Genomic DNA, 57671 nt, shown 5'->3' with positions numbered 1-57671 from the left:
TGGTGGGGCGGGGGGGAAATCAGCGAGATGCCCGGAATGGAGTGACGTGTCTTGGCAATCACTTCATCCACTTTGAAACCCGGCAGCTGCCCGCCTTCGCCCGGCTTGGCGCCTTGGGCAATCTTTATCTGTATTTCGTCCGCATTCACCAGATATTCTGCGGTGACGCCGAAACGTCCCGAGGCCACCTGCTTGATGGCGCTGCGCAGGCTGGTACCGTCTTCGCGCGGCATGAAGCGTGCCCGGTCTTCGCCTCCTTCGCCCGTATTGCTCCGGCCATGCAGCTTGTTCATGGCAATGGCCATGGCTTCGTGGGCTTCGCGGCTGATGGAGCCGTAGGACATGGCGCCGGTGACAAAGCGCTGTACGATGCTTTCTACCGGTTCCACCCGGTCTATGCTGATAGGAGCGCGGTGGAAGTCGAGGAAATCGCGCAGGAAGACGGGAGCTTCCTTGCTGTCTGCCATGGCAGTGAACTCCTTGAATTTCTTGTAGCTTCCCAGGCGTGTGGCAAGTTGCAGTGTGCTGATGGTTTCCGGGTTCCAGGCGTGCTTCTCACCATCCTTACGGAAAGCATACTGTCCGCGGTTCGGCAATAGCTCCGCTTCCCCCTTCTTTTTAATAACCTCCATCCCTTCCTTATGGAAGGCGATGGCGTCACGTGCCACTTCATCCAGGCGTATGCCTCCGATGCATGAACTCAGTCCGCCGAAGTAGGCATTACCCAGCTCCTCGCTCAGTCCTACGGCCTCGAAAATCTTCGCGCCCCGGTAAGAACGGATGGTGCTGATGCCCATCTTGCTCATAATCTTGAACAAGCCTTTGCAGACGGACTTGATATATTTCTTTTCGGCAGTGGCGTAGTCGAGCTGTATCTCCTTTTCGTTCACCAGTCTGTCGATGACGGCAAAAGCCATATACGGATTCAGTGCGCTGGCTCCGAAGCCCAGCAGCAGTGCGGCGTGCATCACTTCGCGGATTTCGCCGCTTTCTGCAATCAGTGCCGTCTGCACCCGTTTGCCCACGGAGATAAGATGGTGGTGTACCGCCGACACGGCAAGCAGTGACGGAATGGCGGCATGGTCGGCGTCTACGTCGCGGTCGGAAAGCACAATGTAGTTCACCCCTTCGTTGACGGATTCTTCCGCCTGCTTGCAGAGGGTTGCCAATGCTTCCTGCAATCCCTGGCGCCCTTTTGCCACTTCGAAGAGCAGGGGCAGCTTCACGGTCTTGAAGCCTTTGTACCGGATGTTGCAGAGAATATCCAGCTGGGCGTTGTTCAGGATGGGATGGTTCAACCTCACCATCTTGCAATGGTTTTCGCTGGGTGTCAGTATGTTCATGCCTACGGCTCCGATGTATTCGGTCAGCGACATTACCAGTTCTTCGCGTATCGGGTCGATGGGAGGGTTGGTGACCTGGGCAAACTGCTGGCGGAAATAGTTGTACAGCAGTTGCGGCTTGTCCGAGAGCACTGCCAGCGGCGTATCGTTGCCCATGGAGTTGATGGGCTCGGCACCGGTGGTACACATCGGGACAATCAGCCGTTCCACGTCTTCTTTGGAGTAGCCGAAGATGCGCAGCATGCTGTCGTAGTTCTCCACGCTATGGGAGACTTTGCGACCGCTTTTCAGTTCGTCCAGCTCGATGCGGTTGCCGGCCAGCCAGGTGCGGTATGGTTTGGCTTCGGCAAGTTGTTTCTTCAGTTCGCCGTCATAATATATTTCGCCTTTCTCGGTGTCTATAAGCAGTATCTTGCCCGGTTGCAGGCGTCCTTTTTCCTTGATGTCTCCCGGTTCGAAATCCATCACGCCGACTTCGCTGGCCACTACCATCATGCCGCCCTGCGTAATCAGGTAGCGTGCAGGGCGCAGTCCGTTCCTGTCGAGCATGCCGCCTGCATAGCGCCCGTCGCTGAAGAGCAGTGCCGCCGGTCCGTCCCACGGCTCCATCAGGATGGAGTGGTACTCGTAGAAAGCTTTCAGGTCTTCGCTGATGGGATTCTTTTCATTGAAAGATTCCGGCACCAGCATGGCCATGGCGTGCGGCAGGCTCAGGCCTGACATGATGAGAAATTCGAGCACATTGTCCAGCGAGGCACTGTCGCTCATGCCCGGTTGCACGATGGGGCGCAGCTCCCGGATGTCTCCCAGGGCGGGAGAGGAGAGTACGCTCTCACGGGCTTCCATCCAGCCGCGGTTGCCGCGGATGGTATTGATTTCGCCGTTGTGTGCCAGCAGGCGGAAAGGCTGTGCCAGTCCCCAGGTGGGGAAAGTGTTGGTGCTGAAACGGGAGTGCACCAATGCCAGCCCGCTGGTGAAGTAGCTGTTGGTGAGGTCGGGGAAGTAGTTGCGCAGCTGCAGGGAAGAGAGCATACCCTTGTAGACGATGTTCTTCGTGGAGAGTGAGACGATGTAGAAATCCTCTCGGGTGGGGATGTCCGACTTGCGTATTCTGTTCTCTATCCTTTTCCTTATTATATAGAGCCGGCGGTCGGCGGTTTCGCTTTCCGTAAATCCGGTGATGAAGATTTGCTTGATGTCCGGTTCGTTGGCAAGAGCCGCTTCTCCCAATATTTCGGGGCAAGTGGGCACATTGCGCAGATGCATCAGGGTCAATCCTTCCTTTTCAATCTCTTCGATAATGACGCTCAGGATGGCAGCCCGGTCTTTCCCGTCTTTGGGAAGGAAAAGCAGGCCGGTGCCGTATTTCCCCTTTTCGGGAACGGGGATGCCTTGCAACAGGATGAATTCGTGCGGTATCTGCAGCATGATGCCGGCGCCGTCTCCGGTTTTGTTGTCCGCTCCTTCCGCTCCACGGTGGCGCATGTTTTCCAGCACCTTCAATGCCGATTCTACCAGTTCGTGTGATTTCCCTCCCTGGATATTGACCAGCATGCCTACTCCGCAGGCATCGTGCTCGTGGGATGCCTCATACAAGCCCAACTGTTTGGGCTGTCGCTGGTAATCCTTTACTTTTGTTTTGCTGTTAAAAAGTTCTTGTTTCATGATTATAAGCTTTCTTTATTGCTGTATAATGTCGTTTTGTGGTATCAAAATGTTTGGCAAATATATAGTATTAATTGCAAAATGGCAGCATGCATCCCTGCCTTCTTTCTTGCAAAATTCCTGTGATAGGAGATGATGTTATGAATTGATAGAAAACACCCTCTGTTTTCTTTTAATCCTAAATCAGAATCAGACGGTTTGGTTTTGATTTATAAATTAAGCCTTTTGCTTTTAAAATAATATTTTCTTTAACTTTTTGATGTAAAAACAACTTTTTTCTATTCTTTTGATAAATAAATAGTGGAAAGATTAACTTTATGTTCTTAAGAATATATATATTTGCAGCGCAAAATCAAATACTGATACATTATGTGTGGAATAGTAGGCTATATAGGTCAAAGGAAAGCCTACCCCATTCTTATCAAAGGTCTGAAGCGGTTGGAGTACCGTGGATATGATAGTGCAGGGGTAGCATTAATCAGTGATAACCGACAGTTGAACGTGTATAAAGCGAAAGGTAAGGTTTCGGAACTTGAAACTTTCGTTGCTCAAAAAGATATTTCCGGTAGCATTGGTATTGCACATACACGTTGGGCCACTCATGGAGAACCTTGTTCCGTCAATGCCCATCCCCATTATTCCTCTTCCGAACGTCTCGCCCTCATCCATAACGGCATCATTGAAAACTACGCCGTCCTTAAAGAAAAACTTCAAGCCAAAGGTTATGTATTTAAAAGCAGCACTGATACCGAGGTGCTGGTACAGCTCATCGAATACATTCAGGTGACAAACCATATTGACCTGCTGACGGCGGTGCAACTTGCCTTGCAGGAAGTGATTGGGGCGTATGCCATTGCGGTGCTCGACAAGGACAATCCGGATGAGATAATCGCTGCCCGCAAGAGCAGTCCGCTGGTGGTGGGCATCGGTGAAGGAGAGTTTTTCCTGGCTTCGGATGCCACGCCGATTGTGGAATACACGGACAAGGTGGTGTATCTGGAAGACGAGGAGATTGCCCTCATCCGTCGGGGCGCGAAGCTGAAGGTGGTTAACCTGAAGAATGTGGAATGCCCGCACGAGGTAAAGACGGTAGCGCTCAATCTGGGCCAGCTGGAGAAGGGCGGCTATCCGCACTTCATGCTGAAGGAAATCTTCGAACAGCCCGGCTGCATTCACGACTGCATGCGCGGACGTATCAATGTGGAGGGTACGAACGTGGTTCTTTCTGCCGTGATTGACTATAAGGAACGTCTGCTGGCGGCCAAACGCTTCGTCATCGTGGCATGCGGCACCTCATGGCATGCCGCCCTCATCGGCAAGCATTTGATTGAAAGCTTCTGCCGTATTCCGGTAGAAGTGGAGTATGCCAGTGAGTTCCGTTACCGCGACCCGGTGATTGACGGCAACGATGTGGTGATAGCCATCTCGCAAAGCGGCGAGACGGCCGATACGCTGGCTGCCGTGGAGCTTGCCAAAAGCCGTGGGGCATTTATATACGGCATCTGCAATGCCATCGGTTCCAGCATTCCCCGTGCCACGCATACGGGTTCCTATATCCACGTGGGACCGGAAATAGGTGTGGCATCCACCAAAGCCTTCACCGGGCAGGTAACGGTGCTCGCCATGCTGGCCCTGACGCTTGCCAAAGAGAAAAAGACGATGGACGAAGCGTTGTACCTGGCAGTTGTCAAGGAATTGGGACATATCCCCGACAAGATGAAGGAGGTCTTGAAACTGAACGACCGCATAGCGGAACTTTCCAGGATATTCACCTACGCACACAACTTTATCTATCTGGGACGCGGATACAGTTACCCCGTAGCCCTGGAAGGTGCCTTGAAGTTGAAGGAGATTTCGTATATCCATGCCGAGGGCTATCCTGCCGCCGAAATGAAGCATGGTCCCATTGCCTTGGTAGATGCCGAGATGCCGGTGGTGGTCATTGCCACCCGGAATGGGCTTTACGAAAAGGTGCTGAGCAATATCCAGGAAATAAAGGCGCGTAAAGGCCGCGTTATCGCCATTGTGACAAAGGGAGATACGGTCATCAGTAAAATAGCCGACACTTGCATCGAGCTTCCCGAAACAATGGAGTGCCTTGATCCGTTAATAACTACGGTACCTCTGCAATTACTTGCCTATCACATTGCCGTGTGCAAGGGGATGGATGTGGACCAGCCGAGGAATCTGGCGAAGTCGGTGACTGTAGAATGAGGACATGTACAATTTACCATTTACAATGTACGATTGGGCTGCGCTTGGGAGATGTAAATGGTAATTGTATGCTATAATAAGGAAAAGAAAGGTGTACACTTGAAATTGTACATTGTAAATGGTAAATAGTAAATAAATAGATAGATGGAACAACTGAAGCATGAATGTGGCGTTGCCATGATACGCCTGCTGAAACCGCTGGAATACTATGAAGAGAAGTATGGTACATGGATGTACGGGCTCAACAAGCTCTATCTCCTGATGGAGAAACAACACAATCGCGGGCAGGAGGGTGCCGGGCTGGCCTGCGTGAAACTGGAAGCCAATCCCGGCGAGGAATATATGTTCCGTGAGCGTGCGCTCGGTCCGGGTGCCATTACCGAAATTTTCGGTACGGTGCAGGGCAACTTCAAGGACGTGACGAAGGAACAGCTGCACGATGCGGACTATGCCAAGCGTGTACTGCCTTTTGCCGGGGAGGTCTATATGGGGCACCTGCGTTACTCCACTACCGGCAAGTCCGGCATCTCGTACGTGCACCCGTTCCTCCGGCGAAACAACTGGCGTGCCAAGAATCTTGCCCTCTGCGGCAACTTCAACATGACGAATGTGGATGAAATCTTCGCACGCATCACCGCCATCGGCCAGCATCCGCGCAAATATGCCGATACCTACATCATGCTGGAGCAGCTGGGGCACCGCCTCGACCGCGAAGTGGAGCGCCTCTTCAACCTTGCCGAAGCCGAAGGCTGGCAGGCATGGACATCACCCATTATATAGAAGACCACATCGACCTTGCCAACGTGCTGCGCACCTCGAGCAGGGAGTGGGACGGGGGATACGTGATGTGCGGTCTCACCGGCAGCGGAGAGACTTTTGCCGTGCGCGACCCGTGGGGCATCCGCACCGCCTTCTGGTATCAGGACGACGAAATAGCGGTGCTTGCCAGCGAACGTCCCGTGATACAGACAGCCCTTAATGTTCCTGCCGGCTCCATCAGGGAGCTGCAACCCGGACAAGCCATGTTTATCAACAAGGCCGGCAAGGTGCGCACCGTGCAAATCAACAAGCCGCGCGAGGTGAAGCCCTGCTCCTTCGAGCGCATCTACTTCAGCCGGGGCAGTGATGCGGACATTTACCGGGAACGCAAGCTGCTGGGTGAGAAGCTGGTGCCCAACATCCTGAAAGCCATCGGCAACGATGTGGACCATACCGTCTTTTCCTTCATCCCCAATACGGCGGAAGTTGCCTTCTACGGAATGCTGCAGGGATTGGATGAATACCTCAACGAAGAGAAGGTGCAGCAGATTGCCGCCCTGGGGCATAGTCCCAGCCACGACGAGCTGGAGCATATCCTGTCGCGGCGCATACGGAGCGAGAAGGTGGCCATCAAGGACATCAAGCTGCGTACCTTCATTGCCGAAGGAAACAGTCGGAACGACCTCGCCGCCCATGTGTACGACATCACTTACGGAAGCCTTGTCCCGGGAGTGGATAATCTGGTCATCATCGACGACTCGATAGTGCGCGGAACCACCCTGAAGCAGAGCATCATCGGCATCCTCGACCGTCTGGGGCCGAAGAAGATAGTCATTGTAAGCTCCTCGCCGCAGGTGCGCTATCCCGACTACTACGGCATCGACATGGCGCGGATGAGCGAGTTCATCGCCTTCAAGGCTGCCGTGGAACTGCTGAAGGAGCGTGAGATGCGCGATGTGATTGCCGCCGCCTACCGCAAGTCCAAGGAGCAGGCAGGCCTGCCCAAAGAGCAGATGGTGAATTACGTGAAGGAGATTTACGCTCCCTTCACCGACGAGGAAATCTCTGCCAAGATGGTGGAGCTTCTCACTCCGAAAGGGACGAAAGCCAAAGTGCAGATTGTCTACCAGCCCCTCGAGGGGCTGCACGAGGCCTGCCCCAACCATCCGGGCGACTGGTACTTCAGCGGCGATTATCCTACGCCGGGCGGCGTGAAGCTGCTGAACAAGGCATTTATTGATTATATAGAACAAGTTTATCAATTCTAAAGCCTCTCCCCCCAGCCCCCTCCCCCGTAGAGGGGGAGGAGATAGAACTGCAATGGAACGCAAATTACACAAATTACGCAAATATAGTTTTAACCAATCCGCTGATTATCAATATGTGCGATTTGCATTATAGTAGAACAGAAATGATTTGCGAAAAAAAAGCGAATAGAGCGAGTATCTCAATTCCCCTCCTCCGGGGAGGAGGGGTGCCCAACGGGCGGGGTGGTAGGGAACATAAAGCAATGAAAAATAGTACACTGCAATAGGAGATAGAATTTGAATTGTAATAGAATAATGATTTGACTAACAATATATTTATGAATAACAACAGTGACAAAGTGAATGTAACTTCTTCCCCCCTCTACGGGGGAGGGGAAGGGAGTGAGGCTTCTCCTGGACGACGGCACCGTGTTCCACGGCAAGTCGTTCGGCTTTGAAAAGCCGGTAGCGGGAGAGGTGGTCTTCAACACAGCCATGACGGGTTATCCCGAAAGCCTGACCGACCCTTCGTATGCCGGACAGCTGATGACGCTCACCTATCCCTTGGTGGGCAATTACGGTGTGCCGCCTTTCACGCTCGAACCGAACGGGCTTGCCACGTTCATGGAGAGCGGGCACATCCATGCCGAAGCCATTATCGTAAGCGATTACAGCGAAAACTACAGCCATTGGAATGCCGTGGAAAGCCTTGGCGACTGGCTGAAACGCGAACAGATTCCGGGCATCACGGGCATCGATACCCGCGAACTGACAAAGGTGCTCCGCGAGCATGGAGTGATGATGGGACGTATTGTCTTTGACAATGAACAATTGACAATGGACAATGGACAATTGACAATGGACAATAAGTATGGTGAAATAAACTATGTGGACAAGGTAAGTTGCAAGGACATCATTGTATACACCGGAACAGAAAGCCGTCATTTTGACGTCAACACCCCCACAGCGCAGCTCAATTGTCAATTGTCCATTGTCAATTGTCCATTGAAGCGCGTGCTCCTTGTGGATTGCGGTGTCAAGCACAACATCATCCGCTGCCTGCTGAAGCGTGGCGTAGAAGTGATTCGAGTTCCTTGGGACTATGACTATACCGGGCTGGAGTTCGACGGGCTGTTCATCTCCAACGGTCCCGGTGACCCCGATACCTGCGATGCTGCCGTGCAGAATATCCGCAAGGCAATGCAGAACGAGAAACTGCCCATCTTCGGCATCTGTATGGGAAACCAGTTGCTTTCCAAGGCGGGGGGCGCCAAGATATACAAACTGAAATACGGCCACCGCAGCCATAACCAGCCGGTGCGCATGGTGGGTACGGAACGTTGCTTCATCACCTCGCAGAATCATGGGTATGCCGTAGACAACGACACGCTGACAGCAGACTGGGAACCGCTTTTCATCAATATGAACGATGGTTCCAATGAAGGAATCCGCCACAAACGCAATCCCTGGTTCTCCGCACAGTTCCATCCCGAAGCTGCCAGCGGGCCGACGGATACGGAGTTCCTTTTCGACGAGTTCGTGAAGCTGCTCTAAGGAAATTGATAATGGAAAGTAAATGAGGGGAATTTAGATACTATATAAACTAAATTTCAACATCTGCTTAATTTAGGTTTTAGATAGAAAGACAAATGAAAGAAAACAATATAAAGAAAGTCCTGCTGCTTGGTTCCGGTGCACTGAAAATCGGTGAGGCAGGAGAGTTTGACTACTCCGGTTCGCAGGCGCTCAAGGCATTGAAGGAGGAAGGTATCTACACGGTTCTCATCAATCCGAACATTGCCACAGTACAGACCTCGGAGGGCGTTGCCGACCAGATTTACTTCCTGCCCGTCACTCCTTACTTCGTGGAGAAGGTGATAGAGAAAGAACGTCCGGACGGCATCATGCTTGCCTTTGGCGGACAGACGGCACTGAACTGCGGTGTGTCCCTCTACAAAGACAAGATTTTCGAAAAGTACGGCGTGACGGTTCTCGGCACTCCCGTGCAGGCCATCATCGACACGGAGGACCGTGAAATCTTTGTGCGGAAACTGAATGAGATTGATGTAAAGACCATCAAGAGCGAAGCTGTGGAGAATGCGGCAGATGCCCGCCGCGCAGCCCGCGAACTGGGATACCCGGTCATTGTCCGTGCCGCCTACGCGCTTGGCGGACTGGGCTCGGGCTTCTGCGACAATGAAGAAGAGCTGAATGTGCTGGTGGAGAAAGCCTTCTCCTTCTCCCCGCAGGTGTTGGTGGAGAAATCATTGAAGGGCTGGAAGGAAGTGGAATACGAGGTGGTGCGCGACCGTTTTGACAACTGCATCACGGTCTGCAACATGGAGAACTTCGACCCGCTGGGCATCCATACGGGCGAGTCCATCGTTATTGCCCCGTCACAGACGTTGAGCAATACGGACTACCACAAGCTCCGCGAACTCGCTATCCGCATCATCCGTCACATCGGCATTGTGGGAGAGTGCAACGTGCAGTATGCCTACGACCCGATGAGCGAGGACTACCGCGTAATCGAGGTGAACGCACGCTTGAGCCGCTCCTCTGCACTGGCCTCTAAGGCAACGGGTTATCCGCTTGCCTTTGTGGCCGCCAAACTCGGTTTGGGCTATGGCCTGTTCGACTTGAACAACTCCGTGACGAAGACCACAAGCGCTTTCTTCGAACCTGCCCTGGACTATGTGGTCTGCAAGATACCGCGTTGGGATTTGGGCAAGTTCCACGGCGTGGACAAGGAGCTGGGGTCGAGCATGAAGTCGGTAGGCGAGGTGATGGCCATCGGGCGTACTTTCGAAGAGGCCATCCAGAAAGGCTTGCGCATGATAGGCCAGGGCATGCACGGCTTTGTGGAGAACAAGGAACTGGTGATTGCCGATTTGGACAAGGCCCTGCGCGAACCCACGGACAAGCGTATCTTTGTCATCTCCAAAGCCTTCCGTGCCGGATATACGGTGGACCAGGTGCACGGGCTGACCAAGATAGACCGCTGGTTCCTGGAGAAGCTGATGAACATCATGAAGACATCAAGGGAGTTGCACTCCTGGGCAGTGGATGGTGAAAAGAATGTCCATTGTCAATCGTCAATTGTCAATTGTCAATTGTCAATTGTCAATTGTCCATTGTCCATTGTCCCCGTGGACTTATTGCGTAAAGCCAAAGTGCAAGGCTTCTCCGATTTCCAGATAGCCCGTGCCCTCGGCCTGGAGCAGGCAATGGACGGCGAAGAAGCCATCCTTGCCGTCCGCAATTTCCGCAAGCGTGCAGGCATTCTGCCCGTGGTGAAGCAGATAGATACCCTTGCCGCCGAATATCCCGCACAGACCAACTACCTCTACCTGACGTATAGCGGCACGGCAAATGATGTCCGTTACCTTGGCGACCGCAAGTCCATCGTCGTATTGGGTTCCGGCGCCTACCGCATCGGTTCTTCCGTAGAGTTCGACTGGTGCGGCGTGCAGGCATTGAATACCATCCGCCAGGAAGGCTACCGCAGTGTCATGATAAACTACAATCCCGAAACCGTGTCTACGGACTATGACATGTGCGACCGTCTTTACTTCGACGAACTTACCTTCGAGCGTGTGATGGATATCCTCGAGCTGGAGAATCCCCACGGGGTGATTGTCTCTACCGGCGGTCAGATACCGAACAACCTTGCCCTGCGCCTCGATGCGCAGAAGGTACCTATTCTCGGCACAAGCGCCAAGAGCATCGACAATGCCGAAGACCGTGACAAGTTCTCCGCCATGCTCGACCGCATTGGCGTAGACCAGCCCGAATGGCGGGCGCTTACCTCCCTGGAGGACATCAACGCCTTTGTGGATAAGGTGGGCTTCCCGGTATTGGTCCGTCCCAGCTACGTGTTGTCCGGCGCCGCGATGAACGTCTGTTCCAACCGGGAGGAGCTGGAACGCTTCCTAAAGTTGGCGGCGAATGTCAGCAAGAAACATCCCGTCGTGGTAAGCCAGTTCATCGAGCATGCCAAGGAGGTGGAGATGGATGCCGTGGCGCAAGGCGGGGAGATTATCGCATACGCCATCAGTGAGCATATCGAGTTTGCCGGGGTGCATTCCGGTGACGCTACCATCCAGTTCCCGCCGCAGAAGCTGTATGTGGAGACGGTGCGCCGCATCAAGCGCATCAGCCGTGAGATTGCCCGCGAGCTGAACATCTCCGGCCCGTTCAACATCCAGTACCTGGCACGCGAGAACGACATCAAGGTGATTGAGTGCAATCTCCGCGCCAGCCGTTCGTTCCCGTTTGTCAGCAAGGTGCTGAAGATAAACCTCATCGAGCTGGCCACGAAGGTGATGCTCGGCATCCCGGTGCAGAAGCCGGACAAGAACCTGTTCGACCTGGACTATGTAGCATCAAAGCGAGCCAGTTCTCCTTCAACCGTCTGCAGAAGGCCGACCCGGTGCTGGGGGTGGATATGGCAAGTACGGGCGAGGTGGGTTGCATCGGCAGCGATACTTCCTGCGCCATTCTCAAGGCGATGCTCTCCGTGGGCTACCGCATTCCGGAGAAGAACGTCCTGCTTTCCACCGGCACCCCGAAGCAGAAGGTGGACATGCTTTCTGCCGCGCGTATGCTTCAGAAGAAAGGATACAGGATATTTGCCACGGGCGGCAGCAGCAACTTCCTTACGGAGAACGGTGTGGAGAATACACGCGTCTACTGGCCCAGCGAACCCGAACGCCAGCCGCAGGCACTCGACATGCTGCACCGCAAGGAGATAGACATGGTGGTCAATATTCCGAAGAACCTCACCGCAGGCGAGCTGGACAACGGCTACAAGATACGCCGCGCCGCCATCGACCTCAATATTCCGCTGATAACGAATGCCCGTCTGGCAAGTGCGTTTATCCATGCATTCTGCACGATGACGCCGGATGATTTGGCTATTAAGTCGTGGGCGGAGTACAAATGATAGTTTACCGCTTCGGAGGATGTGTCATAATTCACCACAGAGGACACAGAGTAGCACAGAGATGACTTTTACTTTTGATTATCAACAAAAGAACTCTGAGATACTCTGTGTAACTCTGTGGTGAAAAGAGTTCTGACCCCATAAATAACGATTTTAACTTTTTAATTTTAATTCCTGCGAAATCCATCCGTATGTGAGCGAGTTTTTCTTATATTTGCCCGGTAAATAGCCACAGATGGAAATAGAGAAAGAAACCGAAATATGGTATGCCATGCGTGCCACTTACCGCAGGGAGCTCGAGGCCGTGAAGCTGCTCGAACGGGAAAGGCTGGGCTGTTTTGTCCCCATGCAGTACAAGGTAAGCGTGAAGCGGGGGAAGAAAGTCCGTGAGCTGGTGCCTGCCGTCCACAGTCTGGTCTTTGTCCATGCCTGTCCTTCCGAGGTGCAGCGCGTGAAGTCGCAGGTCAGTTGGCTGCAATACATCACCGACAGCCGCAGCGGGCAGAAAATCATTGTTCCCGACAGCCAGATGCAGCGTTTCATCGCCGTGTCCGGCACTTACAACGACCATCTTCTGTACTTCCGGCCCGACGAACTGAACCTGAAGAAAGGCACCCGCGTCCGTGTCACCGGTGGGGAGTTCAAGGGGCAGGAAGGCATTTACCAGAAGGTGAAGGGTGCCCGCGACCGTCGTGTGGTGGTAGAGATACAAGGTGTCATCGCCGTGGCCATGGCCACCGTCCATCCCGACCTTATCGAAGTAGTGGACAAAGCATTATAGGGAATAATAAAATTTGAGTATTATGATAATATATCATGGAGGATTCAAATATCCTACCCATCAGATTAACTTTTGTACCCGGAAAGCGTTAGAGTGTTTAACTTTTAAAGGAAGCGAGGAGGTAAAGAATGCTTGTTGTCAATGCGATCTTTTGTAAGTAAGACCAAATGATGTATAGTCGAACAGAATTGGTTTGCGAAAAAATACAATGGTATCTTCATTCTCCTCCTCCGGGGAGGAGGAGTACCCGTAGGGGGAGGTGGTAGCGATACGCACTGTACTATTTTTCATTGTTTTATGCTCCCTACACCCCGCCCGTTGGGCACCCCTCCTCCCCGGAGGAGGGGAATTCAGATACTATTGTAATATAAACTAAATTTCAACATATACTTAAGGAATTAACATTGCTTCTGCTCAATGCCGGAACACATTCTGATTTTTTTTAGTTCCGCATCAAAGCGATAGCAAATTTCAGTTCTCGGACAGCCGGGGGGAAGGTCGGAGTAACTATTCGGCGAATTAATCAGGAGATAATTTTTCAGATGCAGATGACACAGACAACACAGAGTTTATGTTTTTCTTACCTGATGCAATGTTTCTGAGGACGTGAAATTAAATTATCCGCGTCATCCGCGCCTGAAATAATTATCATAAAGCATCATCCGCTAAATAATCCCCCTGTACTCCTTCTCCGCCTCGAAGCAGGGGCAGGGCTTCACGGGGTTCAGGTCGTGGTGCCCTACAATCAGCGCATGCGGGAAAAGGCGTCTCAACTCCCGCAGAAGGGCAATGAGCGATGCCTTTTGTGCCGGTGTGCGGGTGTCGGCGGGTCGGCTTGCGGCATCCAGTCCCCCTTCGTAGCAGATACCTATGGAATGCCGGTTGTGGTGGAGGCAATGCGCACCCACCTTCTCCAACGGACGACCGCGGTGAATCTCGCCGTCGCGGGTCAGGTAGAAGTGGTAGCCGATGTCGCTGAAGCCGCGGTGCCGGATGTGGTCACGGCGGCAGTCCTCAAAGCTCAGGCCCACGCCCTGAGGCGTGGCCGAGCAATGGACAATAAGCAGGGTAATCGTGCGCATGATTACTTGCAGGCGCCCAGACCCAAAGCTCCCGCAATGGCGGTGGCTACGGTGATGATTACTTTGAGGATAATTCCCCATACAGACTTCTTAGATTCTTTCTCTTCCTTCATAACATCAATCACTAAACATTAATCACTAATCCTTAATCCTTATCCCTTATCCCAACGGATTTTCCCCCTGGTCTCCGTCGTTTCCGCCGCTATTTCCGCCGCCGCCATTTCCGCCGTCGTCCACGTTGTATGCCGAAGCCTCCTTCATCTGTCCGTCCAGGTTGATTTTGGCATTGCTCAGGTCGCCCGTGGCGCGTGCGCGGAGCTTCAGCCTTTCACGTTGTTGGCCAGCGAGAACTCGGCGGCAGACTGCGCCCCCTTCTTGCTGACAATCCCTACGGAGAAGATGGCGAGGTCGTCCAGCTTCACGTTCTTGCCGTCCAGAATCAGTTCCTTGATGCAGGCCACCATGTCGGCCAGTACCCCTTTGATGACACCTGCGGAGTAGGGGGTGTTGTGATTGGCCATGTGGCGGGCGAGTTTTTCAATTTCGAAGGTCTCTTCGATTACCGGGCGTGCATACCAGAGGCCTTTCAGCGGGCTTTTTTCGCCTTCATTTGATACTTTTTGTAACGAATCATAAATAATTAAAAATTAAAAGTTAAAAATTAAACATTAAGTGGGTTCTTGGGTGAACCTTACGTTGCAAAGATAAGGCACCGGGAAAGGCAGTTGGTCTGTTTCGGAAGGTTCGGGTACATTTCGGTCGGTTTCAGTCGGTTATTTCTGTTTGCAGAGGTGTAAATGTCATAATTTATAGCTATATTTGAAGGAAAAATCAATATGAATGCAGATATGAATCCTTTTGTAATCCGTACCTACGGGCGTACCGAACTTGCCCAGATTTATTGTCCCAATCTTTGCCCGGAAGCCGCGTTCCGCAAGCTGAAACATTGGATTGACCTTTGTCCCGGCCTGCGCGACGGACTGTCCGACCTGGGCGTCTCCTCCCGTTCCCGTTCCTATACGCCTGCCCAGGTAAGGCTGATTGTAGAGCTGCTGGGCGAGCCTTAAACCTCTATGCGGCTGTCATAAACCTCTATACGGCTGTCGTAAACCTCTATACTTTTACCTTTCCACTTTCCACTAAATTCGGTTCATTGGTACAGTGGGTACAGTGGCCTTCCGGCCTCACACACACACGCGCGCGTAGAAAGAGGTGGAAAGTGGAAAATTCCACCTTCACTTTCAATCCGGTTTCCTGTATCTTCCCTTCTCCTTCGTACTTTCCAGCAGTCCCCTTTTCTTCATGCGCTTCAGCCAGGTGTTGGCGGTTTCGGGCTTGATGCCTATCTCTTGGGCTTTTTCCAGGAATTCGTGGCGGGTGAAGGTGGATGCCATGCTGTTCAGCAGGGCGTCGCGTTCGGCATTCCTGCTGCTGGTCGTTTCTATCCGGGGCAGGAAGGAGAAGATGTGGATGATGTGGCAGTAGAGGCTTTCGGCAAGCGACAGCACGGTGTGGAAGTCGTCGGCGGTGATGGCGAGGTCCCACCGGGTGACGATGTTGTCCTTCAGGTTGTCGGTGGGGGTGTCGGGGGCGGGCGACACGTTTGTCGGGGCGGCTGTTTCTCCCTGCTCCAGCATCCGGAGCATGGCCACCACTTCCATGATGCGGCAGATGTTGATGGCGAGGCGTGCCACGCTGCTTGCCATCTCGTTGCCGTTGGTCAGTCCGGAGCGGGCGAAGAGCGCCTTGAAAGTTTGGTTGAACTCCTCCTTCTGGCTGCCGGTGAGGCGCAGGGTGAAGAGTCCGCCCATGACGATGGTCTTCTGCTTCTCTTTCCATTCCGTGCCCCACTGGGTGAAGGCCTTTTCGAGGTCGTTGTCGTTGCGGTCGAACTGGTCCTGCCATTGGTGTATGGCGGGCATGTAGTAGAAGACTTGCCGGGAGAAGAGCCCGTTTTCGGCAGAGGGTATCAGCGGTTTCACCTGGGCGGGAGTGCCGGACAGGAGGACGGCGAGGTACGACTTCTTCACTTCGCGGTATTCGTGGTCGGTGCGGCGGTTGTAGGAGAGGCGGTCGTGGTCGAAGGCCTTTCGCATGGTGTCGCTCCAGTGCCCGTAGTCCGAGCCTATGGCGGTGGAGATGGTATCGGCCTCGCTTTCGCATATCAGTCCGGTGCCGTCGGAGTCCATCAGGTTCTGCAGGATGCCCGTTCCCGTGTTGTTTCCCGAGATGAGGAACATCCGGTTGGGCGGTGGCACGGGCATTTCCTCCTTTGCGCGGTCCTTGCCCAGGGCATCATACCGGGCCTTTTCACGTCGGTAGGCTTCCATGCCTTTGTCCACCTGGCGGCGTATGTCGTCGTGGATGGGCTCTACCAGCAGCCTTACCAGCGACAGTACCCCCTTGCCTGCCACGGGCAGGCCCACCACGAAGGATTGCAGGCAGGGCGAAATCATTTTTCCGCCGTAGGAGCAGCGCACGTGGCTTCCCATGCTGGCACCCAGCACGGTGACGGCGCCCAGCAGGAGCACGTCGCACTGGGCACGCGAGGTGCCGCACGCCATGATGCGTTCCAGCAGGAGGGGCCAGCGGCGATGCGGGTCGAAGGTGGGCAGGGGTGTCAGCGGGTCGCTGCCATCGGGGGATTCTCCCTCTTCTTCCCCTTCGTTGTTTCCTCGCGCGTGCGCGTGTGTGTGTGAGGCAGGAGAGGCCCCTGTACCACTGTCCCAACTGTACCCATGGGCGGCTGCACTTCCACGCCGCAGAGCCGGGCGAGGTGGAAGGCTGTGCCAGGTGTATGCCGTCTCTGCCGCTCTTCAGCGCGTTGCCGAAGAGCTTGTCGGCCGCCTGCCGGTCGTACTTTGGCGAGGGGCTGCACAGGGTGTGGAAGTCCGCGCGTCCCGCTTCGCCGCAGTCGTTGGCCACAGCAAAGGCCAGTTGCATGTACTCTTGATAGGTGGGAGCTATGTCGGCTCCCGCACCTCTGACGGCTTCGGCCAGCAGGTGCAATGATTCCATTGTTTCCATTTGTTTTATATTTTAAATTGTATTCCTCATCAGCGCCCCCTCGTCGTGGCAGAGGAAGCACGCCCTTACGATGTCCTTGCCCGATGTGTCCACTCCTTTTCCGGACCGGAGGCGCCGGTGTCGTACATGCAGTGCACGTAGTCCATGGCCCAGCTTACGGCGTCCCGGGCACTCTGCCCCGCAGCGCAGGGCACGAAGGCTTTCACGCCCCGTCCGGTGGGGCTGACAAACACCAGCGCGGGTTTCAGGTAAGGGTCGTCGAAGAGTTGCTGCCGCAGCGTTTCTGTCTCTTCGGCAGATTCCAGGTGGTCGATGTCCACCACCACCAGGCCCGACGTCTCCGTCAGGCAGTCGCTCCGCCTGCGGCTGAAGATGCCGCAGGGTGTCACGTAGGGCAGAGTCTGCTGCTTCATGAGGCGGCAGGCGTCGCCGTCGTCGTGCAGGGCGGCCTGGCGTATGTCGTTCGTCAGGGCGGCCAGCCGTTCGTTGGCGGTGATGAGTTGGTACACTTCCGGTAAGTCCACCGTCCGTAGCGGGACGAGGGAGGCGGCTTTTTCCACCTTTCCGGTCTTTTTGTCCTTTATCGGCGAGATAGGGGGCATGAATAGCGACATCTTAGAAATGTTTTTCATAACTTTGCATTTTTTTTTGTCAGCTCAAGTTTTGCATGCTGCTCGTGCTTGGGCTTTTTTTCTTGATTTTGGACGAAGTTAGGCAGTTTTTTCCAGTAAGCATTTTCCACATGTGGATAATTTGTTAAGCTTCGTTATGATAATTCTAACATTTAATAACATATAAACAGTAAAACAGTATGGACGAAAAAAAAGCATACAAGTATTTAGGAGAGTTAGTCGAAAAGGAGCGTAAGGAAGAAGGTATTTCCGTAAAGCAGTTGGCAAAGGAAGTCCATATAACTCCCTCTACGTATGAGAAACTAAAAAAAGGGATAAAATCGCGTTCGCTACCATTCTGAATCTGATGGAGCGGTTATTGAGGGACATGACGGATAAGGAAGCCCGGGAGACTGCCCACGAGTGGGTCGACTTTCTGCTCGACCGATATCTGCCGGGCAGGCGCACCTGTCTTTTCGACCATCTTCTGGACCATCTTTCCGACCGTCTTTTTGATTGAAATATTTTGTAGGGTCGGAAATATGCCTTATCTTTGCCTCCATCAAGACAGATAATTTTTGATGATTATCAGTTTTTTTTAGATTCTTTGCCCACCATTAAAGGAGTGCGTAAGGTCTATCGGCAAGAGGAGCGCAAAGCTTGCCATATTTCGTATAAGGCGTTCGTAAGTGATTGGTATTCATGTTCTTATATGGATGCCAAAGCCCAATGGAATGCACTTGCTTGAAAAAATCGCCCTAATCATGGCATCATTTACCGATAAAACAGAAAGATATGGAACAGCTTCGGAAACTGCCTGTCGGCATACAAACCTTTAGGAAAATCCGGGAGGAGGGCTATGTGTACGTGGATAAGACGGCGCTGGTTTATCAAATCGCCTCTACCTCTACTCCCTATTTCCTGAGCCGCCCGCGCCGCTTCGGCAAGAGCCTGCTCATTTCCACCTTCGAAGCCTACTTCGAGGGACGGAAGGAGCTGTTCAAAGGGCTGGCCATCGAGAAACTGGAGACGGAATGGGAGCAATATCCCGTGCTGCACCTCGACTTGAATGCCGAAAAATACACCAATAAGGAGGCGTTGGAGCAAATGCTTTCCCGCTACCTCTCTCTTTGGGAAGAACGTTACGGCAAGAATGCGTCGGAGGCTTCGCTCTCTTCCCGTTTTGAAGGCATCATCCGGCGTGCTTACGAACAGACCGGCAAGGGAGTCGTGGTCTTGATTGACGAATACGACAAGCCCCTGCTCCAGGCCATCCTCGACGAAGAGCTGCTGGAGGAGTACCGCCGCACCTTGAAAGCCTTCTACGGTGTGCTGAAAAGTGCCGACCGCTACCTTCGCTTCGTCTTCCTGACGGGTGTCACCAAGTTTGCGCAAGTCAGCGTGTTCAGCGACCTGAACCAGCTGCAAGACATCAGCTCCTGGCCCGAATACACCTCCTTGTGCGGCATTACGAAAGAGGAACTGGTAAATACGCTTTCCCCGGAGATAGCGCTGCTGGGGGAGGCCAACGGAATGGATTTTGAAACCGCCCTGGAGGGGATGACCCGCTTGTACGACGGCTATCACTTTTACCCGTATTGCCCCGGCATCTTCAATCCTTTCAGCGTGCTGAATGCCTGCAAGGCGAAAATATTGGATAACTTCTGGTTCCAGACGGGCACGCCCACTTACCTGGTGGATTTGCTCAAGCAGAGCGACTACGACCTGCGCCTGCTGGTGAACGGGGTGGAAGTGACCTCTTCCGCCTTTTCGGAATACCGTGCGGAGGCCAACAACCCGCTGCCCATGATTTACCAGAGTGGCTATCTCACCATCAAGGGCTACGACAAGGAATTCCGGCTCTATACGCTTCAGTTTCCCAACGACGAGGTCCGTTACGGTTCTTGAACTTCCTGGTGCCGTTCTACACGAAGGTCACCGATGACGAGACCGGATTTCATATTACCCGTTTCATACGCGAGCTTCGTGCGGGTGATGTGTCTGCCTTCATGGAACGCCTGAAAGTGTTCTTCGCAGGTATGCCCTACGAGTTGAGCGACGATACCGAGCGCCACTACCAGGCCATCTTCTATGTGGTGTTTGCCCTGATGGGGCAGTTCGTGGAGGTGGAAGTGCGCAGTGCCCGCGGTCGTGCCGATGCCGTGGTGAAGACGAAAGACATCGTTTATGTGTTCGAGTTCAAGCTGAACGGCACAGCCGAGGATGCCTTGAAGCAGATAGATGAGAAAGGCTACCTCATTCCCTATACGCTGGACGGGAAACGCCTGGTAAAGGTGGGCGTGGACTTCAGCAAGGAGAAGAGGAATGTGGACAGGTTTGTGGTGGAGGAGAATGCAGGAGGTGAAAAGGATAGTGGAAGAAAGAAAACTTAAAAAACAATTTGTAGCGAATAATGAGTAGCCATTCGACACTATGTATAGTTACCACTTTTTTAAATGTCTGTACTTCCAATCTGGAAATTAATGTCAGACGTATACACAACTATTTAAACGAGGGTATGAAGTGCCCATTTTAAAAATCATATCCCGCTATTACAAATCTTTATTGAATGCACAAGAAGCTGTTTCTTTAGTAGATAGGGCTTATATTTATGATAATTCGGTAGAAAATCAATTACCACGGCTGTTATTTCGTACTGTGGACGGGACAATTTTTAAGCAATACACAAAGGATATTCCCGAGTGAGCGGAGATTTTAATTGAAAGGTAATGATGAACAGACACATTTCATGATTGATTTAAACTCTAATAATAAAAGAATAGCCAAAAATACATTATTGCTCTATTTCCGTATGCTGGTTCAGATGGTAGTCGGCCTCTATACCAGCCGCGTAGTATTGAGTACGCTGGGTGTGGAAAATTTTGGTATCTACAATGTAGTTGGAGGGGTAGTTACCATTTTTGCTTTCTTGAATAATTCCATGTCTTTATCAGTACAAAGATACTTATCCTTTGATATGGGAAGCAAAAATGAAAAACGTTTAAAAAAAATATTTAATATCGCTATTTATACCCATTTAGTAATTGCTTTTATAGTATTGATATTGGGTGAAACGATAGGGTTATGGTTTGTGGAAAATCATTTAAATCTTCCGTTGGAGCGGATGGATGCAGCATTTTGGGTATATCAATTTTCTGTATTTACTTGTTTAATTTCTATAGTGCAAGTACCATATAATGCCGTGATAATATCCAACGAACGTATGGGGATTTATGCGTACGTCAGCATCATAGAAGTTATTCTGCGCTTGGTGATTGTATATTTACTCTATATTGGAGATTACGATAAACTCATTCTTTATGCAATTCTAACTTTTGTCGTTTCTGTTCTGGTAGCTTCTTTTTATGTTTTTTATTGTAGAAAAAAAATTTAGTGAAGCTTGCATTTCCTGCGTATGGGATGGAGTATTGTTTAAGGAACTTCTTTCTTTTGCAGGGTGGAGTTCTTTAGGGGAAATAGCTTGGACTTGTGTGCAACAAGGTGTAAATATTGTATTGAATATCTTTTTTGGTCCAATTGTCAATACGGCAAGAGCAATAGCCTTACAAGTCAATACGGCAATTACTCGTTTTGTTTCAAACTTTCAGGTAGCTGTCAATCCGCAAATTATCAAACAATACGCAGCAGATGACAATGCTGGTATGACTAACCTATTATTTCGTAGTACATGTATTTCATACTACATGATGTTGTTTCTATCATTACCCATTTTATTTGAAACTCGGCAAGTGTTACTTTTATGGTTAGGGGAAGTGCCTGATTATACCGTTTCATTTTGTAGACTAATGATTATAAATTCATTGATAGATATGCTTTCCAATCTATTGACAACCGCTGTTAAGGCGTATGGAAAAATACGGAAATATCAATTGATAGTTTCCTTTTTGTTGATGCTGAATCTCCCTGCTTCTTATATGTGCTTTTCTTTAGGTGCTACACCAGAGGCTTCTCTCTACGTATATGGAGTCATTTCTGTAGTTCTGTTGTTGGTTCGCCTATATCTTTTAAACCAAATGATAGGATTATCTTTGAATTCCTTCTTCCGAAAAGTGCTTGTGGATGTCTTCATGGTCACTGTTCTTGCATTGATTGTTCCATGTATCTATTATATGTTATCTTCTGAGAACTTATTTCGGCTGGTAATAATCACATTATTGTCACTTTCATCTGTTGGTACAGCTGTTTATTTGGTTGGTTTGAAGGAAGGTGAACGACTATACTTTCGTAATTTTATAGCTCGCAAAATCAATCTTCATGGGAAATAAAAGAGTCGCTATTGTTACTTGGATTAAATATCCAAACTTTGGAACTTTTCTTCAAGCCTATGCTTTGCAACAGGTTATTTCAGATTTGGGCTATGAAGTTTACATTTTAGATGATTCCCTAATTCTGGAAGAATCAAAAAAAAATGCGAAAGAAAAAAATATTGTTTTTCGTTTGTTATTTGCATTGAAATTCCGATTTGCTTATTTGCTGCAATATAGTAGAAATAAAAAATATTTCAATTTATGTCGCAAAGGATTAAAGTTGTATGATAGTTTTCTAAAAACTCATTTAAGAGTAGATAAAAATACTCTCCCTTTGGCAAATTTGGATAATAGATATGATATATTTGTTTGTGGGAGTGACCAAATATGGTTTCCATCATTGTCTATATTTTCTCCTTACTATTATTTGTCTTTTACGTCTAAAAAGAAAGTAGCTTATGCTCCCAGCATTGGTGTGACTAAATATCCTGAGGCTTTTATTCCTATGGTTAAGCCACTATTGGATAGATTAGATGCTTTATCTGTTCGAGAAAAAAAAGGTGCAGATGTTTTAAAAGCTTTTTTACATCGTGAAGTGGAAGACGTTCTTGATCCGACATTGTTGCTTTCCGCTGATATTTGGAGTAAATTACTTGTGCCTTACCGTCTTTTTACTGGAGAATATGTCTTTTGTTACTTTTTGAGTTACAATGAGGATTACATGCAATATGTTCGTGAATTCGCTTCTCGGAGAAAACTTCCCATTGTAGTATTTGCATTAGAGAATCGGAATTGGAGCTTTGGTGATGAAATGATAGCTGGAGGGCCGCAAGAGTTTTTGACTGCCATTCGCGATGCTTCATTTGTTTTCACAGATTCCTTTCATGGAACAATATTTTCTTTGCATTTTAAGAAAAAAAATTTGTGTTTTTAAGAGGTTTGAAGATAATGATTCCAATAACCAAAATTCTCGTATTATCAATTTATTGAAATTGGTAAATCTGGAGGACTATTTTATAGGGAAATCAGACTTGTGGCGAATAGAAACCCTTTCTTTAATTGATTATAAAGCTGTTCATGCTGCTATACAACAAGAAAGAGATAAGTCTATAACTTATTTGAAAAATTCTTTAGCAAACTGATTATGATAGAAATTTGTGAATTATCTAAATGTACGGGTTGCTCTGCTTGTTTAAATATATGCGGTAAAAATGCAGTTTCCATGCAAGCGGATGATTTGGGCTTTAAGCACCCCATTATTGACTCTTCGTTGTGTATAGATTGCGGATTATGTGCGAAGATATGTCCGATAAATAATTCTCCCATATCTTCCTATCCTTTAGAAGCTTATGCGGTGCAGAGTGCGCAGTTAGATGATTTAATGAGTAGTACTTCCGGTGGTGCAGCTTCCGTTTTTTCTCAATATGTATTGCAACAAGGAGGAGTGGTTTATGGTTGCACTGGTGAAAGAGCAAGCCATGTGCGTCATATAAGAGTTACTTCGTTGGCAGATTTGCATAAATTGAAAGGGTCTAAGTATGTACAGAGCGACATGGGATTTCTATTCAGGCAAGTGAAACAAGATATTGAAACGGGGATGCTTGTATTGTTTATAGGAACTCCATGTCAAGTTGCTGGCTTAAAAAAGTTCTTGCGGAAAGATTACGAAAGATTGCTAACAGTAGATTTAGTATGTCATGGAGTACCGTCCCAGCAATTATTGGATGATGATTTGCAATATTTAGGCAAAGGTTCTGAAGATGCCCAAATACTTTTTAGAAAAAAAGGAATTAAAGAAAAAGATTTAAAATTTGGAGTCTATTTAAGCAAAGACAATAAATCTCTCTGTGCTTCTGATTATCCCCAAGATTACTATATAATGGGATTTATGCAGGGACTTTTCTTTAGAGAAAGTTGTTATTCATGTCAATGGTCGTCATCCCTTAGATGTTCAGATATTACAATCGCTGATTTCTGGGGGATAGGAGAATTGCAATCTTCAACTATAAAACGGGGATGTGGTGTTTCAGCCGCATTATTGATTACTCCCAAAGGACAACATTTCTTTGAGAAATGCCGACATTTGCTTTTAGTAGAAAAAAGAAGTATTGAAGAAGCTATTTCTGGGAATGGTCAATTACAATTTCCTTCTTTGCGTCATCCGTTGTATAGTCATTTCCGAGAATTATATAGAAAAAAAGGATTTGTATATAGCTGCCGACAATGTTTGCGAGATGATTACAAGCGCTTGCGTAAGGAACGCATTAAGGTTATGATTATGTCAATTCCTTATTTTAAAGTATGTTATTTAAATATTAAAAAATTTGTAACTCGTGGCAATAAGCTTCGATAAATATTGCTTATTTATTAATTTTAATTTGTACTATTTACTCAATTAAAGTAATTATATCATGAAAAAAATAATGCTTGTTTTTGGAACTCGTCCCGAAGCCATAAAAATGGCACCTTTAGTAAAAGAGTTCCAAAAAAATATGAAAGATTTTCAGACTATAGTATGTGTTACAGGGCAACACCGTGAAATGTTGGATCAGGTGTTGCAACTGTTTGAAATAAAGCCTGACTACGATTTAAACATCATGAAGCAAGGGCAAGATTTGTATGATGTTACTTCCCGTGTGTTGTTGGGCATGCGTGATGTGTTGAAAGAGGTAAAGCCGGATATTGTTTTGGTACACGGCGACACTACCACTTCCACCTCAGCAGCTTTAGCTGCGTTCTACCAACAGATACCTGTGGGGCATGTGGAAGCCGGATTACGTACACACAATATCTATAGCCCTTGGCCGGAGGAGATGAATCGTTTAATAACGGGACGCATTGCCACTTATCATTTTTCTCCCACAGCATTGAGTCGTCAAAATTTGTTAGATGAGGGTGTACAGGAAACATCCATATCAGTAACAGGCAATACGGTGATTGATGCTCTTTACATGGTAGTGGAGAAGATAAAGAAAGACACAGCCTTAGATGCTTCTTTGAAAAGTGTATTGATGTCTGCCGGATATGATGTAAATAGGTTGAACGGTGGAAAGAAGCTTATATTAATAACAGGGCATCGCCGTGAAAACTTTGGAGATGGCTTTATCTCCATGTGCCAAGCAATAAAGGCGTTGACGGAAAAATACCCGGAAGTGGATTTTGTGTACCCCATGCACCTTAATCCCAATGTACGCAAGCCTATTCATGAGGTATTTGGCGAAAATTTGTCGAATTTGGGAAATATGTTCTTTATTGAACCGTTAGAATACCTCTCTTTTGTTTATCTGATGGAAAAGTCAACTGTAGTGCTGACTGATAGCGGTGGTATTCAAGAGGAGGCTCCCGGACTTGGAAAACCGGTATTGGTGATGCGTGATACAACTGAACGTCCCGAGGCTTTGGAGGCTGGTACTGTTAAGCTGGTGGGAACGAGTTATGATAAGATCGTTTCAGAGCTTTCGGCCTTACTTGATAATAAAGACTATTATGAAAAGATGAGCAAGGCTGTCAATCCTTATGGAGACGGAATGGCATGCCAACGCATTGTTGATACATTGAAATAGCGTTCGTTTATGATACCTAAAAAGATACATTATTGCTGGTTTGGGCGTGGAAAGATGCCGGAATTGGCATTGAAGTGCATTGCTTCATGGAAGAAATTCCTTCCTGAGTATGAAATAAAAGAATGGAATGAAGATAACTTCGATTTGGATGCCTATCCTTATGTACGAGAGGCTTATGATAACCGTAAGTTTGCTTTTGTAACAGATGTGGTTCGGCTTTATGCACTCTATCATGAAGGAGGTGTTTATATGGATACTGATGTGGAGGTATTGAAACCGTTAGATGTTTTTTTGAGACACGATGCTGTGTCGGGATTTGAGTCTGAGACTCAAATCCCGACAGGCCTAATGGCCAGTCGGGAGGGGCATGCGCTGTTCAAAGAGTTGTTGGATGATTATAACGGTCGTCACTTTGTTTTGCCTGATGGCAGTTTAGATTGTACTACTAACGTAGTTCGCATAACAAACATTTGCATGAAGTATGGTCTTGTACCAAATAATCAGTTGCAAACAGTAGCTGGTTTTACTCTTTTCCCTAAAGACTATTTTTGTCCTAAATCCTATAGCGATGGGAATATTTATTTGACAGAGAATACCGTGACGATTCATCACTTTGCAGGAAGTTGGATTTCTAAATCGGATATTTTGAAAGTAAAAGTTTATAAATTCATAAGTGAAAATAGTTTTATTAATAGACTTTATAATTGTACTTATAGAAAATGGAAAGAGTTAAAGAAAAGGAGTTGAATTCTATTTCTATTATAAGATGAGTTTTTTTTTGCTTTAATGCGATAATTATAGTGGATAAATTTTTTTAACGCTTCATTATTAATATAGATGATAAATATTTCTATTATAATACCCATATATAAAGTTGAGAAATGGATAAAGCGATGTTTGTTATCCGTATGTAATCAAACTTACGCAAACATAGAATGTATTATTGTGAATGATGCAACTCCTGATAAGTCAATGGATATTGTTGAATCTATTTTGAAGGGTTATGTGGGTCCTATTAGATTTAAGATAATAGCTCATGAAAAAAATCAAGGGTTATCGGCTGCGAGGAATAGTGGAATAGAAGTGGCTACAGGAGATTATTTATTTTTCTTAGATAGTGATGATGAATTGTATTCTCCTGATGATATGGAAATTTTGAATGTATATATTGAAAAATATGGAGAAGCTGATTTCTTTATTGGAGACTACGAACCTATAGGATTTAGGACTCATTTGGCATTCCCTCATATTGATAAATTTTGTGGGAAGGATGTCTTTTTCAGCTATATCCAAGGAGCATGGCCTGTAGTGGCTTGGGCAAAATTTGTAAAACGTTCTTTTTTCATAGATAAAAAACTATTTTTTGAAAAAGGATTACTGCACGAAGATGTCTTATTTTCGTTTCGATTAGCATATTTTGCTACTTACATGGTTGTTATTCCAAAGAAAATATATAGATATTATAATCGTGATAATTCAATAATGTCTTGTAAACGTTATAAAAATTACTTGGATAATTTATATGCAATCTCAGAAAATTATAAGTTATGTGTAAATATGCAAGAACATCGTTCTGTGTTGGATAAGTATTTTGTATCAACACTATTTTGTTTTTTATTATCTGTATATAATAATAAAATATTGTCATGTAGAGAAAAAGAACAATTGCATGATCAAGCTAAGTCTTCCATTAAAAAATGGAATATTGATTTTTTTTCTATGAAAGGTAAAATGAAGATAGAATACATGCTATTAAATTCTAATTATTATTTTGCTTTAGTTGCTTTCTCAATACTAAGATATAAATTATTATGAAAATAGTTATTGTTGGTTCTTGTGCTTATGATTCTTTAGAGTATAATCTGAAGGAAGCTTTTTGCCACAATGGGCATGAATGCCAAATTTTCGACATTTATGATTCATGGTATTATAATTGTCCTAAGCTAAAAGTGATAACAAGAACATTGAATAATTTGGGAAGGAGATACGTTGAAAGTTATGATGAAAGAGTTTTTACTCATTTAACTCGTCGTGTACTTTGTTTCAGGCCAGATTTAGTTATTGGGGTTTATCGTTTTATACATCCAAGTTTTGTGAAAAAGATAAAGCAAAATGGAATAAAAATTGTGCATATAAATCCTGATGCTCTTACAACATTTGAACTGCAACAGCTGTTTGTAGAACCTTATAATATTTATTTCACAAAAGATCCTTATATCTTTCGTTTTATGAAGGATAATATGAAACTCAATACAAAGCTTTATTGTGAGGCCTTTAATACGAGAATACATATAAAACCATCTATAAATAAAGAGGATGCTGAACAAAAATGGAATATAGATGTATTGTCATTTGGAAATTTATACCCTTATAGAAATAGAATGTTAGCTTGTTTGAAGGATGCTGGAATTTCTTTATCATTATATGGTTCTAAATGTCGCCATTTTCTTCCCGAATTAGAAAGTGTCTTTCAGAATAAATATATAGTAGGAGCAGAGAAAAGTGAAATACTCTATGGTGCAAAAATTGTTTTTAATAATTTGCACTATGCCGAGATTGAATCTGTTAATAATAAATTTTTTGAGATAAATGGTTCAGGAGCTTTTCAGCTTTGTGATTATAGACCTATATTAAAAGAACTTCTTCCATTAGACCCAGAATTAGTATCATATAAGAATATAGATGAAGCTATTGAAAAAATTCAATATTATTTGGCTCATCCTAAAGAAAGGTATGATATTTCAGAATGTATTTGTCGGCATTTTCATAACAAATATAGTTATGATCAGTTGATATATTATATATTATCATCATTATGATGTATCAATTGACTTTCTTGTTTTTTGGGGGACTTCTATTTTTTGTTATAATAGTAAGTTAGGAAAGGGGAATGTGCTCAACATATTTTTCTTTATAGCTTTCTGTTGGCTTGTCTTTCATGATGGTTTTCGTTGGGGAATTGGAACAGATTGGGAAAATTATAGATTGTTTTTTGATAGATGTTTACTGATGAATAGCGAATCGTATGATTTGGGATATGTAGCTTTAAATCAGATTATTCGTAATATTACGGATAATTATACCGTTTTTTTGGTTGTACTTGCTATAATTCAATATTCATTCTTTTTTGTTGTAATACGGAAATATTCAGTTAATCCAATTCTTACTTTATTTCTTTTTTATTGTATGATGTTGCCATCGTTAGGAATGAATCGGCAATTTCTTGCAATGGCTATTTGCTTATTTTCTGTTCGCTTTGTATTTAGTAAACAATTCTTTTATTTTGCAATTTGTATTATTTTTGCTGCTTTATTTCATAAAAGTGCGTTCTTGTTTATTGTTTCTTATTTTTTGAATAATAAATTTAGTGATAAAATTTATGTACTTTTATTGTTGGCTTCAATAGTAGTAGCTATTACAGGAATAGTAAATCAAATTCCTCTATCGCTTTTTCTTATATTTGGGGAATCTTCTTTTGAACGGATTAGTGAATATGCTGATAATCCAGAAAAAGGTAGTATTTTGTTTACTATTTTGGCTTTAACAAAACGACTAATTTGGCTGTTTTTCTTATTTTTGTATAAGAGGAAATTTAATGTTGATTCTGTTTTCTATTATTTCTTTAATATCTATTTTATAGCTACTATATTGTATGTGGCTTTAAACAATTCAATGTTACAAATAATAGTGGGAAGAGGGCTTATTTATTTCTATATCGGAGAAATATTTTTGATTCCTTATATCTTATATCTGTTTAAGAAAAATATTACAGTCTATATTATTATGGGTATAATAGGTCTATATAGTTATATAAATATAGAAAAAGGATTTAATTATTATAAAGAATCAATGGGGGTCGATATATTTCGACCATACAATAGTGTTTTAAATGATGATACATATATTCCAAGATGAAAATAACTTATTTTATAAGAAATCGTAAGGCAGGATATAGCTTATATAAGCAGTCCATGCAATTGATAACTGAAGTATCGAAATGTTGTGATGTTGAAGTTTGGGAGTTGCCAGAGTATAGAGCCTACCCTTGGCATATGATGAAAAATATACTTTTTGTCTATAAACATCGGAATAGAAAAGGTATTAATCATTTGACTGGAGATGTTCATTATTGCATTTTGTCACTAATTGGCTGTATTTCAATTTTGACTGTTCACGATTTGAGTGTTTTAGATTTACCGACTAATAGATTAAAAAAATAATCAATTATTTTTTGGGTATTTCTGCCATTTAGATTATGTACTCGCATTGTATGTATTTCTAACTATACAAAAAAACAAGTTCAAATGAAAATAAAGAGAGAGGATATAGAAGTTATTTATGATTCTCTCTCTTCTACATGGAGTTATAGTCCCAAAGATTTTAGGTTGCAGTCTCCTATTATTTTATTTATTGGAACAGCAAAACATAAGAATTTGGAAAGAACGATTAAAGCTCTGGAAGGACTTGATTGTAGCTTACGTATAATCGGAAATATAGATTCTTATATGGTGAAACAAATAGAAAATAGTGGTGTAAAATATTCAAATGCGAAACAATTGTCTGATGACGAAGTGTATAATGAATATAAAAAGTGTGATATTGTTTGTTTCCCTTCTTGCTATGAAGGTTTTGGTATGCCTATAATAGAGGGAAATGCTGTTGGACGATGTGTTTTGACTTCTGATATAGAGCCAATGACAGAAATTGCTGGCGATGCGGCATGTTTAGTAAATCCTTATTCTGTTGAATCAATAAAAGATGGAATTAATAAAATTGTCACAGATTGTAGCTATAGGAAGAATTTGATTGAAAATGGACTACAGAATATTTTAAAATATTCTGTTCAAATTATGGGAAAACAATATATGAAATTGTATAAAGAAATAAAATGATAATAGTTGAAGCTTCTCATATTAATAATGGTGGTAGTTTTGTACTACTAAAATATCTTTTAAAGGAACTTGAAAGACGACAAGTTTGTTCTGTTGTTTATGTGAAATATGAACATGTTTATAAAGATTTGCTGGTTTATCCTTTTCATTATGTTAAAATAGAAAAGACATCAACATTGCTCACTTTGTTTAGATATGCAGAAAGGCGAACTAATGTTCTTTTCTTTTGTTCTCTTCCACCATTTGTGTATTGTGAAAATAGTTATGTTTATTTTCATAGTGAATATTATTCTTGTAAGCCGAAACTATGTAATACAGACAAGAGTACTTATGAAAAGATAAAGTCATACATATACTATTTTTGGATAAATTCTTTTAAAAAAAATGTTAATAGTTTTTTTTGCCAGACATCATTAGTGGAAAATAATTTGAAGCAAACATATTCGTTGGAACCTATTATTCTTCCTTTTTATAGTTTGCCTATTGTTCCCGAGAATGAACAGTTTTGTAAGGAGTATGATTTCTTCTATCCTGCGATAGGAACAAAACATAAAAATCATATACTCTTGTTTAAAGCATTTGAAAAACTTTTATCTCGTAAAAAAGCGGTCTTAGCTGTGACTATTTCAGATAGATTTTGTCATCTTTTTCCATATATAGATAAAGTAAATGCAAAATACCCTCACTCAATAATAAATTTAGGATATTGTAATGAAGAGCAAATAGGAATAGCATATATGAAATCTAAGGCTCTTATATTTCCTTCAACAATGGAATCTTTTGGATTACCACTAATAGAAGCGCTCTCTATGGGATTAAAAGTTATTACGTCAGATTTTGACTATTCATACAAGGTAATCTCTGATCCTATTGTATTTAATCCCTATAATTGGGGGGATATTGCCGCTGTTATGGAAAATTTCATAGTTGGAGTATATAAGGATGTAAATCAAAAGGTCTTAGTGGAAAATAAGATAGGGTTATTGATAAATTTGCTAAATAAGTAGAACATTATGCGTATTCTTATAATAATAACTCGTTCAGATTTGGGAGGTGCACAGTCTGTTGTGGTTAATCTTGCTAATTTTTTAGCAAAAAATCAAAATGTTATTGTTGCTGCCGGAAATGGAGATGGCAAGATGTGGCAGATGCTTTCTTCTTCTGTAACGAAAGAATATATTCCCACGCTTCAGAGAGAACTTTCACTGTTGAAAGATATTCAAACTACCAGAGTCTTTAAAACACTTTTTCAGAAGTATCAACCGGATATTGTTCATTTGCATTCATCTAAAGTTGGTATTTTAGGACGATTTTCCTTTCCTAAAAGTAAGACAGTTTATACTGTTCATGGATTTGACTCTATTAGAATAGCCTATCGAAAATTTCTTCCTTTAGAGAGAATACTTCAAAGGAAGTGTAGTGCTATTGTGGGGGTCAGTGAATATGATAGAATTAATTTGTTGAATGAAGGTGTTATAAATAATGTGGAAACGGTTTATAATGGTATTGAAATGCCTTCAATACTACAAGAGAATCCTTTTGGGAAATTGCATGCTTTTAAGAAAAAAATACTTTGTGTCGCTCGCTTATCTCCTCAGAAAAATGTAGATATATTTCTTGATGTAGCATCCATGTTACCTGAATATGCTTTTATTTGGATTGGTAATCAGTATGAGTTTTGTGAACCGCATTCTAAAAATGTTTTTTTTATGGGAAGTCTACCTAATGCAGGAGCTTATAATGAATATGCCGATTTGTTTATGCTTTCCAGTAATTATGAAGGACTTCCGATGACTATTATTGAAGCGATGGCTTTCGGAAAGCCTGTGGTAGCATCAAATGTTGGAGGAATAAATGAGATTGTTGTGGATGGTGAGAACGGCTATACGGTAGAGAATAATGCAGAGGCTTTCGTGGAAAAAATCTCATATATATTGGAACAAAAAGAAGTGTATGATAAGTTTTCAAAAGCGGCTTTGATACGTTTTCGGGAAGATTTGACTGTAGAGAAAATGGTGGACGGGTATATGAAAATTTATGGTAGGATTGTGCTTGAAAACAAGAAAAGAAAATGAGAATAAGTTTGCTGAGTAGGGATAGGGATAAGTAAGATTAATATGTTGGTAATAAATTCTCTGATTTCATTATTTAGGGGCATACAGAATCTTCTTTTTAATCCTTATGCCAAATATAGCCATTACTTATCTCTTGGGGGAGGAAAATCTAATCGTTTTGTGCAAGAGTGTAGTAGTGAGGGTGAAAGATGTAGTATGTTGATTGTGACAATAGCTTATAATGAAGAAACTTTAATTAGAAAGCAGATTGAATTGATTAAAACTCATATAAAGGATAGTGAATATTGTCATATTGTAGTAGATAATTCTCCTTGTAGTACAAAAAGAAGACTCATAAAACAAGTATGTAGGGAAAAAGGTATTGAGTATATTCCAGTGCCAAAATATATTGATAAGTTGATTGCTACCCGTTTATTTTGGTATGGTCTTTCACACGGAGCTGCATTGAATTGGATGTTCTATAATGTTTTACAGGTTCGCAAACCAGCTCGTTTTGCTTTACTTGATCATGATATTCTCCCTATAGTGGATTGTAATTTGACAGAGACATTGGGCAATAGAGATTTTTATGGCGTGAAGCGAGATAGAGGAGATGGCTGGTATCTATGGCCGGGATATAGTATTTTTAATTTTGATGTTCTAAGTAAGATTAAACCTAATTTTTTGCCGATGAGAACTAAGAGGGCTTTTTTAGATGCAGGAGGGGCGAATTATCCGATTTTATATAAAAATTATGATATAAACGAGGTTGATTTTGCTGTTGATAAAACCTATAGAATAACAGTGACAGAAAGAATAGAGGATGTTTATCATGGGGATTGTATACAGAGAGTGGATATTGCTTGGCTTCACATTATTAATGGCTCTAATTATGCTCATGTGAAAGGTAAAGAAGGTGCTGTTATAGATATAATCGAAAATATCGGTAGATTCCAACAGATGTATCAAGAACATAATGAATTGTATTTGAAAGCGCAAATAGATAATTGATTAGTAGGTAATTATATTTTTATGAAACTTTTATTCACGGGGGCATCCGGGTTCTTGGGCAATAATGTACGTCCTCTTTTGGAAGAGGTGTATGAAGTTGTAACTGTTGGGCTATCGGAACAGGATGACTATAATATAAATATAGCTAAAGAAGTTCCGCAATTGCGTGAACAGTATGATGTAGTGCTACACGCCGCAGGCAAGGCGCACTCCGTGCCTAAGACTGAAGCGGAAAAAAAAGTGTTTTTTGACGTGAACCTGCAAGGTACAAAGAATCTTTGTGCAGCATTGGAGAAAGCGGGAATGCCTACAGCTTTCATTTTTATCTCTACCGTAGCTGTTTACGGTTGTGATTATGGAGAAAACATCACAGAGGAGCATCCTTTAGAAGGAGTTACTCCTTATGCCATGAGTAAGCGACTGGCGGAGGAATATTTGCAGAAGTGGTGTGATGAACATCATGTGAAATTAGGCATTATTCGTCCTTCCTTGATTGCGGGGCCTAATCCTCCGGGTAATTTGGGAGCCATGATTTCCGGTCTGCGTACCGGGCGATACCTGAGCATCGGTGGAGGAAAGGCGCGTAAAAGCGTGCTGATGGTGCAGGACATTGCCCAACTGGTTCCGCTGTTGGCTGAAAAGGGAGGTGTTTATAACGTATGTGACAGCAATCAGCCTACTTTTCATGAGTTGGAAAACTTGATTTGCCAGCAAATGGGGAAACGGCTGCCTTTTTCAATTCCATATTGGTTTGCCAAGAGCATGGCTTTGGTAGGAGATTGTTTGGGAAAGAAAGCTCCCATCAATTCATTAAAACTGAAAAAAATAACACAATCGCTGACTTTCAGCAACGAAAAGGCGATACGTGAGTTGGGATGGAAACCGATGGATGTATTGGAAAATTTTAGAATAAAATAAAGGTCGTATGAAGTGGATTATATTTGCTCTAATAGGTGTGACACTTCTTGTTTTTGCCGGTATTCAACTGTGGTTTTATTGGATAAACAAACAAGAATGAACCGATGGAAGAAATGAAAAGGAAAAAAGTTTTTGTGAGCGGCTGTTATGACATGCTGCACAGCGGGCACGTGGCATTCTTTAAAGAGGCTTCTTCGTATGGCGACCTTTACGTGGGCATTGGGTCGGATGAAACCATCCTCCACTACAAGGGACGCAAAACGGTGTATAGTGAACAGGAACGGCTTTATATGGTGAAGGCCATACGCTACGTGACCGATGCTTACATAAATGCGGGCAGCGGGATAATGGATTTTGTGGAAACGCTCGAAATGGTGAAACCGGATGTGTTTGTGGTGAACCATGATGGTGCCAACTCGGAGAAGGAGGCGCTTTGCAAGAAGCTGGGCATAGAGTATGTGGTGCTGGACCGCAAGCCGGACGAAGGACTGAAAGCACGGTCTACAACTTCTCTGCGGAAAGAGGGCTCGATGCTGCCCACTCGCTTGGACTTGGCAGGAACCTGGATTGACCAGCCATACGTGTCGGAATTTGCTCCCGGATGGGCTTTGACCATATCGCTTGAACCGACTTTTGATATACAGGAGCGTGGAGGATTATCGACATCTACACGCAATATGATGAAGAAAATTTGGCCGGTGCAATTGCCGGATGGTGACCCGGAAACGTTGGCTAAATTGGCTTTCTGTTTTGAGAACGACCCGATAAAGCGGCAGCAAGGGGGACATATCAGCGGAGCGCAGGATGCACTGGGCATCTGTATGCCGGGACTGTGCCGGCAATATTACAACCGTAGCTTTTGGCCGGAGAAGTTGGAGTCGTGTCATGACAGAGAAATTCTTGATTGGCTGGAAAGCCATCTTTGCCTGATATTTATGTTCTCTCGTCGGTCGAATGTTTCGGTTACGGCAAATTCGGCTTTTGAGCGAAATAGAAAGGGGGAGCTTACTTATGCGGAAGTGGGCCGGATGGTAACGGACTTGACCCGGGCTGCCGATGATTGCTGGAAGGCTATACTCGATAAGAATCTTGCTGCCTTTGCCTCCGCTTATCGTGATTCTTTCCATGCGCAAGTGGCGCTCTTCCCTGCCATGATGCAACCCGGTGTGCAAGATTGCATCGACCGCTATGCGGCAGACGGGCAGGTGATGGCTTGGAAGATGGCGGGTGCCGGAGGAGGCGGTTACTTGATTTTAGTGGTTAATGACCGTGAGGCTTTTTGCGCGAATCATCCCGAGGCGATTTGCCCGGTTATCCGCAGAAGGGATTATTGAGAAAACAGAGATTGGAAATTGGTACCACTTCGGATGAAAAATGGCAGGTGATGGAAGATTACTCTTGCTGCAGCGCGTATTGCCCAAGGTTTCCAAGACAAATTCTGAAGAAGCAGATTGATGAGTAATTAGTAGGATATTCTAAAATAATAAAGTTTTTTTTGTAGAAAAATAAGAGCAATGAGTAAGGTTAAGCCGTATAAAGAAACGAAGGAAGAATCGCAAATGGTTAATGAGCCTATGGTGGCTTATATAGGCAACAAAGTGGTGGCTGATATTGTTATGGGGGAACGTGCTGATATTGGAATTGCTATTTCCGGCGAAGAACTGTTGGACAGACTTCGTCCTCGTATAAAGGCTTTATTCAAATGAAAGTACTATTTGCACCCGAAGTTGAAGAGGACTTATATGAACTAATAGAGGCACTTGTTGAGAAAGAATATTGATTGCTGACGAAAGAGGTGGCAAGCGGTATCTATCACATGGGGGATGATGAAGCTTTGTCCACCAATGAACTGATAACTTTGATGTGTGCAGCCTTGGGGCGCAAGCCACGCATCTGGAAGATGAACAGGCGTATGATGGAAAGGTGTGCCGCATGGGGCACTTTGCTCCACCTGCCTTTGAACTCTGAGCGCTTGCGAAAATTGACGGAGAACTATGTAGTGAGCAATGCGAAGATTAAAGCTGCATTGGGTATTGAGAAAATGCCGGTGAAAGCGGAGGACGGGATTGTGAAAACTATAAAGTCGTTTTCGGATAAATCAAACTTGAAATAGATTATACGTAGAAAAGTCACAGCCTTTGTTGGGGAAAGTGGATTTTTTAGTATATTTGTGTTTGAAAGGAGAATAAATATGACTCAATTAATTGTAACGGTGGAAGATGCAAGCTTGTTGTCTGATTTGAAAAAGGCAATAAGACTATTACGTGGTGTGGGGGGCATTTCTGTTAAAAAGGAGAAAATAACACCAGAAGAAAGAACTAAGCGAGCCATGCGTGATGCAAAAGAAGGGCGGACGATTAAGTGTGAAAGTTTTCAAGACTATTTGGAAAAAGTGAAATGAGCTATAGATTAGAGTTTACTCGCCAATATCTGAAGGACTTGAAATTAGCACGAAAAAGGGGGCTTGATGAGGAGCGTTTGAATGAAGTCATCAAAAAAATAATGGCAGGTGAAAAATTGCCGATAAAGAACAGAGACCATGCTTTAAGTGGGAATTATGAAGGATTTGTTTTGAAAAGTGAAAACTAGTTACGACTTTTTTTTGATATATAAATGCTCAAACTTGAAATAGAAGTACGGTTATGTATTACTTGATTATACTGGTTCTGCTGCTTGTGGCAGAACTTTTTTATTTTAGAATAGCTGACAGATGCAATATTATTGACAAGCCCAATGAACGCAGTTCGCACACAAGCATAACGCTGCGTGGCGGGGGAGTCATTTTCTATTTCGGGGCTTTGGCCTATTTCCTGACGAGTGGATTTGAATACCCCTGGTTCATGATTGCCTTGACACTGGTGACGTTCATCAGTTTTGTGGATGATGTACGTTCCACTTCCCAAAAGGTGCGGTTGCTGTTCCATTTCTCGGCTATGGGATTGATGTTCTGGCAGTGGGGATTGTTCTCCTTGTCATGGTGGTGGATAATAATCGCTTTGATAGTCTGCACGGGCATCATCAATGCTTACAACTTTATGGATGGCATCAATGGGATAACCGGAGGCTACTCGCTGGTGATACTGGCTGCACTGGCTTATGTAAATAGGGAAGTGGTGTCTTTTGTAGAGGAGGGGTTTATCTATACGGTGATTTGTTCGGTCCTTGTCTTCTGCTTCTTCAATTTTCGCAAGAAAGCCAAGTGCTTTGCCGGTGATGTGGGTTCTGTGAGCATTGCCTTTATCCTGCTTTTCCTGATAGGCAGGCTCGTCATCCGGACCGGTGATTTCAGTTGGATTGTCTTGTTGTCCGTTTATGGTGTGGATAGTGTGCTGACTATCGTTCATCGCCTGATGCTTCATGAGAATATCGGCTTGCCGCATCGCAAACATCTGTATCAGATTATGGCGAATGAGCTGAAGATTCCTCATGTAATAGTCTCTTCGACGTATATGGCAGTACAGGCAGTCATCGTCGTAGGATATATATTGTGCCGGGATTCCGGCTACTGGTATCTGCTATGTACCGTCCTCTTGTTAAGTCTTATTTATATCTGTTTCATGAAGAGGTATTTCAGATTGCATCAATATTAGGAGAAAAAAGCTTGTTTTTTTGCGCTTTTTATGGTAATATGGTTATATTTGCATATAAATGTAAGAAGCATCGATGAAACGTCCGTATATCATATCGTTAATTAGAGAAGCGTTACATCGCTCTTCGCCGGATATGAAGGTTATCCTTTATGGTAGTGAAGCGCGTGGTGATGCTCGTGCTGATAGTGATATTGATTTATTGTTGTTAGTGGATAAGGATGTTATTACGTTGGATGATAAAATGAATTTGACCGCTCCTTTGTATGATATCGAACTGGAGACGGGGGTTCAAATCAATCCTTTTATAGAGACAGTTCGTGAATGGGGTAAACGTCTGACCCCTTTCTATGAGAATGTAATGAAGGAGGGAATTTTGTTATGACTTCGGAACAGCGATTTGACATAGTTCTCTATAGAATAAAATCTGCTAAGACTTTATTAGTTGAAATAGAAGACCATATTGAACGGGGGTATTACAATACGGCGATAAACCGTATGTATTACGCTTGCTTTTATGCGGTCAGTGCTCTGTTGCTTCATGCAGAGATAGATGGGGTGAAGTCTCATGAAGGAGTGCGACAAATGTTTGGCAAGCAATTTATAAATGATTTTCAGGAAACAGCTTGATAGGAGTTGTTTTCTTTGTTTATATGATATTTATCAGTTCCCTTATTGGAAAAAACTCTTATCTTTGCGCGCGAATTAATAAATATCTTATACCAAAATGAATACACAGACTACTTATCTTGCCTCGAAACCGCATTATGAAATCCTGGACGGACTGCGCGGGGTAGCGGCTTTGATGGTAATTGCATTCCATCTCTTTGAGGCACACTCCGGTGGTAGCCATCTTACACAACTTATCAATCACGGTTATCTGGCGGTAGATTTCTTTTTTATGCTTTCGGGTTTTGTAATCGGTTATGCATACGATGACCGATGGGGCAAAATGTCCGTGGGAACTTTCTTCAAACGACGCATCATACGTCTGCATCCGATGGTGATTATGGGTAGCCTTGTGGGAGCGGCTTTCTTCTTCTTCCAGGAGTCGCCTTGCTTTCCGTTTATCGAGAATACTTCGGTAGGCACCATGCTGCTGGTGATGCTGCTGGGCTGTACGCTGCTTCCCCTGCCGCTGAAGTTCGACATTCGCGGATGGACAGAGATGCATCCGCTGAACGGACCGGCATGGTCATTGTATTATGAGTATATCGGTAATATCTTGTATGCATTGTTTGTACGCAAGTTCAACAAGGTGGCTCTGTCTATCCTTGTCATTGTGGCCGGCTGTTTTACGGTATATCGCTGTCTGACGGCGCCGGCCGGTGATATTGTCGGTGGTTGGGCACTGAACTGGGAGCAGCAGTATGTGGGAATGGTCCGCCTGATGTATCCGTTCTTTGGCGGGTTGCTTCTGTCTCGCCTCGGCTGGCTGATACGTGTGCGGAAGCGTGTGTTCTGGTGGTGCAGCCTGATGATTGTAGTTGTGCTGTCCATTCCCCGTATCGGAGGTGAAGACGGCTATTGGATGAACGGGCTTTATGAGGCGTTCTGTATCATCTGTATTTTCCCGGTCATTGTTTCTATGGGAGCTGGAGGGAAGGTAACCGGTAAGCACTCTACGTATCTGCAAGTTCCTGGGGGATATATCTTATCCTATATACATCACTCATTATCCGCTGGTATACACTTATACCGCCTGGGCTTTCAACAACAAGGCGACGATTGCGGAAGGCATTCCTTATATGATACTGACCTTTGTCGGTTCGGTGCTCCTGGCTTATGCCTGCTTGAAGCTCTATGATGAACCGGTGCGCAAGTGGCTTACAGACCGTTTCCTGAAAGGGAAGAAGAAATAGTTCCGTATGGCTATGGATATAAAAAATCTCCCGTTGCATTATCTTGTGCAGCGGGAGATTTTCTTTTAATGGCCGGGCGTTATTTTACGTCGATGAATTTCTTGGCCTTTTCTTTTTCTGCTTCCGTAAACTTTGGCAATGTAATGTTCAACACACCGTTTTCTACATGGGCACCAATCTTTTCTTTATCGACATCGTCCGGAAGAATCATGGTTTGCTGGAACTTGGTGTATGAGAATTCGCGACGCAAGTAACGGCCTTCCTTCTTTTCGTCCTTGTTGTTCTCTTCCTTGCTTTCTGTTTTCTTTTCCATGCTGATGACCAGATTGTTTTCTTCATCGATGTGAACGTTGAAGTCTTCTTTTGTCATACCGGGAGCAGCCAATTCAACTTTGTACTCTTTTTCTGTTTCGAATACGTTGATGGCAGGGGCGGTGGCATTTGCTTTTACCATCCAATCATTGTCAAAGAAATCATTAAAAATACTCGGTAACCAATTTTGGTTTCTTCTTACAGGCATCATAGTTATAGTCTCCTATTGTTTAAGTTAAACATGCTATTTAGTTTTGAACTCCGGTTCTTTGTCTTCGGGTGTCTGCCTTTTAGGTTTTTTACCGTCCGTTTCTTGAACCGTCGTTCGCTAACTATATTGCAAACCTTATGCCAACCGGTTTTTACTGACTTTATTGACTATTTGTCATTGAAAGACTGACTTATTTGCCTATTTAATGCCATTTTGCTATCTTATTTATTTAATTTTGATAGATTTTCAGACTAATTTAAAACGCATTCTCCAACGCTTTGCTTCTTCGTCCCAATCGTGGCTGATGATTTTGAAGGTTCCGATTTCTGATGTGTTTTCTACATGTACTCCAATGCAGAGACATTCGTCGTAATCGCCTACTTTCACGACACGTACCGTTTCCGAAGCATCATCGGGCAGGCGTTCCAAGTCGAAGCGTCCTTGAGCTTCCTCTTGCGTAATGAATTCTGTTGTGACGGGCAGATGTCGGGCGATTACCTCGTTTACGGCCTCTTCCAGCTTCTTTATTTCTTCTTCCGTGGGGCAGGCGGCAAGACGATAGTCCAGCTTGCTCTTCTTCCGTTCTATGTGTGCTGATATGGAGCGGCCGCAACCGAATAACCTTATCATGGTCTGGTTGATGATGTGCTCCGTTGTATGCATAGGAGGGTACTCCTGCTTGTTGTGGTCATTGAGATGAGGTTGTTGTTCCATGTATAATTTCAATAGTTGATATATATTTGATATTTTATTGTTTGAGGTTGGCTAGCACTTCTTCTTTCAGGATGCTGTATATATGTATATCTGTATATTCTCCAGAAGCCAGCAGTTCTCCGCAGCGTTCTGTTCCCTCATGGATGAAACCGAGGCGAACCGGTACCGCGTTACTGGCTGCATTGCCCACGGCACAGCGAATTTGTATCCGCTTTATCTCTTTTTCTTGTACGGCCCACAGACACAGCTTGCGGACACTTTCAGTAATGATGCCCCGGTGCTGGTATTCCGGCAGTAGCCAATAGCCGAGTTCTGTACGGTGGTTGTCGAAATCGGAGAAATGGAAACCTATCAGTCCGCAGATTTCATGCTGCTGGTTCCAAATACCGAATATCGGTTCATTTCGTTCGGCAGGAGCAGATAGTACCTGACGTAAAAAAGCTTCTTCATCAGCTGTTGTGCGCATATTATCCACAAATGGCAGCCATGTTCTTAAGTAATCCCGGTGTGTGTCGATGGCATGGTAGATGGCTGCGGCATCTTCTATTCTGATTTCCTGCAGATAAATGTCCGGAAGGATGGGGAAGGAAATGGGAGAGGGGAGGATATGTACGTCTCCTGATTGGGAAAGCTGTATCCTTTCCTTGATTTTTCCCCAGGCATGTGTATCGAACAGACAGCTTTCACGCATGGTGTGATACATCTCCTTGAACCGGGACATGGGGATAGTGAAGCTCAATAAGTCCGCTTCGAAGTATGGGCGGACGGAGGGGTCGAAGAATCCCAGGAAAGTGCGTTTCCCTTGTTTCCGGTTTTCAATGATGGTTTGGGTAATGACGGAGCAACAGCCGGAGCCGAATGGGGCTGCCACGGCATCCAATGCGTTGTTGTCGAAGAAGGTCCATGTCGCCAGTCCGGATAGAATGTCGGGAGTTGGCAGGAACAGCACGCCTTCCACCTCGTCAAAGGAAGGTAGCTTGTCTATGCGGGCAAAATGCAGATAGGCTTTGTCTGCTCTGGGAATCTGTAGCTCATTGACAAAATCTACCACCATTTCGGGAGTCTTCTTGTATTTCTCTTTCAAGGAGACAAAACCCGGGACGCGCTCGGGCATTTCTGTAAATCCGGTATAGAACTTGCCTCCTCCGCAGGTGATTGTTTCGTTGCTGAGACTGACGGTTTTGCCGTCTCTGACTTGTTTCATGCATTTGAAGAGACAACCGGTTACTTTCTCTGTAGATGCCTCCATTCGGTCTGAATACCAAAAGGCGATGGGGAGTTCGGCGTGTTGGCCGAAAGCTTCCTGATAATTGGCAATAAATGTGTGTATATCCATGATGCTCGGATGATATTGTTTTTCAACTTCCTGTGCAAATATAGCAGAAATAGTAATATCTTAGTCTTTTACGCAGAGGTACGGGCATAAAAAAAGGAGTACCGCTGTACTCCAACCTTTGTTAACCTTAAATCTAATACTATGAAAAACACATTGCAAAGATACGGACTTCTGATAAATCTGCAAATTATCCCACTAAAAAAGTATGTTTTATAACACTTATTAGCCATTTGTACCTTTGTTTCTATTTTTGTTAACAAAAGGATGCGAACGTGTCAAAAGCACATGAAGACTTTTATAAAGAAGGTTTTGACGCATTCCCCTTACCCTTTTACTTCCTGATACATAAATCTTTTAATGCTCTTCTTGGCCGTTTTCTCGAACTCCTCGAAGTGTATCTTGACTTTTGTTATCTGGCAGTAGGCTGGTAATTGCAGATTCAATTCATTCCGATTGTCCTCCATAAACTTTTCGATGTCCGATTGTTCCATACCGTGGGCGAATGCATCGTCAAAATCCGGATAGATAAGAGCCACGAGCTTGTCGTTCTGCAATACGATCAGTGATTCGGACACATAGGGCATGTTGTTCAGTTTGCTTTCAATCTCTTCGGGATAGATGTTCTGGCCACTGGCTGTGAGCAACATGTTCTTGCTGCGTCCGCGGACTGTGACATATCCTTCGGCATCCGTCGTTGCAAGGTCGCCGGTGTGCAGCCAGCCGTTTACATCGATGATTTGGGAAGTTGCTTCGGCATTTTTGTAATAGCCCAGCATCAGATTGGCACCTTTACAGATTATTTCTCCTGCCACGTTCTGAGGGTCGGGAGAGTCTATCTTTACTTCCATGCGGGTGGTTGCCTTGCCACAAGAGGCCAGTTTCAATGTTTCCCAGCGGCTGGAACAAATGATGGGGCCGCATTCCGTCATTCCGTATGCAATGGTATAGGGGAAACCTATCTGCTTCAGGAAGCGTTCCACTTCGGCATTGAACGGTGCTCCTCCGATGATTATTTCATCGAAATTACTGCCGAATACTTCCATTGCCTTTTTGCGCATGTCAGCCTTGATTTTGTCGTTGACGATGGGCATCCGCAACAGCAGCTTGCCTATTTTATTGTCTATCCGGGGCAGGATATCCTTCTTGATAATCTTTTCTACGATAAGCGGTACACACGAAATGACCCGTGGCCTGATTTCGGAGAATGACTGTGCAATAATCTTGGGAGACGGCATACGGGTAAGGAAATACAGATGGGCGCCTGCGGAAAAACCGTATAGAAAATCGTACACCATGCCAAAGACATGTCCCAGAGGCAACATGGATACAATATGGTCGCCCGGACGTACGGGAAGCATCTCGTGGCAATATGCAACATTGGACCAAAGGCTGCGATAGGGGAGCATGACCCCTTTGGAATATCCCGTCGTGCCCGAAGTATAGTTGATGACAGCCAGTTCTTCGGGTGACTGCTCCTTGCGGTAACTGATATGCTCGGGGCGGAAATTCTTGGGGAAACGTGTGCCATAGAGGACGTTGCGATGTTCGAAAGCCTCCATCAGCTGCTCGTTGCGGCAAACCACCGGAGTGAAGTCCGTCAGCAGTACGATACCCATCAGCAGGGGCATTGCCTCTTCATTGAGGTTTTCCCATGCCCGGTCGCCGACAAACAGCAGCTTGGCTTCGGAATGGTTGACGATGTTGTGGATATTGTCGGCCTTGAACTCATGCAGAATGGGAACGATGACAGCTCCATAGGTAACCGTAGCCAGAAAAGTGACTGCCCAATGTGCACTGTTGCGTCCGCAAACGGCAATCTTGTCACCGGGCCTGATGCCGGCACTTTCCAATACGATATGGAATTTGGCTATTTTCCGTGCTACATCTTTGTATTGCAGTGTAATTCCTTTGTAGTCTGTCAGGGCGTTGCGATCCCAGTTTTTAATAATGCTTTGTTCTATATAATCGATGAACCCTTGTTTTTGTTCCATTCGTCTGTTGCACACTTTAGTTAAAACTGCGCAAAGATAGGTCTTATAGTGATGCAAAGCAAATAGTTTCCGCTTTTTCTTAACCGTTTTTAATGTGCCTGTTTGGGGGACGTAAAGTAGAGGTTTATGAGCGTAAAGTGCAGGTTTACGGGTGCCAAAGCAGCACTTTATTCTTTGGTGTTTTCCGAAATAAGCAGCAGTTTGTCGCCCACATGCAGTTTCAGTGTTCCGTTCGGGATGAGGTACTCATCGCCACGTTTTACAATCATCACCAGTGTGCCTTTGGGCAGGTTCATGTCTTTCAGGGTGTCTGCCCGGTCCAGCATTTCTTGTGTAATGGTCATATCGTGCAGGTTGGAGTCAATCTCTTCGGGCAGCTCGACTCCGAAATCATTTCCGGTCTTTTCCAGCGGGGTGGAGAGGCCCAGCAGCCGGGCTGCCCGGGAGACTGTGGTACCTTGGATGACCAGTGAGACGATGGTTATAAAGAATACGATGTTGAAGATGACATGGGCGCCGGACACTCCTTCTACTACGGGATAGGTGGCAAAGATAATGGGTACTGCGCCACGTAATCCTACCCACGATACGAATAGCCGTGACTTGAGGGTGATTCTCTTGCCAAAAGGCAGCAGGCAGAGAAAAACGCTGAGAGGACGTCCCACAATAATCATGAATACGCCGATGAGCAATGCCACCACTGCAACTTCCAGCATTTCGTGGGGGTTGACAAGCAGACCGAGGCAGAGGAACATGATGATTTGGAAAAGCCAGGTCAGTCCGTCCATAAAGGTGTAAATCTCTTTCCGGTGCATGATTTTGTTGTTGCCCACCATCATTCCGGCGATATACACGGCCAGATAACCGTTGCCTTTCAGCAGGTCGGTGATGGAGAAGGTGAAGAATACAAAAGACAGCAACAGGATAGGGTAGAGTGCCTGGTTGTCTATATTCAGCCGGTTCAGCATAAGGATGGCCAGCTTTCCGAGGAAATAACCGGTTGCGGCACCGACAATGAACTGTATGGCAAACGAACCCAATATCTGTGGAACTCCCATTCCGGAGGACTGGATGAATTGAATCAGCACGATTGTCAGCATATATGCCATCGGGTCGTTACTACCGCTTTCCAGCTCCAGCATGGGGCGCAGATTATGCTTCAGGTTCATTTTTTGTGAACGCAGAATGGCGAATACAGAAGCCGAGTCGGTGGACGACATGGTAGAAGCCAGCAGCAGGGAGGTAATCAGCGGCAGATGGATGTTGGTCCAGCTCATGCCGGACAGCCACCAGATGAACAGTCCGGTAAAGAGGGCCGTGAGCAGCACTCCTGCAGTCGACAAAACAATGCCGGGGGTAAGGATGGGCTTTATCTCCGTAAACTTGGTGTCCATGCCGCCGGAGAACAGAATGATGCTGAGTGCAACCATGCCGATGAATTGTGCCTCTTTGGCATTATGGAACTGCAATCCCAGTCCGTCACTGCCGAACAGCATGCCGACGACAAGAAAAAGCAATAATGCAGGCACTCCGAAACGGTAGCCGGTCTTGCCGACAATGATGCTGACGAAAAGTAATATGGAACCTATAAGTAGTATGTTTCCTGCTGTAAATATCATAAATTCTATGCTATATGGTTTGAAATGTGATGTTTCTTATGCCTGATAGTACAAAGATATGCAATGTGGCTAACAAATACAAATCTAAAATAGTTCAATTGAACTTTAAAATAAATGTGGTTTCTTTACCAGGCAATAAGGACAGATTTCCGCCGGACAGCCTCATGATTTGCCGGGAAATGCTTAATCCAATACCGCTGCCGCCCTCTTTGGTCGTAAAGAAGGGGATAAATATGTGTTCGGCAATGTCATTGGGAATGGCAGGTCCGTTGTTGGAAATTTCTATCAGTATGGCTTCCGCTTCATTGCAGTAGGCACGTATGTTGATATGTCCTTCTTTATCTGTATTTTTATCCGATTCGATGGCTTGTATGGCATTTTTCAGTAAGTTGATGACCACTTGTGATACCAGGTTCTCGTCGGCATACAGGATAAGGTCGCTTGGCGCGATGTCCGTATGAAAGGTGACCCGGACATCGGGGTGCTGGTGACGGGCGAGTTCGACCATCCGCTCGATAAAGCTTTTTACGTAGAACAAGGATGGTTCGGGGGTGGGAATACGGGTGAATTTCCGGTATGATTCCACAAAGGAGAGCAGACCCTTGCCCGTACTGCTGATAGTCTGCAGGCCGTTCTTGATTTCTTCTTTGGAGGCTTGTGCCTCGGTCAGTCCCAGCAGTGTATCGCTCAGGGAGGTTATGGGAGTGACGGCGTTCATTATTTCGTGTGTCAGTACGCGGGTAAGCCTGATCCAGGAATCTATTTCCTTTTCATCCAGCTCGTTGTTGATGTCGTTCAAGGCGAGGATGCGCAGATGTTCTTTACGGACTGTGATGTCGCTGACGCGGACAGACATGTTTACAGTGCCCCGCTCGTTGGTGAAAGGCATTTGCAGTTTGTCTCCCGGGCGGCAATTGGCAAGAAGGGACGAAAGACGCGGGTCTACGCGGTTCAGCTGGCTGACGTGGGTAAAGACATTGAGGCCCAGCAGGCGGAGGGCTTCGCTGTTTTTCTGATATACGGCACCATTGTCGTTCAAGACAAGGATACCGGTATTCACGCAGTCCAGGATGAGTTCGTAGTACTTTTCTTGCTGGGCTGTTTCACTTTTCACATTATAAAGTATATGGGCAACCCGGTTCAAGGCACGGTTCACGAGTCGTGCGTCGGCAGTGTTTTCCGTTTCGGAGAAGTGAATGGCATTGTCGTTGTTTTCGATGGCGTCGAGCATGAAAAGCACCTTCCGCACGTGATGGCGGTATAGCTTCTGCTGCCAGTACAAGGCTATGGGAAGCAGCGCGGTACAGAGGGCGCCCCAAAACATGTCGACGGTCCACAGCACCCCTGCAAGGAGCGCTACTGCCAGACTGACGGCAACGCGGAACGGATAATTAAAGGCCATACTTCTTCATTTTGTTGTACAACGTCTGGCGGGTGATACCCAGCTGTGCGGCGACGGCAGAGAGATTTCCGCTACATTTGTCGAGTGTCTTCCGTATCATCTGCATTTCCATTTCTTCGAGCGTGGATGCGGCTGCTTCGGGAGTGCCGGTTCGCCGTGCCAACTGGAACAATTCTGCGGGAAGGGTTTCGTTGTCACAGATGATAATGGCTTTTTCGATGGCATGCTCCAGTTCGCGGATATTGCCGTACCAGGGGTGGAGCGTAAGTTTCTCGCAGGCACCGTCCGTCAGGCGGACGGGGAGCTTGCCGTATTGCTTGCAGAAGCGGGCGATGAAAAGCTCTGCAAGGGGGATGATGTCTTCGGGCCGCTCGCGCAGCGAGGGTATCTCGAGGTGTATCGTGTTGATGCGGTAGAGCAAGTCCTCGCGGAATTCGCCTTTTGCCACCATATCGGGCAGATTGCGGTTTGTAGCGCAAATCAGCCGTATGTCTACGGGAATGGGAGTGTTGCTGCCTACACGGACAATGCTGCGGCGTTGGATGGCGGTCAGCAGTTTGGCTTGCAGATGGTAGGGGAGATTGCCTATTTCATCGAGAAAGAGGGTGCTGCGGCTGGCTGCTTCGAACTTGCCGGCACGGTCGGCATGGGCATCGGTGAAAGAGCCTTTCACGTGGCCGAACAGTTCGCTTTCGAAAAGGCTTTCGGTGACTGCACCCATATCCACACTTACCATGTCCTGCCGGTTGCGCGGTGAAAGGGAGTGAATTTCGCGTGCCAGCATCTCTTTACCGGTACCGTTCTCGCCCGTAATAAGGATATTGGCATCGGTAGAGGCCACTTTTTCCACCAAAAGGCGGAGCTGCTGCATGGCGGGACTGTTTCCCCAATACATGTTGCGGGTATCTGAAGGCGTTTTGCTGCTTTCTGCCGTACGCCTGGCATTTGGGCCGTTGGCCGGAGATTTTGTTTCAGAAGCCGATACGGCATTCAGCAAGGTTTCCACCAGTTTCCGGTTGTTCCAGGGTTTCACGACGAAGTCTGTGGCTCCTTCCTTGATTCCCCGTACGGCAAGGTCGATGTCGGCATAAGCGGTGAACAGCACTACGGGCAGGGCGGGACATTGCTTTTTTATTTCATGGAGCCAGTATAGTCCCTCGTTGCCGGTATTGATGCCCGAGGTGAAGTTCATGTCAAGAAGAACCACTTGCCATGACTTTTCCCGCAATACGCTGGGCAGGGTTACGGGAGAGGGAAGTGTGATTATCCCTTCAAAATATGGCTTCAACAAAAGCTGCAAGGCGGTAAGTACGCCTCGGTTATCATCGACAATCAGGATGTTTCCGTTTTTTTTTGCCATAAACTATTTCTGTTTTCTGCAGGCAAAGTTAATGATTTATCTGCATTATATTCGGTAAATCTCTCAGTTTTCCAAGTATTAAAATTCTCCTTCTCATTTAGCAAATCTTCACGCCGCTTTATTTTATATTTTTGCTTACTAAGAATAGGTTTGCAGCAACTTCAGTAAGAGTTCATGGCGGTACTGAAAAAAGAACTTATAGCAGTTGCAGTTTGATGCCAAACGACAAACTCAGATAATCCTTGGGTTTCAGATACTTGTTGGTGAAGGCGCTGACTACATATAGGTCACATGTACTTATTTCATAGAAGAAAGTGATTTCCTTGGCCGTGAACCGTCGTTGCGGGTCGATGTCGTAAGTGATGCGCTGTCCTAAGAATACATGGATGCGTACCTTGGAGGAGAAACCATAATATCCTTTAGGGTAGCGTTCCGGCTCATTGACCCAGAACTCATCGCCGAATACCGTGTTCAGATACATGCCGCAAGCCAGCGGTTCTACAGAAAAACGGCTTTGTTTTATTTGCAGGCTCCAGGAAGGTAGTTCTGCTTGACGGTGAATGTCAGCTTGGTACGTTTGGAGTCATATTTGGGCAATACTCCGAAGAATACGTCTGTTTCCCATTGGTTTCTTCTGCCGTAATCCCATCCGGTACCGAATGACAGCAACCCCATATTGCCGGCAAACTGAATTTTGGTGTGTGTCGGAATCAGGGCCTCCCAATGCCTGCGGTAGCGGTGTACGCGGCGGTCATAACGGTTCTCCCTAGTCTGGCTTTCAATGACGGCATCCGGTTGCGGGTCCATCCATACAGTATCGTGTTCTATGATGAAGATGGTATCTCTCTCTTGTGAAAAAGCAGAAAAAGAGCATACCGACAAGAAGACGGCGGCGCATGCCAGGCGATTAATAATATACCACTTCGCGTTCATATCCGTCGGGGGTTATGGTGAATATATAGTAATTGCGGTTCTTCATGCAGTCGCTCATGTAATACATTATCCCATCTTCAAAGAGGTCTTCCTCGAAGCGATGGTGTTCGTGGGCGGCTGTACAGAACTGCAGTCCGGGAAATTCCTTGATGTAACGCTGGAATACGTGTGCCACGTTATTGTTGAACTCGTAGCAGAACGGGCGTATATGCATGGACACAACGGTTTTATCGAATTCCTCTTCACGGTCGTGTATCTGTGCGGCAAGAAATTCGAAGTCGGGAATGGGGCGGGAGTAGTCGAATTCGATGGCGTTGGTATTCAGGCAGACAAATTTTATCCGTCCTGCAATGAAGGAGAAATTGGGGTCTCCGAATATTGCGCGATAAGTCTCTTCGCCCGTGCCCAGGCAGTCGTGGTTGCCGAGAAGTACCACATAGGGTATCTTGAGCTTGTTCATAATGTCCCGTTGCCAGAGGAACTCGTCTGTTACGCCGAAGTCACTGACGTCTCCGTCATGAATGACGAAATCTATGTCGTCCCGCTTGTTGAGGTGGCTTACAAAGTCGGTAGTCTCGTCATACCAGCGCTGGGAGTCACCCATTGTCACGAACCGGATTGTTGTCTTGTTCTGGCAATTCTGCTCTATTTGGGCAATGTTGTGGGCATTGACATCGGTTTCACCGCTGATGTGCACATCGTAAGGATGATAATCTATCATGTCGCAGCCGGCCATGAGCAGGCATAGGAATGAAGGATATAAGAGTTTGAGGAATTTCATGAGCAGGTGCTTCATTTTACGTTTATACTCTATCTTTAGAAAACTGCGGGCAAAGGTAAAGTTTTCATTCTTATGGATTCTTTTCTAATTTTCCTTTTTTTTGTTCTATGAGGCTGAACCGAGATTCGGCCTCTGTCTAAATTTTAGACGGGAGTGTCTAAATTTAGACACCTTTGTCTTCTTCTGAAATGCGATATGCGCTGATAATCAGGCTTGTGTGTTCTTTGGCACGCTTTCTGCAATATGAAAAGCAAGAAAATATATCTAATAAACGATAAACGGAATGAAACAAATCTATTATGTAATTCAGACTTTGCTGCGCGGGCGCGGTTCGAATATCATCAAGGTCATTTCTTTGGGATTGGGATTGACGATGAGTATTCTGCTTTTCTCCCGTGTGGCATATGAACAGAGTTTTGATACTTGCTTCAAGGATTATGACAACCTTTATCAAGTGTGGTCGGTGTTCACCACCAATGGTGAGCGGCACAAGCCGCAGGAACAGAATAGCGGTCCCGTGGCAGGAGCCATCCTTGAGAACTTCCCCAAGGAGGTGGAGGCTGCTTGCAGCGTAGGCTGGTGGCCGGCATCGAAGCCGCTCTACAACGGTAATGTGCGTTTCAACGACTCGAAGGTGGTGGCCGATTCGCTCTTCTTCCGCACCATGGGCATCGGGGTGCTGAGCGGTGACCCGGAGCGCGACCTCGTGCAGCCCGACGTCATCTTCTTGAGCGAACGTTTTGCAAAGAAGATTTTCGGCGACGAAAATCCCATCGGAAAGCAACTCAGCTACGACCACCAACTGGCCTTGACCGTGAAGGGGACGTATGCCACCATCCCCGAGAATGCCACGATGCATCCCGAGGGAGTGATTTCTATGCCCACGGCATGGAGCCGCGGCTGGGGAAACTATTCGTGGAGCGGTGGAGACAGCTGGACGGAGTACATCCGCTTCCGTCCGGGAGCCGACTGTTCGGTAGTGAACAAGCGCATCGACGCGATGATTGAAAAGTATCGCCCGGCAGAGGACAAGAAGACATTCGGCTACACCGCCTTTGTACAGCCCATCCGCGATACTTACCGCGACAACGAGGACGTGCGCCGCATGACGGGCATCATGAGCATCCTCGGCTTTGCCATCCTCTTCATTGCCACGCTGAACTATGTGCTTATCTCCATCTCCTCGCTGGCACATCGCGCCAAGGCGGTGGGTGTACATAAGTGCAGCGGTGCAGGTGGGGGCACCGTGTTCGGGATGTTCCTGCTGGAGACGGGAATCATCATCTTTTGCTCCTTGCTGCTGATGGCGGTGTTGCTGCTCAATTTCCGCGATTTTGTGGAAGACACCACTGCGGCGAAGCTTTCCATGCTATTTGCGCCGGAACGCATCTGGGTGCCGGTATCGGTAGTGGCAGTGCTGTTCGTGGTGGGCGGCATGCTGCCGGGGCGGCTCTTTGCAAGCATTCCCGTGTCGCAGGTGTTCCACCGCTACACTGAGAGCAAAAAGGGGTGGAAGCGGCCGTTGCTCTCCATCCAGTTTGCGGGTGTGGCGTTCATCTGCGGATTGATGTGCGTGGTGATGATGCAATATCGCTATGTGCTGGACAAGGATATGGGCTATAATCCCAAGAACTTGGCGGTGGGCGAGCTTTACATGGACGACGAGGCTTCGCGCGATGCGGCCTACCGTTTCTTCAAGGGTTTGCCATACGTGGAGGAGGTGAGCAGTGCCAACGCTACGCCTATCTACGGTTACAGCGGGAACTTTGTCTATGACGATGCCGGCAATTCGCTCTTTTCCACCCGCTTCTCCTATTATATGCTTGAAAATTATCCGGTGCTGATGGGCATGACCTTCAAGGCAGGACGCATGGCGCACGAGAAGCATGAAGCCATCGTGAACGAGACCTTTGCCGAAAGGATGCACTGGGGCGACGACGTGATAGGGCGCAGCGTCAATATGGGCGAGGGCGAAATATACAAGGTGGCAGGCCTGCTGAAGGATTTCCAGATGGAAACTTTCACTAACGGGAAGAGGCCTTTCATGGCTGTACCCAACAAGGCTTTCTATGGCACGGTACACATCCGGCTGAAAGAGCCTTTTGCCGACAATCTCCGGAAGCTGAACCACGAGGCAAAAGAGGCGTTCCCCGACAAGACGGTGGACTTTGAGGGCTATGAACAGGTGATTGTGGAACAGTACAACAGTGTCCGCGTGTTTCGTAACGCCACGTTGCTTGCAGCCGTCACCATGTTCTTCGTCATGCTGATGGGGCTGATAGGCTATACCGCCGACGAAGTACGCCGCCGCAGCAAGGAGATTGCCATCCGCAAGGTGAACGGCGCAGAAGCGGGCATGATACTGGAACTGCTGTCGCGCGATGTGTTCTATGTGGCAGCCCCGGCGGTGCTTGTCGGCATTGTTGCCTCGTGGTATGTCAACGGCATCTGGATGAACCAGTTCGCAGAAAAGGTTTCGTCCGGCTGGGCGGTGTATGTGCTGCTTGCTCTGGCAAACCTGGCGGTTATCATCGGCTGCGTGCTGTGGAAGTCGTGGCGCATTGCCAACGAGAACCCGGTGAAGAGCATCAAGAGCGAATAACGAAGTTCACCACGGAGGACACAGAGGCGCACAGAGTTTTTAATATATCTTCTGTGTAAATCCGTGTAGCACGAAAAGACTCTGTGCGCCTCTGTGTTCTTTGTGGTGACTCCACTCATACAGAATCAATAATTAAAAAATAAGAATATCATGATTGAAATTAACAACATCAGCAAAGTATTCCGTACTTCGGAAGTAGAGACAGTAGCATTGAATCACGTAAACCTCGATGTAAAGGAGGGAGAGTTTGTAGCCATTATGGGTCCGTCCGGTTGCGGCAAGTCCACCTTGCTGAATATCCTGGGGCTGCTGGACAATCCTACGGAGGGCAGTTACAAGCTGCTTGGCCAGGAAGTGGCGGACCTGAAAGAAAAGGAACGTACACGTGTACGTAAGGGGAAACTGGGATTCGTGTTCCAGAGCTTCAACTTGATAGACGAACTGAACGTCTACGAGAATGTGGAACTTCCCCTTACGTATCTTGGCGTAAAGGCGGGTGAACGCAAGCGTATGGTAGAGGATATACTGAAACGGATGAACATCAGCCACCGTGCCAAGCACTTCCCGCAACAGCTTTCCGGCGGTCAGCAGCAACGTGTGGCCATTGCCCGTGCGGTAGTAACCAATCCCAAGCTGATACTCGCCGATGAGCCTACCGGTAACTTGGACTCCAAGAACGGAGCCGAGGTGATGAGCCTGCTGACGGAACTGAATAAAGAGGTACTACGATTATTATGGTGACCCACAGCCAGCACGATGCCTCGTTTGCACACCGCACCGTACATCTCTTCGACGGTAGTGTGGTGGCAAGTGTGGCAGCGCAGGACTTGTAACGGAATTTTAAAACAACTTCCATGAGACAACTATATTACACTCTCCAGACATTGATACGAGGAAAAGGCTCCAACTTCATCAAGATTGTTTCCCTGGGACTGGGGTTGGCAGTCAGTATCCTCATTTTTTCCCGTCAGGCATTCGAGCTCAATTATGATACCTGCTACAAGGACCATGAACGTTTGTGTCTTGTCAAGACAGTATGGTATTACAACAACGAGTATCATACTTCGCACATAACTCTTGGACCGGTGGCTGGTACCATTGCCGAAAACCTGCCTGACGAGGTGGAGAGTGTTACCGTCACCCAGCAATGGTGGAGCAATTCGGCTTGGTTTGCCAATGAACGCCGTTTCCAGACCAATGCCATGACGGCCGATTCCTGTTTCTTTGCCACTATGGGCATTGATGTTGTCAGTGGAGACCCTCGCGAGCTGAATAATCCGGAGGTGGTCTTCATCAGCAGGGAGCTGGCCGGCAGCATGTTTGCCGATAAAAATCCCATCGGGCAGACGGTGGTCTATAACAAGCAGATGCCAATGACCGTGAAGGGCATTTTTGAGGATTTTCCCGAAAACTCCAGTTTCTATGGAAGTGGTGTCGTGATGTCTTTGGCCACCTCCTTCAAGCATCATTGGGGATACTGGGGATGGGGAGGTGGAGATGGCTATATGTCCTTTGTCCGTCTGCGCCCGGGAGTGCAACTGGACGATGTGAACACCCGAATAGAGAAACTTGCCGAGCAGGTGCGCAAGAGCGATGATGTGTTTATCAGTCTGGTTCCGATAAAGGACTACCGTATGGAATTTGGTATCAGTACCATGCGTATGGTATGGATTCTGTTGACGCTGGGAACCGCCATACTTTTTATTGTGGCGATGAATTATGTGCTTATTTCCATCTCAGCCATGAACCGTCGTGCCAAAGCCATAGGCGTACATAAATGTAGTGGGGCAAATACGGGAACTATTTTCGGTATGTTCTTATGGGAGACCGGAGTCATCATGCTTTCTTCCTTGCTGCTTGTAGCGCTGCTTCTATTTAATTTCCGTGAGCCGTTGGAAGACATGCTCGACGTTAGTCTTGCCGGTCTTTTCTCTTGGGAAAACATTTGGGCACCGCTTTCAGTGATAGTCATTTTGTTTATGATAGGCGGCATGTTGCCTGGGCAGCTTTTTGCCCGCATTCCGGTGACGCAGGTTTTCCGCCGGTACACCGAAGGCAAGAAAGGCTGGAAACGTCCGCTCTTGTTTGTGCAGTTTGCCGGTACCTCCTTTATTTTCGGCTTGTTGGGGCTGGTGCTTATGCAGAGCCATTACATCACCCATAAAGAACGTGGATTCGATTACCACCGGGTGGCTTATGCTTCGGGCGTATCCTTTGACTCGGATGAGGAAAGCGATGTCAATCGTAGTGTGATGCTTTCTTTGCCTTATGTGGAAGATGGAGCTTGTAGCGGTAATCTTCTTACAGACGGATTGAGCGGAGAAGGGGTTACGACTGATAACGGGCAGTGGATGAGCATGCGCTGGGTGGAATTTGGCAAGGACTATGCCCTGTTTATGAAGTTGGAACTTGCGGAAGGCAAGAATATGGATGCCCCTGGGCAGATATTGGTCAATGAAACATTTTTGAAAATGATGCATTGGGAAGATAAACCGATAGGCAGGCAAGTGCGCAACGGCGATCGCATAGCGGGCAATATTGTAGGTGTACTGAAAGACTTTGCCACATCCAATGCCGCTTATGTGGCGGTGCAACCTATGTATGCAACTTATCTTGACCGATTTTCCGGAAACATCCAATTGCGTCTGAAAGAGCCTTTTGACGATAACCTCAAGCGTTTGAACGAAGACATGGAAAAGCTGTTTCCCACCCGTGACATTGTATTTTCCTCGTTCCAAAAGGTCATTGACGACCAGAACAGTACCGTCACGGATTTCCGTAATGCAGCTTTACTGGCTGCCATAACCATCCTTTTTGTTACGTTAATGGGGTTGATTGGCTACATCAATGACGAGATACAACGCCGCAGCAAGGAAATTGCCATCCGTAAAGTGAATGGTGCGGAAGCGTCATCCATTCTCCGGCTTTTCTCGAAGGATATATTCTGGATATCCTTGCCGGCCGTTTTTCTTGGAGGGCTGGGAGCCTGGTATATAGGCGGTGTCTGGATAGAGCAGTTTGTGGAGGGAGTGGATTTTGGTATCTGCGGATTCTTGCTTATTGCATGCATTGTACTATTGCTCATCATCGGTTGTGTAGTATTCAAGGCATGGCGGATTGCCAATGAGAATCCGGTAGACAGTATTAAGAGTGAATAAACTGTAATCATATTTGATTATGGACGACAAGAGTAAATTGAAATGATATTATGAGACAACTATATTATACGATACAAACATTGCTGCGCGGTCGCGGGGGAAATTTCGTCAAACTCTTCTCTCTGACCTTGGGCTTGTTGGTGGGAATTCTTCTTTTTTCTCAGATTGCTTATGAACTTAGTTACGAGAGCTTCTACAAAGAGCCGGAACGGGTGGCGTTGCTGCGTCTGCAAAGCGTGAAGGACGGTGTTCCGTCCGAGGAATATGACAATGGTACTTTTCGTCCGGCTGCTACCGACATTTGGGAGACATTTCCGGATTTGGTGGAATGTGCCAGCCGGTCTGTTGATTTTTGGCAGCCAAGACTGTATGTAAACAATAAGCATCTGGACGATGTGCAAGTTTTGTTTGTCGATACACTTTACTTGCAGACAGTAGGCCTGCAAGTACTGAAAGGAGACCCGCATGACTTGATAAACGGCAACAATGCCTTTCTTTCACAAAGCAAGGCTCATGAATTATTTGGCGATGAGGACCCTATAGGGAAAGAAATTTCGGTGGAGAAAGAGTTTAATGTGACAGTGCGGGGTGTTTACCAGGATGTACCGGGGAATACTATATTGCCGCATAATGTATTACTTTCATTGGAGGCCTTTGAGTGGCGTTACGGTAGAGGAACGTGGAAACAGAACAATATTTATTATATTCTTTTCCGTTTGAAGCATGCGGAGGACGTGTCCACTATGAATCAAGGAATACAGAAAGCTGTGGAGCAGTTTATGGACACTCGTCTGGGAGATACGGAATATCTGGAATTCAGTGTAATGGCATTGCCCAATGTCTATCTCAGTTATCCGGATAATATACGTAGGCTATTGATTCTGGGGGTATTGGGTTTCTCCATTTTCTTTGTTTCCATCATGAATTATGTGCTGGCTGCCATTGCCTCCATGAATCGCCGTGCCAAATCTGTAGGAGTACATAAATGCAGTGGTGCAAGTAGCGGGCATATATTGGGCTTGTTCATGTGGGAAACGGGATTGATTGTTTTGATTTCTGTGGGCTGTTGTGTATTGTTGATGCAACTGTTCAGTGACATTATTCAGGATATGGTTGGTTCCCGTCTGGCCGATGTATTCACTATGGAGAACATGTATGTGCCGGTATCGACGGTGTTGCTGCTTTTTCTGGTGGCAGGTGTCCTTCCGGGATATATGTATGCCCGCATCCCCGTGACACAGGTTTTCCGCCGTTATACGGAAAACAAGCGTTCGTGGAAGCGGGGGCTGCTGTTTGTGCAGTTTGCGGGTATTGCCTTTATACTGGGCATGCTGTTTACTACCGTTTTGCAGTACCGCGATTTGATGAAGCGTAGTGTGGGTTTCCGTACGTCCGGACTTGTCATGGCGGATTTGTCGGGAGA

The 57671-nt window shown here is 46.1% G+C and carries 40 protein-coding genes and 11 pseudogenes (2 of these 51 cut by a window edge); 36 read left to right on the top strand and 15 right to left on the bottom strand.

Annotated features, from left to right (window positions below; genetic code table 11):
- Positions 1 to 2897: pseudogene (gene gltB, locus JCM16496_RS02895) on the bottom strand (glutamate synthase large subunit) (it extends 1539 nt beyond the left edge of the window).
- Between the two features lie 480 nt (positions 2898 to 3377).
- On the opposite strand from gltB, the gene glmS reads away from it, so the two are divergent.
- The 5 genes and pseudogenes from glmS to JCM16496_RS02870 all read left to right on the top strand — a co-directional run bounded on the left by glmS (position 3378) and on the right by JCM16496_RS02870 (position 12954).
- Positions 3378 to 5222, top strand: a complete 1845-nt coding sequence (gene glmS / locus JCM16496_RS02890; protein ID WP_025832202.1) for a glutamine--fructose-6-phosphate transaminase (isomerizing) — start codon at positions 3378 to 3380, stop codon at positions 5220 to 5222.
- A gap of 144 nt (positions 5223 to 5366) precedes the next feature.
- A pseudogene (locus JCM16496_RS02885) lies at positions 5367 to 7249 on the top strand (amidophosphoribosyltransferase).
- Between the two features lie 381 nt (positions 7250 to 7630).
- Positions 7631 to 8782: a glutamine-hydrolyzing carbamoyl-phosphate synthase small subunit gene (gene carA / locus JCM16496_RS02880; protein WP_025832201.1), complete on the top strand. Its 1152-nt coding sequence runs from the start codon at positions 7631 to 7633 to the stop codon at positions 8780 to 8782.
- 95 nt (positions 8783 to 8877) lie between these two features.
- Positions 8878 to 12173, top strand: a pseudogene (carB, locus tag JCM16496_RS02875) (carbamoyl-phosphate synthase (glutamine-hydrolyzing) large subunit).
- A 235-nt stretch (positions 12174 to 12408) separates the two neighbouring features.
- A complete protein-coding gene (locus tag JCM16496_RS02870; protein WP_025832200.1) occupies positions 12409 to 12954 on the top strand; it encodes a UpxY family transcription antiterminator in 546 nt (181 codons plus the stop codon).
- Positions 12955 to 13619: 665 nt separating this feature from the next.
- Here JCM16496_RS02870 and JCM16496_RS02865 read toward each other — a convergent pair.
- The 3 genes and pseudogenes from JCM16496_RS02865 to JCM16496_RS02855 form a co-directional block, all read right to left on the bottom strand.
- Positions 13620 to 14036: an N-acetylmuramoyl-L-alanine amidase gene (locus JCM16496_RS02865; protein ID WP_025832199.1), complete on the bottom strand. Its 417-nt coding sequence runs from the start codon at positions 14034 to 14036 to the stop codon at positions 13620 to 13622.
- 2 nt (positions 14037 to 14038) lie between these two features.
- Positions 14039 to 14149: a smalltalk protein gene (locus tag JCM16496_RS23325; RefSeq protein WP_167332288.1), complete on the bottom strand. Its 111-nt coding sequence runs from the start codon at positions 14147 to 14149 to the stop codon at positions 14039 to 14041.
- Positions 14150 to 14195: 46 nt separating this feature from the next.
- A pseudogene (locus JCM16496_RS02855) lies at positions 14196 to 14670 on the bottom strand (HU family DNA-binding protein).
- A 214-nt stretch (positions 14671 to 14884) separates the two neighbouring features.
- Here JCM16496_RS02855 and JCM16496_RS02850 point away from each other — a divergent pair.
- Positions 14885 to 15103 carry a DUF4248 domain-containing protein gene (locus tag JCM16496_RS02850; RefSeq protein ID WP_025832198.1) on the top strand — a complete coding sequence of 73 codons (219 nt, stop codon included), beginning with the start codon at positions 14885 to 14887 and terminating at the stop codon, positions 15101 to 15103.
- Between the two features lie 174 nt (positions 15104 to 15277).
- On the opposite strand, the pseudogene JCM16496_RS02845 reads toward JCM16496_RS02850, so the two are convergent.
- Positions 15278 to 17063, bottom strand: a pseudogene (locus JCM16496_RS02845) (DUF3987 domain-containing protein).
- A 12-nt stretch (positions 17064 to 17075) separates the two neighbouring features.
- Positions 17076 to 17695: pseudogene (locus JCM16496_RS02840) on the bottom strand (BT4734/BF3469 family protein).
- Between the two features lie 179 nt (positions 17696 to 17874).
- Between JCM16496_RS02840 and JCM16496_RS21305 the strand changes: the two are divergent.
- The 26 genes and pseudogenes from JCM16496_RS21305 to JCM16496_RS02710 all read left to right on the top strand — a co-directional run bounded on the left by JCM16496_RS21305 (position 17875) and on the right by JCM16496_RS02710 (position 39829).
- Positions 17875 to 18036, top strand: a complete 162-nt coding sequence (locus tag JCM16496_RS21305; RefSeq protein ID WP_128809408.1) for a helix-turn-helix domain-containing protein — start codon at positions 17875 to 17877, stop codon at positions 18034 to 18036.
- A gap of 5 nt (positions 18037 to 18041) precedes the next feature.
- Complete coding sequence (locus JCM16496_RS22615; RefSeq protein ID WP_159102431.1) at positions 18042 to 18194, top strand: hypothetical protein; 153 nt, start codon at positions 18042 to 18044, stop codon at positions 18192 to 18194.
- 275 nt (positions 18195 to 18469) lie between these two features.
- Positions 18470 to 20067: pseudogene (locus tag JCM16496_RS02820) on the top strand (ATP-binding protein).
- A gap of 356 nt (positions 20068 to 20423) precedes the next feature.
- Positions 20424 to 21068, top strand: a complete 645-nt coding sequence (locus JCM16496_RS21295) for an MATE family efflux transporter (protein WP_128809407.1) — start codon at positions 20424 to 20426, stop codon at positions 21066 to 21068.
- Positions 21040 to 21960: a polysaccharide biosynthesis protein gene (locus tag JCM16496_RS21290; RefSeq protein ID WP_128809406.1), complete on the top strand. Its 921-nt coding sequence runs from the start codon at positions 21040 to 21042 to the stop codon at positions 21958 to 21960. Before JCM16496_RS21295 ends, JCM16496_RS21290 begins: the two co-directional genes overlap by 29 nt.
- Positions 21950 to 22876, top strand: a complete 927-nt coding sequence (locus JCM16496_RS02810; RefSeq protein ID WP_025832196.1) for a polysaccharide pyruvyl transferase family protein — start codon at positions 21950 to 21952, stop codon at positions 22874 to 22876. Before JCM16496_RS21290 ends, JCM16496_RS02810 begins: the two co-directional genes overlap by 11 nt.
- A 210-nt stretch (positions 22877 to 23086) precedes the next feature.
- Positions 23087 to 24295 (top strand): Coenzyme F420 hydrogenase/dehydrogenase, beta subunit C-terminal domain, encoded by a 1209-nt coding sequence (locus JCM16496_RS02805; RefSeq protein ID WP_128809405.1) that lies wholly within the window; start codon positions 23087 to 23089, stop codon positions 24293 to 24295.
- Positions 24296 to 24353: 58 nt separating this feature from the next.
- Complete coding sequence (wecB, locus tag JCM16496_RS02800) at positions 24354 to 25505, top strand: non-hydrolyzing UDP-N-acetylglucosamine 2-epimerase (protein ID WP_025832192.1); 1152 nt, start codon at positions 24354 to 24356, stop codon at positions 25503 to 25505.
- A 9-nt stretch (positions 25506 to 25514) separates the two neighbouring features.
- Positions 25515 to 26252, top strand: a complete 738-nt coding sequence (locus JCM16496_RS02795; protein WP_025832190.1) for a glycosyltransferase family 32 protein — start codon at positions 25515 to 25517, stop codon at positions 26250 to 26252.
- Positions 26253 to 26342: 90 nt separating this feature from the next.
- Positions 26343 to 27320: a glycosyltransferase family 2 protein gene (locus tag JCM16496_RS02790; protein WP_128809404.1), complete on the top strand. Its 978-nt coding sequence runs from the start codon at positions 26343 to 26345 to the stop codon at positions 27318 to 27320.
- A complete protein-coding gene (locus JCM16496_RS02785) occupies positions 27317 to 28324 on the top strand; it encodes a CgeB family protein (RefSeq protein ID WP_025832188.1) in 1008 nt (335 codons plus the stop codon). The genes JCM16496_RS02790 and JCM16496_RS02785 overlap by 4 nt, the downstream gene beginning before the upstream one ends.
- A gap of 73 nt (positions 28325 to 28397) precedes the next feature.
- Complete coding sequence (locus JCM16496_RS02780) at positions 28398 to 29420, top strand: EpsG family protein (RefSeq protein WP_159102430.1); 1023 nt, start codon at positions 28398 to 28400, stop codon at positions 29418 to 29420.
- A 389-nt stretch (positions 29421 to 29809) separates the two neighbouring features.
- Positions 29810 to 30397, top strand: a complete 588-nt coding sequence (locus JCM16496_RS21280; RefSeq protein ID WP_128809401.1) for a glycosyltransferase — start codon at positions 29810 to 29812, stop codon at positions 30395 to 30397.
- Positions 30394 to 31404 (top strand): glycosyltransferase, encoded by a 1011-nt coding sequence (locus JCM16496_RS02770; RefSeq protein WP_025832184.1) that lies wholly within the window; start codon positions 30394 to 30396, stop codon positions 31402 to 31404. The genes JCM16496_RS21280 and JCM16496_RS02770 overlap by 4 nt, the downstream gene beginning before the upstream one ends.
- Before the next feature lie 6 nt (positions 31405 to 31410).
- Complete coding sequence (locus JCM16496_RS02765; protein ID WP_025832182.1) at positions 31411 to 32472, top strand: glycosyltransferase; 1062 nt, start codon at positions 31411 to 31413, stop codon at positions 32470 to 32472.
- 42 nt (positions 32473 to 32514) lie between these two features.
- On the top strand, positions 32515 to 33462 hold the full coding sequence (locus JCM16496_RS02760) for a hypothetical protein (RefSeq protein WP_128809400.1): 948 nt from the start codon (positions 32515 to 32517) through the stop codon (positions 33460 to 33462).
- Between the two features lie 21 nt (positions 33463 to 33483).
- A complete protein-coding gene (locus JCM16496_RS02755; protein WP_025832178.1) occupies positions 33484 to 34380 on the top strand; it encodes an NAD-dependent epimerase/dehydratase family protein in 897 nt (298 codons plus the stop codon).
- 113 nt (positions 34381 to 34493) lie between these two features.
- Positions 34494 to 35714 carry an FAD synthase family protein gene (locus JCM16496_RS02750; RefSeq protein WP_025832176.1) on the top strand — a complete coding sequence of 407 codons (1221 nt, stop codon included), beginning with the start codon at positions 34494 to 34496 and terminating at the stop codon, positions 35712 to 35714.
- A 180-nt stretch (positions 35715 to 35894) separates the two neighbouring features.
- Positions 35895 to 36086 carry a hypothetical protein gene (locus JCM16496_RS02745; RefSeq protein WP_025832174.1) on the top strand — a complete coding sequence of 64 codons (192 nt, stop codon included), beginning with the start codon at positions 35895 to 35897 and terminating at the stop codon, positions 36084 to 36086.
- Between the two features lie 74 nt (positions 36087 to 36160).
- Positions 36161 to 36493 (top strand): annotated as a pseudogene (locus JCM16496_RS02740) (NAD-dependent epimerase/dehydratase family protein); the annotation flags it as partial.
- Between the two features lie 78 nt (positions 36494 to 36571).
- Positions 36572 to 36781: a hypothetical protein gene (locus JCM16496_RS02735; RefSeq protein ID WP_025832170.1), complete on the top strand. Its 210-nt coding sequence runs from the start codon at positions 36572 to 36574 to the stop codon at positions 36779 to 36781.
- Positions 36778 to 36969 (top strand): type II toxin-antitoxin system YafQ family toxin, encoded by a 192-nt coding sequence (locus JCM16496_RS02730; RefSeq protein WP_128809399.1) that lies wholly within the window; start codon positions 36778 to 36780, stop codon positions 36967 to 36969. The genes JCM16496_RS02735 and JCM16496_RS02730 overlap by 4 nt, the downstream gene beginning before the upstream one ends.
- A gap of 53 nt (positions 36970 to 37022) precedes the next feature.
- Positions 37023 to 37970 (top strand): MraY family glycosyltransferase, encoded by a 948-nt coding sequence (locus JCM16496_RS02725; RefSeq protein WP_025832168.1) that lies wholly within the window; start codon positions 37023 to 37025, stop codon positions 37968 to 37970.
- 73 nt (positions 37971 to 38043) lie between these two features.
- Complete coding sequence (locus tag JCM16496_RS02720; RefSeq protein WP_025832166.1) at positions 38044 to 38352, top strand: nucleotidyltransferase domain-containing protein; 309 nt, start codon at positions 38044 to 38046, stop codon at positions 38350 to 38352.
- Positions 38349 to 38597 (top strand): HEPN domain-containing protein, encoded by a 249-nt coding sequence (locus tag JCM16496_RS02715; protein ID WP_128809398.1) that lies wholly within the window; start codon positions 38349 to 38351, stop codon positions 38595 to 38597. The genes JCM16496_RS02720 and JCM16496_RS02715 overlap by 4 nt, the downstream gene beginning before the upstream one ends.
- 97 nt (positions 38598 to 38694) lie before the next feature.
- A pseudogene (locus JCM16496_RS02710) lies at positions 38695 to 39829 on the top strand (acyltransferase family protein).
- 79 nt (positions 39830 to 39908) lie between these two features.
- On the opposite strand, the gene JCM16496_RS02705 reads toward JCM16496_RS02710, so the two are convergent.
- The 9 genes and pseudogenes from JCM16496_RS02705 to JCM16496_RS02665 form a co-directional block, all read right to left on the bottom strand.
- Positions 39909 to 40352 (bottom strand): Hsp20/alpha crystallin family protein, encoded by a 444-nt coding sequence (locus JCM16496_RS02705; protein ID WP_025832163.1) that lies wholly within the window; start codon positions 40350 to 40352, stop codon positions 39909 to 39911.
- Between the two features lie 246 nt (positions 40353 to 40598).
- Positions 40599 to 41066 carry an alanyl-tRNA editing protein gene (locus JCM16496_RS02700; RefSeq protein ID WP_025832160.1) on the bottom strand — a complete coding sequence of 156 codons (468 nt, stop codon included), beginning with the start codon at positions 41064 to 41066 and terminating at the stop codon, positions 40599 to 40601.
- Positions 41067 to 41100: 34 nt separating this feature from the next.
- On the bottom strand, positions 41101 to 42402 hold the full coding sequence (locus tag JCM16496_RS02695; protein ID WP_025832158.1) for a GNAT family N-acetyltransferase: 1302 nt from the start codon (positions 42400 to 42402) through the stop codon (positions 41101 to 41103).
- Between the two features lie 323 nt (positions 42403 to 42725).
- On the bottom strand, positions 42726 to 44393 hold the full coding sequence (locus tag JCM16496_RS02690) for a long-chain fatty acid--CoA ligase (protein WP_025832156.1): 1668 nt from the start codon (positions 44391 to 44393) through the stop codon (positions 42726 to 42728).
- Positions 44394 to 44560: 167 nt separating this feature from the next.
- Positions 44561 to 46012 (bottom strand): potassium/proton antiporter, encoded by a 1452-nt coding sequence (locus tag JCM16496_RS02685; protein ID WP_025832154.1) that lies wholly within the window; start codon positions 46010 to 46012, stop codon positions 44561 to 44563.
- Positions 46013 to 46106: 94 nt separating this feature from the next.
- Positions 46107 to 47414, bottom strand: coding sequence for a sensor histidine kinase (locus tag JCM16496_RS02680; protein WP_025832152.1), 1308 nt, complete (start codon positions 47412 to 47414; stop codon positions 46107 to 46109).
- The gene (locus JCM16496_RS02675; RefSeq protein ID WP_025832151.1) at positions 47404 to 48774 is read right to left on the bottom strand and encodes a sigma-54-dependent transcriptional regulator; all 1371 of its coding nucleotides are present in this window, start codon (positions 48772 to 48774) and stop codon (positions 47404 to 47406) included. Before JCM16496_RS02675 ends, JCM16496_RS02680 begins: the two co-directional genes overlap by 11 nt.
- A 196-nt stretch (positions 48775 to 48970) precedes the next feature.
- Positions 48971 to 49707, bottom strand: a pseudogene (locus JCM16496_RS02670) (hypothetical protein).
- Positions 49682 to 50488: a metallophosphoesterase family protein gene (locus tag JCM16496_RS02665; RefSeq protein ID WP_025832150.1), complete on the bottom strand. Its 807-nt coding sequence runs from the start codon at positions 50486 to 50488 to the stop codon at positions 49682 to 49684. The pseudogene JCM16496_RS02670 and the gene JCM16496_RS02665 overlap by 26 nt, the downstream one beginning before the upstream one ends.
- Positions 50489 to 50771: 283 nt before the next feature.
- Between JCM16496_RS02665 and JCM16496_RS02660 the strand changes: the two genes are divergently transcribed.
- The 4 genes and pseudogenes from JCM16496_RS02660 to JCM16496_RS02645 all read left to right on the top strand — a co-directional run.
- The gene (locus JCM16496_RS02660; protein ID WP_025832149.1) at positions 50772 to 53090 is read left to right on the top strand and encodes an ABC transporter permease; all 2319 of its coding nucleotides are present in this window, start codon (positions 50772 to 50774) and stop codon (positions 53088 to 53090) included.
- A 150-nt stretch (positions 53091 to 53240) separates the two neighbouring features.
- A pseudogene (locus JCM16496_RS02655) lies at positions 53241 to 53923 on the top strand (ABC transporter ATP-binding protein).
- 21 nt (positions 53924 to 53944) lie between these two features.
- On the top strand, positions 53945 to 56248 hold the full coding sequence (locus JCM16496_RS02650) for an ABC transporter permease (protein WP_025832147.1): 2304 nt from the start codon (positions 53945 to 53947) through the stop codon (positions 56246 to 56248).
- Between the two features lie 50 nt (positions 56249 to 56298).
- Positions 56299 to 57671: the 5' portion of an ABC transporter permease gene (locus tag JCM16496_RS02645; RefSeq protein ID WP_244440199.1), read on the top strand. Its footprint extends 217 nt past the window's final position; 1373 of the gene's 1590 nt are visible here — the first part of the coding sequence; the start codon lies at positions 56299 to 56301; the stop codon falls past the right edge of the window.

It is taken from the genome of Bacteroides rodentium JCM 16496, from assembly GCF_000614125.1.
GTDB lineage: Bacteria > Bacteroidota > Bacteroidia > Bacteroidales > Bacteroidaceae > Bacteroides > Bacteroides rodentium.
The sequence above is the reverse complement of the archived record's forward strand: the minus strand, read 5'-3'. Positions and strand labels throughout refer to the sequence as shown.

What these genes read in the sequence shown, in the direction of transcription:
- glmS (WP_025832202.1), top strand. Translation starts at nt 3,378, where the DNA reads ATGTGTGGAATAGTAGGCTATATAGGTCAAAGGAAAGCCTACCCCATT.
- JCM16496_RS02870 (WP_025832200.1), top strand. Translation starts at nt 12,409, where the DNA reads ATGGAAATAGAGAAAGAAACCGAAATATGGTATGCCATGCGTGCCACT.
- JCM16496_RS02865 (WP_025832199.1), bottom strand. Translation starts at nt 14,036, where the DNA reads ATGCGCACGATTACCCTGCTTATTGTCCATTGCTCGGCCACGCCTCAG.
- JCM16496_RS23325 (WP_167332288.1), bottom strand. Translation starts at nt 14,149, where the DNA reads ATGAAGGAAGAGAAAGAATCTAAGAAGTCTGTATGGGGAATTATCCTC.
- JCM16496_RS02850 (WP_025832198.1), top strand. Translation starts at nt 14,885, where the DNA reads ATGAATCCTTTTGTAATCCGTACCTACGGGCGTACCGAACTTGCCCAG.
- JCM16496_RS21305 (WP_128809408.1), top strand. Translation starts at nt 17,875, where the DNA reads ATGGACGAAAAAAAAGCATACAAGTATTTAGGAGAGTTAGTCGAAAAG.
- JCM16496_RS22615 (WP_159102431.1), top strand. Translation starts at nt 18,042, where the DNA reads ATGGAGCGGTTATTGAGGGACATGACGGATAAGGAAGCCCGGGAGACT.
- JCM16496_RS21295 (WP_128809407.1), top strand. Translation starts at nt 20,424, where the DNA reads ATGATTGATTTAAACTCTAATAATAAAAGAATAGCCAAAAATACATTA.
- JCM16496_RS21290 (WP_128809406.1), top strand. Translation starts at nt 21,040, where the DNA reads ATGTTTTTTATTGTAGAAAAAAAATTTAGTGAAGCTTGCATTTCCTGC.
- JCM16496_RS02810 (WP_025832196.1), top strand. Translation starts at nt 21,950, where the DNA reads ATGGGAAATAAAAGAGTCGCTATTGTTACTTGGATTAAATATCCAAAC.
- JCM16496_RS02805 (WP_128809405.1), top strand. Translation starts at nt 23,087, where the DNA reads ATGATAGAAATTTGTGAATTATCTAAATGTACGGGTTGCTCTGCTTGT.
- wecB (WP_025832192.1), top strand. Translation starts at nt 24,354, where the DNA reads ATGAAAAAAATAATGCTTGTTTTTGGAACTCGTCCCGAAGCCATAAAA.
- JCM16496_RS02795 (WP_025832190.1), top strand. Translation starts at nt 25,515, where the DNA reads ATGATACCTAAAAAGATACATTATTGCTGGTTTGGGCGTGGAAAGATG.
- JCM16496_RS02790 (WP_128809404.1), top strand. Translation starts at nt 26,343, where the DNA reads ATGATAAATATTTCTATTATAATACCCATATATAAAGTTGAGAAATGG.
- JCM16496_RS02785 (WP_025832188.1), top strand. Translation starts at nt 27,317, where the DNA reads ATGAAAATAGTTATTGTTGGTTCTTGTGCTTATGATTCTTTAGAGTAT.
- JCM16496_RS21280 (WP_128809401.1), top strand. Translation starts at nt 29,810, where the DNA reads ATGAAAATAAAGAGAGAGGATATAGAAGTTATTTATGATTCTCTCTCT.
- JCM16496_RS02770 (WP_025832184.1), top strand. Translation starts at nt 30,394, where the DNA reads ATGATAATAGTTGAAGCTTCTCATATTAATAATGGTGGTAGTTTTGTA.
- JCM16496_RS02765 (WP_025832182.1), top strand. Translation starts at nt 31,411, where the DNA reads ATGCGTATTCTTATAATAATAACTCGTTCAGATTTGGGAGGTGCACAG.
- JCM16496_RS02760 (WP_128809400.1), top strand. Translation starts at nt 32,515, where the DNA reads ATGTTGGTAATAAATTCTCTGATTTCATTATTTAGGGGCATACAGAAT.
- JCM16496_RS02755 (WP_025832178.1), top strand. Translation starts at nt 33,484, where the DNA reads ATGAAACTTTTATTCACGGGGGCATCCGGGTTCTTGGGCAATAATGTA.
- JCM16496_RS02750 (WP_025832176.1), top strand. Translation starts at nt 34,494, where the DNA reads ATGAAAAGGAAAAAAGTTTTTGTGAGCGGCTGTTATGACATGCTGCAC.
- JCM16496_RS02745 (WP_025832174.1), top strand. Translation starts at nt 35,895, where the DNA reads ATGAGTAAGGTTAAGCCGTATAAAGAAACGAAGGAAGAATCGCAAATG.
- JCM16496_RS02735 (WP_025832170.1), top strand. Translation starts at nt 36,572, where the DNA reads ATGACTCAATTAATTGTAACGGTGGAAGATGCAAGCTTGTTGTCTGAT.
- JCM16496_RS02730 (WP_128809399.1), top strand. Translation starts at nt 36,778, where the DNA reads ATGAGCTATAGATTAGAGTTTACTCGCCAATATCTGAAGGACTTGAAA.
- JCM16496_RS02725 (WP_025832168.1), top strand. Translation starts at nt 37,023, where the DNA reads ATGTATTACTTGATTATACTGGTTCTGCTGCTTGTGGCAGAACTTTTT.
- JCM16496_RS02720 (WP_025832166.1), top strand. Translation starts at nt 38,044, where the DNA reads ATGAAACGTCCGTATATCATATCGTTAATTAGAGAAGCGTTACATCGC.
- JCM16496_RS02715 (WP_128809398.1), top strand. Translation starts at nt 38,349, where the DNA reads ATGACTTCGGAACAGCGATTTGACATAGTTCTCTATAGAATAAAATCT.
- JCM16496_RS02705 (WP_025832163.1), bottom strand. Translation starts at nt 40,352, where the DNA reads ATGATGCCTGTAAGAAGAAACCAAAATTGGTTACCGAGTATTTTTAAT.
- JCM16496_RS02700 (WP_025832160.1), bottom strand. Translation starts at nt 41,066, where the DNA reads ATGGAACAACAACCTCATCTCAATGACCACAACAAGCAGGAGTACCCT.
- JCM16496_RS02695 (WP_025832158.1), bottom strand. Translation starts at nt 42,402, where the DNA reads ATGGATATACACACATTTATTGCCAATTATCAGGAAGCTTTCGGCCAA.
- JCM16496_RS02690 (WP_025832156.1), bottom strand. Translation starts at nt 44,393, where the DNA reads ATGGAACAAAAACAAGGGTTCATCGATTATATAGAACAAAGCATTATT.
- JCM16496_RS02685 (WP_025832154.1), bottom strand. Translation starts at nt 46,012, where the DNA reads ATGATATTTACAGCAGGAAACATACTACTTATAGGTTCCATATTACTT.
- JCM16496_RS02680 (WP_025832152.1), bottom strand. Translation starts at nt 47,414, where the DNA reads ATGGCCTTTAATTATCCGTTCCGCGTTGCCGTCAGTCTGGCAGTAGCG.
- JCM16496_RS02675 (WP_025832151.1), bottom strand. Translation starts at nt 48,774, where the DNA reads ATGGCAAAAAAAAACGGAAACATCCTGATTGTCGATGATAACCGAGGC.
- JCM16496_RS02665 (WP_025832150.1), bottom strand. Translation starts at nt 50,488, where the DNA reads ATGAAATTCCTCAAACTCTTATATCCTTCATTCCTATGCCTGCTCATG.
- JCM16496_RS02660 (WP_025832149.1), top strand. Translation starts at nt 50,772, where the DNA reads ATGAAACAAATCTATTATGTAATTCAGACTTTGCTGCGCGGGCGCGGT.
- JCM16496_RS02650 (WP_025832147.1), top strand. Translation starts at nt 53,945, where the DNA reads ATGAGACAACTATATTACACTCTCCAGACATTGATACGAGGAAAAGGC.